Source organism: Lentzea fradiae (assembly GCF_900100955.1).
Classification (GTDB): domain Bacteria; phylum Actinomycetota; class Actinomycetes; order Mycobacteriales; family Pseudonocardiaceae; genus Lentzea; species Lentzea fradiae.
Window position 1 is genome coordinate 282,322 of sequence record NZ_FNCC01000011.1, and the last position, 55,836, is coordinate 338,157.

At 69.2% G+C, this 55,836-nt stretch carries 59 protein-coding genes, 2 tRNA genes and 2 pseudogenes (2 of these 63 cut by a window edge); 18 read left to right on the forward strand and 45 right to left on the reverse strand.

Going from position 1 to position 55,836, the window contains the following annotated elements; all coding sequences use genetic code 11:
* Both BLT23_RS26870 and BLT23_RS26875 read left to right on the forward strand, forming a co-directional pair.
* Positions 1-695, forward strand: the end of a protein-coding gene (locus BLT23_RS26870) for an acyltransferase family protein (protein WP_090053632.1). Its footprint begins 1,435 nt before the window's first position; the window shows 695 of its 2,130 coding nt (coding positions 1,436-2,130); the start codon falls outside the window, past its left edge; it ends in the stop codon at positions 693-695.
* A 276-nt stretch (positions 696-971) separates the two neighbouring features.
* Positions 972-3,083, forward strand: coding sequence for an acyltransferase family protein (locus BLT23_RS26875; protein WP_090053635.1), 2,112 nt, complete (start codon positions 972-974; stop codon positions 3,081-3,083).
* Between the two features lie 28 nt (positions 3,084-3,111).
* On the opposite strand, the gene BLT23_RS26880 is transcribed toward BLT23_RS26875, so the two are convergent.
* The 5 genes from BLT23_RS26880 to BLT23_RS26900 all read right to left on the reverse strand — a co-directional run bounded on the left by BLT23_RS26880 (position 3,112) and on the right by BLT23_RS26900 (position 8,055).
* A complete protein-coding gene (locus BLT23_RS26880) occupies positions 3,112-5,130 on the reverse strand; it encodes a serine/threonine-protein kinase (RefSeq protein ID WP_245744193.1) in 2,019 nt (672 codons plus the stop codon).
* A gap of 144 nt (positions 5,131-5,274) precedes the next feature.
* On the reverse strand, positions 5,275-5,847 hold the full coding sequence (locus BLT23_RS26885; RefSeq protein ID WP_090053640.1) for a putative T7SS-secreted protein: 573 nt from the start codon (positions 5,845-5,847) through the stop codon (positions 5,275-5,277).
* Positions 5,844-6,107, reverse strand: a complete 264-nt coding sequence (locus BLT23_RS26890) for a hypothetical protein (protein WP_090053642.1) — start codon at positions 6,105-6,107, stop codon at positions 5,844-5,846. The genes BLT23_RS26885 and BLT23_RS26890 overlap by 4 nt, the downstream gene beginning before the upstream one ends.
* A 45-nt stretch (positions 6,108-6,152) precedes the next feature.
* On the reverse strand, positions 6,153-6,980 hold the full coding sequence (locus tag BLT23_RS26895) for a hypothetical protein (protein WP_090053645.1): 828 nt from the start codon (positions 6,978-6,980) through the stop codon (positions 6,153-6,155).
* Positions 6,981-7,674: 694 nt separating this feature from the next.
* Positions 7,675-8,055 (reverse strand): cupin domain-containing protein, encoded by a 381-nt coding sequence (locus BLT23_RS26900; RefSeq protein WP_090053648.1) that lies wholly within the window; start codon positions 8,053-8,055, stop codon positions 7,675-7,677.
* Between the two features lie 230 nt (positions 8,056-8,285).
* On the opposite strand from BLT23_RS26900, the gene BLT23_RS26905 reads away from it, so the two are divergent.
* Positions 8,286-9,263, forward strand: coding sequence for an ABC transporter ATP-binding protein (locus BLT23_RS26905; protein WP_176946934.1), 978 nt, complete (start codon positions 8,286-8,288; stop codon positions 9,261-9,263).
* Positions 9,260-10,072: an ABC transporter permease subunit gene (locus BLT23_RS26910; RefSeq protein ID WP_090053653.1), complete on the forward strand. Its 813-nt coding sequence runs from the start codon at positions 9,260-9,262 to the stop codon at positions 10,070-10,072. Before BLT23_RS26905 ends, BLT23_RS26910 begins: the two co-directional genes overlap by 4 nt.
* Positions 10,073-10,087: 15 nt before the next feature.
* Here the strand turns inward: BLT23_RS26910 and BLT23_RS26915 are convergent, their stop codons facing one another.
* From BLT23_RS26915 to BLT23_RS26940, 6 genes are all read right to left on the reverse strand, one after another.
* The gene (locus BLT23_RS26915; protein ID WP_245744195.1) at positions 10,088-10,816 is read right to left on the reverse strand and encodes an excalibur calcium-binding domain-containing protein; all 729 of its coding nucleotides are present in this window, start codon (positions 10,814-10,816) and stop codon (positions 10,088-10,090) included.
* Positions 10,817-11,292: 476 nt separating this feature from the next.
* Positions 11,293-11,365, reverse strand: a tRNA-Ala gene (locus BLT23_RS26920).
* A gap of 58 nt (positions 11,366-11,423) precedes the next feature.
* The gene (gene sepX / locus BLT23_RS26925) at positions 11,424-12,149 is read right to left on the reverse strand and encodes a divisome protein SepX/GlpR (protein ID WP_090053658.1); all 726 of its coding nucleotides are present in this window, start codon (positions 12,147-12,149) and stop codon (positions 11,424-11,426) included.
* Positions 12,150-12,304: 155 nt separating this feature from the next.
* Positions 12,305-12,958: a GNAT family N-acetyltransferase gene (locus BLT23_RS26930; protein WP_090053661.1), complete on the reverse strand. Its 654-nt coding sequence runs from the start codon at positions 12,956-12,958 to the stop codon at positions 12,305-12,307.
* A 13-nt stretch (positions 12,959-12,971) separates the two neighbouring features.
* Complete coding sequence (gene glp, locus BLT23_RS26935) at positions 12,972-14,195, reverse strand: molybdotransferase-like divisome protein Glp (RefSeq protein WP_090053664.1); 1,224 nt, start codon at positions 14,193-14,195, stop codon at positions 12,972-12,974.
* 32 nt (positions 14,196-14,227) lie between these two features.
* Positions 14,228-15,112 carry a UTP--glucose-1-phosphate uridylyltransferase gene (locus BLT23_RS26940; RefSeq protein ID WP_090053667.1) on the reverse strand — a complete coding sequence of 295 codons (885 nt, stop codon included), beginning with the start codon at positions 15,110-15,112 and terminating at the stop codon, positions 14,228-14,230.
* Positions 15,113-15,150: 38 nt separating this feature from the next.
* Between BLT23_RS26940 and BLT23_RS26945 the strand changes: the two genes are divergently transcribed.
* The 4 genes from BLT23_RS26945 (at position 15,151) to mscL (ending at position 17,192) form a co-directional block, all read left to right on the forward strand.
* On the forward strand, positions 15,151-15,717 hold the full coding sequence (locus tag BLT23_RS26945; protein ID WP_090053669.1) for a 5-formyltetrahydrofolate cyclo-ligase: 567 nt from the start codon (positions 15,151-15,153) through the stop codon (positions 15,715-15,717).
* Between the two features lie 94 nt (positions 15,718-15,811).
* Positions 15,812-16,117 (forward strand): FmdB family zinc ribbon protein, encoded by a 306-nt coding sequence (locus BLT23_RS26950; RefSeq protein WP_090053672.1) that lies wholly within the window; start codon positions 15,812-15,814, stop codon positions 16,115-16,117.
* Positions 16,118-16,188: 71 nt separating this feature from the next.
* Positions 16,189-16,755 carry an SAF domain-containing protein gene (locus BLT23_RS26955; protein ID WP_090053675.1) on the forward strand — a complete coding sequence of 189 codons (567 nt, stop codon included), beginning with the start codon at positions 16,189-16,191 and terminating at the stop codon, positions 16,753-16,755.
* Positions 16,755-17,192 (forward strand): large-conductance mechanosensitive channel protein MscL, encoded by a 438-nt coding sequence (gene mscL, locus BLT23_RS26960; RefSeq protein ID WP_090053679.1) that lies wholly within the window; start codon positions 16,755-16,757, stop codon positions 17,190-17,192. Before BLT23_RS26955 ends, mscL begins: the two co-directional genes overlap by 1 nt.
* A gap of 349 nt (positions 17,193-17,541) precedes the next feature.
* Here mscL and BLT23_RS26965 read toward each other — a convergent pair whose 3' ends face one another.
* The 8 genes and pseudogenes from BLT23_RS26965 to BLT23_RS27000 form a co-directional block, all read right to left on the reverse strand.
* Entirely contained in the window at positions 17,542-17,727 is a 186-nt protein-coding gene (locus tag BLT23_RS26965; protein ID WP_090053682.1) for a hypothetical protein, read from the reverse strand.
* A complete protein-coding gene (locus BLT23_RS26970; RefSeq protein ID WP_030467661.1) occupies positions 17,714-18,214 on the reverse strand; it encodes a MogA/MoaB family molybdenum cofactor biosynthesis protein in 501 nt (166 codons plus the stop codon). The genes BLT23_RS26965 and BLT23_RS26970 overlap by 14 nt, the downstream gene beginning before the upstream one ends.
* A 4-nt stretch (positions 18,215-18,218) precedes the next feature.
* Positions 18,219-19,136: pseudogene (locus tag BLT23_RS26975) on the reverse strand (sensor histidine kinase); the annotation flags it as partial.
* On the reverse strand, positions 19,111-19,788 hold the full coding sequence (locus tag BLT23_RS26980) for a response regulator transcription factor (protein ID WP_218133898.1): 678 nt from the start codon (positions 19,786-19,788) through the stop codon (positions 19,111-19,113). The gene BLT23_RS26980 and the pseudogene BLT23_RS26975, both read right to left, overlap by 26 nt.
* 184 nt (positions 19,789-19,972) lie before the next feature.
* Positions 19,973-21,442 (reverse strand): S1C family serine protease, encoded by a 1,470-nt coding sequence (locus BLT23_RS26985; RefSeq protein WP_090053886.1) that lies wholly within the window; start codon positions 21,440-21,442, stop codon positions 19,973-19,975.
* A 51-nt stretch (positions 21,443-21,493) separates the two neighbouring features.
* Positions 21,494-22,582 (reverse strand): galactose-1-phosphate uridylyltransferase, encoded by a 1,089-nt coding sequence (gene galT, locus BLT23_RS26990; RefSeq protein ID WP_090053691.1) that lies wholly within the window; start codon positions 22,580-22,582, stop codon positions 21,494-21,496.
* Complete coding sequence (locus BLT23_RS26995; protein WP_090053693.1) at positions 22,579-23,376, reverse strand: DeoR/GlpR family DNA-binding transcription regulator; 798 nt, start codon at positions 23,374-23,376, stop codon at positions 22,579-22,581. The genes galT and BLT23_RS26995 overlap by 4 nt, the downstream gene beginning before the upstream one ends.
* 1 nt (position 23,377) lies before the next feature.
* The gene (locus tag BLT23_RS27000) at positions 23,378-25,360 is read right to left on the reverse strand and encodes a beta-galactosidase (RefSeq protein ID WP_090053697.1); all 1,983 of its coding nucleotides are present in this window, start codon (positions 25,358-25,360) and stop codon (positions 23,378-23,380) included.
* A 238-nt stretch (positions 25,361-25,598) separates the two neighbouring features.
* Here BLT23_RS27000 and BLT23_RS27005 point away from each other — a divergent pair, with 238 nt between their 5' ends.
* Genes BLT23_RS27005 through BLT23_RS27015 form a run of 3 tightly spaced genes read left to right on the forward strand, consistent with a single transcriptional unit; the run spans position 25,599 to position 28,752 of the window.
* The gene (locus BLT23_RS27005) at positions 25,599-26,906 is read left to right on the forward strand and encodes an ABC transporter substrate-binding protein (protein ID WP_245744196.1); all 1,308 of its coding nucleotides are present in this window, start codon (positions 25,599-25,601) and stop codon (positions 26,904-26,906) included.
* A complete protein-coding gene (locus tag BLT23_RS27010; protein WP_245744198.1) occupies positions 26,903-27,856 on the forward strand; it encodes a carbohydrate ABC transporter permease in 954 nt (317 codons plus the stop codon). Before BLT23_RS27005 ends, BLT23_RS27010 begins: the two co-directional genes overlap by 4 nt.
* Positions 27,853-28,752, forward strand: a complete 900-nt coding sequence (locus tag BLT23_RS27015) for a carbohydrate ABC transporter permease (protein ID WP_245744199.1) — start codon at positions 27,853-27,855, stop codon at positions 28,750-28,752. The genes BLT23_RS27010 and BLT23_RS27015 overlap by 4 nt, the downstream gene beginning before the upstream one ends.
* Positions 28,753-28,839: 87 nt before the next feature.
* Here BLT23_RS27015 and lepB read toward each other — a convergent pair whose 3' ends face one another.
* From lepB to BLT23_RS27055, 8 genes are all read right to left on the reverse strand, one after another.
* Entirely contained in the window at positions 28,840-29,682 is an 843-nt protein-coding gene (gene lepB / locus BLT23_RS27020) for a signal peptidase I (RefSeq protein ID WP_245744201.1), read from the reverse strand.
* Between the two features lie 9 nt (positions 29,683-29,691).
* A complete protein-coding gene (locus BLT23_RS27025; RefSeq protein ID WP_090053895.1) occupies positions 29,692-31,077 on the reverse strand; it encodes a sensor histidine kinase in 1,386 nt (461 codons plus the stop codon).
* Positions 31,077-31,772, reverse strand: a complete 696-nt coding sequence (locus BLT23_RS27030) for a response regulator transcription factor (protein WP_090053700.1) — start codon at positions 31,770-31,772, stop codon at positions 31,077-31,079. Before BLT23_RS27030 ends, BLT23_RS27025 begins: the two co-directional genes overlap by 1 nt.
* Before the next feature lie 70 nt (positions 31,773-31,842).
* Positions 31,843-32,454, reverse strand: coding sequence for a trimeric intracellular cation channel family protein (locus BLT23_RS27035; protein WP_090053701.1), 612 nt, complete (start codon positions 32,452-32,454; stop codon positions 31,843-31,845).
* Between the two features lie 19 nt (positions 32,455-32,473).
* Positions 32,474-33,457 carry a nucleotidyltransferase domain-containing protein gene (locus BLT23_RS27040; RefSeq protein WP_090053703.1) on the reverse strand — a complete coding sequence of 328 codons (984 nt, stop codon included), beginning with the start codon at positions 33,455-33,457 and terminating at the stop codon, positions 32,474-32,476.
* A gap of 49 nt (positions 33,458-33,506) precedes the next feature.
* Complete coding sequence (locus tag BLT23_RS27045) at positions 33,507-34,667, reverse strand: GNAT family N-acetyltransferase (RefSeq protein ID WP_090053706.1); 1,161 nt, start codon at positions 34,665-34,667, stop codon at positions 33,507-33,509.
* 9 nt (positions 34,668-34,676) lie between these two features.
* Entirely contained in the window at positions 34,677-35,492 is an 816-nt protein-coding gene (locus BLT23_RS27050) for a 3-hydroxyacyl-CoA dehydrogenase family protein (RefSeq protein WP_090053709.1), read from the reverse strand.
* Positions 35,489-35,806 (reverse strand): EthD family reductase, encoded by a 318-nt coding sequence (locus BLT23_RS27055; RefSeq protein WP_090053711.1) that lies wholly within the window; start codon positions 35,804-35,806, stop codon positions 35,489-35,491. The genes BLT23_RS27050 and BLT23_RS27055 overlap by 4 nt, the downstream gene beginning before the upstream one ends.
* Positions 35,807-35,880: 74 nt before the next feature.
* Between BLT23_RS27055 and BLT23_RS27060 the strand changes: the two genes are divergently transcribed.
* A complete protein-coding gene (locus BLT23_RS27060; RefSeq protein ID WP_090053714.1) occupies positions 35,881-36,555 on the forward strand; it encodes a histidine phosphatase family protein in 675 nt (224 codons plus the stop codon).
* A gap of 194 nt (positions 36,556-36,749) precedes the next feature.
* Here the strand turns inward: BLT23_RS27060 and rpmF are convergent, their stop codons facing one another.
* The 3 genes from rpmF to BLT23_RS27075 are packed head-to-tail and all read right to left on the reverse strand — an operon-like array spanning position 36,750 to position 38,043.
* Positions 36,750-36,911, reverse strand: coding sequence for a 50S ribosomal protein L32 (gene rpmF, locus BLT23_RS27065; protein ID WP_071812574.1), 162 nt, complete (start codon positions 36,909-36,911; stop codon positions 36,750-36,752).
* On the reverse strand, positions 36,911-37,162 hold the full coding sequence (locus tag BLT23_RS27070; RefSeq protein WP_090053717.1) for a type B 50S ribosomal protein L31: 252 nt from the start codon (positions 37,160-37,162) through the stop codon (positions 36,911-36,913). Before BLT23_RS27070 ends, rpmF begins: the two co-directional genes overlap by 1 nt.
* On the reverse strand, positions 37,159-38,043 hold the full coding sequence (locus BLT23_RS27075) for a GTP-binding protein (protein ID WP_090053720.1): 885 nt from the start codon (positions 38,041-38,043) through the stop codon (positions 37,159-37,161). Before BLT23_RS27075 ends, BLT23_RS27070 begins: the two co-directional genes overlap by 4 nt.
* Positions 38,044-38,093: 50 nt before the next feature.
* Here BLT23_RS27075 and rpmB point away from each other — a divergent pair, with 50 nt between their 5' ends.
* Entirely contained in the window at positions 38,094-38,324 is a 231-nt protein-coding gene (gene rpmB / locus BLT23_RS27080; protein ID WP_090053722.1) for a 50S ribosomal protein L28, read from the forward strand.
* Positions 38,324-38,491 carry a 50S ribosomal protein L33 gene (gene rpmG, locus BLT23_RS27085; protein WP_090053724.1) on the forward strand — a complete coding sequence of 56 codons (168 nt, stop codon included), beginning with the start codon at positions 38,324-38,326 and terminating at the stop codon, positions 38,489-38,491. Before rpmB ends, rpmG begins: the two co-directional genes overlap by 1 nt.
* Before the next feature lie 6 nt (positions 38,492-38,497).
* Here the strand turns inward: rpmG and BLT23_RS27090 are convergent, their stop codons facing one another.
* Positions 38,498-38,785, reverse strand: a complete 288-nt coding sequence (locus BLT23_RS27090) for a hypothetical protein (protein WP_143036053.1) — start codon at positions 38,783-38,785, stop codon at positions 38,498-38,500.
* 140 nt (positions 38,786-38,925) lie between these two features.
* On the opposite strand from BLT23_RS27090, the gene bluB reads away from it, so the two are divergent.
* Together bluB and BLT23_RS27100 are read left to right on the forward strand one after the other, a co-directional pair.
* Positions 38,926-39,552 (forward strand): 5,6-dimethylbenzimidazole synthase, encoded by a 627-nt coding sequence (bluB, locus tag BLT23_RS27095; RefSeq protein ID WP_090053730.1) that lies wholly within the window; start codon positions 38,926-38,928, stop codon positions 39,550-39,552.
* Positions 39,553-39,887: 335 nt separating this feature from the next.
* Complete coding sequence (locus tag BLT23_RS27100) at positions 39,888-41,387, forward strand: GGDEF domain-containing protein (RefSeq protein ID WP_090053733.1); 1,500 nt, start codon at positions 39,888-39,890, stop codon at positions 41,385-41,387.
* Between the two features lie 25 nt (positions 41,388-41,412).
* Here the strand turns inward: BLT23_RS27100 and BLT23_RS27105 are convergent, their stop codons facing one another.
* Complete coding sequence (locus BLT23_RS27105; RefSeq protein ID WP_090053897.1) at positions 41,413-42,060, reverse strand: response regulator; 648 nt, start codon at positions 42,058-42,060, stop codon at positions 41,413-41,415.
* Between the two features lie 438 nt (positions 42,061-42,498).
* Here BLT23_RS27105 and BLT23_RS27110 point away from each other — a divergent pair, with 438 nt between their 5' ends.
* Positions 42,499-45,702, forward strand: a complete 3,204-nt coding sequence (locus tag BLT23_RS27110; RefSeq protein ID WP_090053736.1) for a penicillin acylase family protein — start codon at positions 42,499-42,501, stop codon at positions 45,700-45,702.
* A gap of 67 nt (positions 45,703-45,769) precedes the next feature.
* Here BLT23_RS27110 and BLT23_RS27115 read toward each other — a convergent pair whose 3' ends face one another.
* On the reverse strand, positions 45,770-46,507 hold the full coding sequence (locus tag BLT23_RS27115) for an FkbM family methyltransferase (protein ID WP_218133899.1): 738 nt from the start codon (positions 46,505-46,507) through the stop codon (positions 45,770-45,772).
* 10 nt (positions 46,508-46,517) lie between these two features.
* Positions 46,518-47,369 carry a hypothetical protein gene (locus tag BLT23_RS27120; RefSeq protein ID WP_245744203.1) on the reverse strand — a complete coding sequence of 284 codons (852 nt, stop codon included), beginning with the start codon at positions 47,367-47,369 and terminating at the stop codon, positions 46,518-46,520.
* Positions 47,370-47,553: 184 nt separating this feature from the next.
* Here BLT23_RS27120 and BLT23_RS27125 point away from each other — a divergent pair.
* A tRNA-Arg gene (locus BLT23_RS27125) sits at positions 47,554-47,629 on the forward strand.
* Between the two features lie 274 nt (positions 47,630-47,903).
* On the opposite strand, the gene BLT23_RS40205 is transcribed toward BLT23_RS27125, so the two are convergent.
* The 11 genes and pseudogenes from BLT23_RS40205 to BLT23_RS27175 all read right to left on the reverse strand — a co-directional run.
* A complete protein-coding gene (locus tag BLT23_RS40205) occupies positions 47,904-48,287 on the reverse strand; it encodes a hypothetical protein (protein WP_143036054.1) in 384 nt (127 codons plus the stop codon).
* Positions 48,259-49,647, reverse strand: coding sequence for an SIR2 family protein (locus BLT23_RS27130; RefSeq protein WP_143036055.1), 1,389 nt, complete (start codon positions 49,645-49,647; stop codon positions 48,259-48,261). The genes BLT23_RS40205 and BLT23_RS27130 overlap by 29 nt, the downstream gene beginning before the upstream one ends.
* 260 nt (positions 49,648-49,907) lie before the next feature.
* Positions 49,908-51,350 carry a tyrosine-type recombinase/integrase gene (locus BLT23_RS41790; protein WP_245744205.1) on the reverse strand — a complete coding sequence of 481 codons (1,443 nt, stop codon included), beginning with the start codon at positions 51,348-51,350 and terminating at the stop codon, positions 49,908-49,910.
* Positions 51,347-51,556 carry a helix-turn-helix transcriptional regulator gene (locus BLT23_RS27140; RefSeq protein WP_090053743.1) on the reverse strand — a complete coding sequence of 70 codons (210 nt, stop codon included), beginning with the start codon at positions 51,554-51,556 and terminating at the stop codon, positions 51,347-51,349. The genes BLT23_RS41790 and BLT23_RS27140 overlap by 4 nt, the downstream gene beginning before the upstream one ends.
* A 12-nt stretch (positions 51,557-51,568) precedes the next feature.
* Positions 51,569-53,172: pseudogene (locus BLT23_RS27145) on the reverse strand (replication initiator).
* Entirely contained in the window at positions 53,169-54,632 is a 1,464-nt protein-coding gene (locus tag BLT23_RS27150; RefSeq protein WP_090053746.1) for an FtsK/SpoIIIE domain-containing protein, read from the reverse strand. The pseudogene BLT23_RS27145 and the gene BLT23_RS27150 overlap by 4 nt, the downstream one beginning before the upstream one ends.
* On the reverse strand, positions 54,629-54,847 hold the full coding sequence (locus BLT23_RS27155) for a hypothetical protein (protein WP_090053748.1): 219 nt from the start codon (positions 54,845-54,847) through the stop codon (positions 54,629-54,631). Before BLT23_RS27155 ends, BLT23_RS27150 begins: the two co-directional genes overlap by 4 nt.
* A gap of 223 nt (positions 54,848-55,070) precedes the next feature.
* On the reverse strand, positions 55,071-55,331 hold the full coding sequence (locus BLT23_RS27160; protein ID WP_245744207.1) for an AMED_5909 family protein: 261 nt from the start codon (positions 55,329-55,331) through the stop codon (positions 55,071-55,073).
* Positions 55,318-55,578, reverse strand: coding sequence for a hypothetical protein (locus BLT23_RS27165; RefSeq protein WP_143036056.1), 261 nt, complete (start codon positions 55,576-55,578; stop codon positions 55,318-55,320). Before BLT23_RS27165 ends, BLT23_RS27160 begins: the two co-directional genes overlap by 14 nt.
* Positions 55,578-55,766, reverse strand: coding sequence for a hypothetical protein (locus BLT23_RS27170; RefSeq protein WP_245744209.1), 189 nt, complete (start codon positions 55,764-55,766; stop codon positions 55,578-55,580). Before BLT23_RS27170 ends, BLT23_RS27165 begins: the two co-directional genes overlap by 1 nt.
* 23 nt (positions 55,767-55,789) lie before the next feature.
* Positions 55,790-55,836, reverse strand: the end of a protein-coding gene (locus BLT23_RS27175) for a hypothetical protein (RefSeq protein ID WP_090053756.1). 241 nt of this gene lie beyond the right edge of the window; only the last 47 of its 288 coding nucleotides appear in the window; its start codon lies off the right edge, out of view; its stop codon occupies positions 55,790-55,792.

Genomic DNA, 55,836 nt, shown 5'->3' on the forward strand with positions numbered 1-55,836 from the left:
ACTTCAGCGGCGACGGCAAGCCCACCCAGACCGTGTGGCTGCTCGGCGACTCGCACGCCGAGCAGTGGCAGCCAGCGGTGTTCGAGGTGGCCCGCAAGGAGAAGTGGCTGCTCAAGGTCGGCATCCTGGGCGGCTGCCCGTTCGCCGACGTCCAGTTCAGCGGCTACCGCGCCCCTGGGGGGATGGCCGACATCATGAGCTGCTACGAGTGGAAGGCGCAGGTGGTCCCCGCGGTCACCGACGACCGGCCGTCGATGGTGCTGATGTCGTTCTTCTCGCGCCAGGAGTTCGTGGAGGACGGCAGCGGCCGCAGCCAGACCGAGCAGTACCGCACCGGCCTCGAACCGTGGTGGCAGGCGTGGACGGACACCGGCACGCGCGTCTTCGTCATCGCCGACCCGCCGTACAACCGGGACGTCCGCTCGACCGACTGCGCGACGCTGAACGCCTCGAACCCCAAGGCGTGCGCGATGCCGCGCGACAAGGCGCACCCGCCGGACCCGCTGACCGAGGTCGCGAAGTCGACGAGCAACCCGCGCGTCTCGCTGATCGACCTGACGAACTACTTCTGCGACAGAGAGCTCTGTTACAGCGTGATCGGGAACGTGACGGTGTACTTCGACGGCGACCACATCAACAAGGAGTACAGCCGCACGCTGACACCGATGATCGAGCAGGCGCTCAGCTCGCGCTGATCGGACCCGCCCCCGGCGGGTAGACCGGATCGGAGGTGAGTGGTGAGGCGATCGGCGGAAACCGCCTCACCACCCTCCGCGGGGCACCCCCTGCGGTGCCCGAGCTCCCGGATGAACCACGGCTTAGGTCGTTGAACGGTGAATCACCGTTACGGGTAACTCCCACGTTCACCCGGATCGCCTAGAAGCAGGCCCGAAATATCGTCCTCACCAGGTGCGGTCGGTTAGCATCCCCGCTCGCACCTCAAGCGAGTGACACTCGAAGGACGTACCCCTGTGAGCACCACCGTCGAGTCACGCCCGGAGCACGGCAGCCGGCCCGACGGACACGGGCAGCGGAAGGCTCGCGGCTTCCGCACGGACGTGCAGGCCCTGCGCGCGATCGCCGTGCTGGCCGTCGTGGTGAACCACTTCTGGCCGGGCTCGCTCACCGGCGGCTACGTCGGCGTCGACGTCTTCTTCGTCATCTCCGGCTTCCTGATCACCTCGCACCTCGACCGCGAGATCCTCCGCACCGGCCGGGTCCGGCTCGGCCGCTTCTACGCGCGCCGCGTCCGCCGCCTGCTGCCCGCCGCGCTGCTGGTGCTCGCGCTCAGCGTCGTGATGGCGTACTTCCTGCTCCCGTACCCGCGCTGGACCGCCAACGCGTGGGAGTCCTTCTCCGCCGCCTCCTACTGGGAGAACTGGCTCCTCGCGGGCAAGTCGGTGAACTACTCGGCGCAGAACGAGGCCGCGAGCCTGGTGCAGCACTACTGGTCGCTGTCGGTGGAGGAGCAGTTCTACCTGTTCTGGCCGCTGCTGCTGATGGGCATGTTCAAGCTCGGCAGGCGCCGCCGGGTGATGGCCGGCGTCGCGGTCCTCGGCGCGTTGTCGCTGGGCCTGAGCGTCCACTACACGATCGTCTCGCCGAGCGCGGCGTACTTCATCACGCCGGTCCGCGTGTGGGAGTTCGCGATCGGCGCGGGCATCGCACTGGCCGCCACCCGGCTCGTGCTCCCCCGCCTCGCCGCGGAGCTGGCCGCGTTCACCGGTCTCGCCCTGATCGTCGCGACCGCGTTCGTCTACGACCACCACACGCCGTTTCCCGGCTACCTCGCCCTGCTGCCCGCGGCCGGCACCGGCCTGGTGATCATGTCCGGCTTGCGCCCCGGCCGTCAGTGGCACACACCCGTGACCGCCTCCCGGCCGGTGCAGTTCGTCGGCGACATCAGCTACTCGCTCTACCTGTGGCACTGGCCGGTGCTGCTGCTGGCCCCGTTCGCGCTGGGCGGTCTGCTCGAGGGCGGCAAGCTCACCACGCCCTGGCTCTTCGGCCTGCTCGCGGTGTCGCTGGTGCTCGCCTGGCTGTCGAAGGTGCTCGTCGAGGACCGCGGCATGGCGTGGGGCCCGCTCACCAGGAGCACCCGCCTGACGTTCGCGGGCATGGTGGCGGGCATCGCCGTCGTCGCCGTCCTCGCGACGGGCCTGCAGTGGACCTACGGCAGGCACGTGGCGCAGGCCGAACGCGACGTGGCCGCCGGTCTCACCAGCCCGTGCCACGGCGCCGGGGCCATGATCGGCACCAACGGCTGCCCCACCCCGTTCGGCCCGGCGAGGGTGACGGCGATGGGTCCCGCGAACGAGTACTGGCGGCTCGCCCCCGAGTGCAGGCAGATCCAGGACTACAACGCCGGCGACAAGCACACGACGTCGATCTGCGACTTCTCCGGCGGCGCACCCGCCAGGAAGGTCTGGCTGGTCGGCGACTCCCATGCCCAGCAGTGGCAGTCCTCGCTGTTCGAGCTGGCCCGCGCCTCGAAGTGGCAGCTCAAGCTCGCGTTCCTCGGCGGCTGCCCGTTCGCCGACGTGCGCACCAGCGAGTTCCGCGGCAAGCCGATCGCGAGCCACGAGGCCGACCGCTGCGCGAACTGGACCCGCCGGATGACCGACGTGATCGCCGATGACCGCCCGTCACTGGTGCTGACGTCGTTCTTCGCCCGCAAGGAAGTGGTCGAGGACCGTGCCCGCCGCGGCCAGACCGAGCAGTACCGGGCGGGCCTGGAACCCCGCTGGCGCAAGTGGACGGACGCGGGCGCCCGAGTCGTCGTCCTCGCCGACCCGCCCCTCAACAGCGACGTCCGCTCCCCCGACTGCGTGACGCTGAACCCCTCCGACCCGCTCGCCTGCGCCATCCCGCGCGAGACCGCCCACCCGGCCGACCCGCTGGTGGAGGTCGCACGCACCACGACGGTGCCGGGGGTGTCGCTGGTGGACCTGAGCGAGTACTTCTGCGACCCGCGGCAGTGCTACTCGGTCATCGGGAACGTCGTCGTCTACTACGACGCCGACCACGTGAACGGCGAGTACAGCCGCAGCCTGGCGCCGGTGGTCGAGAAAGCCCTGGGCTGACCCGGCCTCCGGCGCGGCGGCGGTCCGCCTACATCGGCATGTGCCTCGTCGGAGGCGGTCCCGGCTTGCCGATCATCTTCGTCACCGGGCCCTCCTTGCTCATGCCCTGCTGGTCGAGGAACTGCGACAGCTGCCCCCGCACCTGCGCGAGCGACGGGCGGCGGGACGGTTCCGGGTCCATCGCCGCGAGCAGCAGGCGGGCGTGCGCGCTGTTCTGCGGCAGCTTCGTCACCGGTTCGCCCTGGGCGGCGGCCATCAGCGAGGAGATCGGGTTCTCGCGGGAGCCGCGCGGCGGGTGGCCGGTGAGGGCGTAGGAGACCGTCGCGGCCAGCTGCCACGAGTCGGACGCGGGGGACGCCGCCTCGCCGCGTGCGGTCTCCGGTGCGAGGAAGTCGGGGGTGCCGACCATCATGCCGGTGGCGGTGAGGGTGCTGTCGCCCTTGGAGCGCGCGATGCCGAAGTCGATCAGGTGCGCGGTGCCCTGGTTGTCGACGATCACGTTGGACGGCTTCACGTCGCGGTGCAGGACGCCCCGGTCGTGCGCGGCGGCCAGTGCGTCGGCCATGTTGAGCCACAGGCGGGCGGCGAGCTTGTCGTCGATCAGGCCGTTCTTGATGACCGTCTCCGACAGCGATGCGCCCTCGATGTACTCCATGACCAGCGCGAGGCCGTCCGGGTCCTGGACGATGTCGAACACCCGCACGCAGTTCGGGTGGCGGACGGCGGCCAGTGCGCGGGCCTCGCGCAGCATGCGGGCCTCGGTCTCGTTGTCCGGGGCGTGCGCGAGCTTCACCGCGACCGTGCGGTCGAGCTGCTCGTCGACGGCCAGCCAGACGGTGCCGAAGCCGCCGGAGCCGAGCTGGCGGACGCGGCGGAACCGGCCGTTGCCGGGGTTCCAGACCTTGCCCGACTTCTGCACGGGGGACGGCGCGTCGGCGTTCGCGGCGCCGGGGCCGAACGGCAGCGGGCCCGGCGTGTCGGCGAGGACGGCCGGCTGGGACGGCTGCGGGGGCGGCGCGTGGTGCGGCGGGACCTCGGCCACGCGGGTCGGCGGGTACTGCGGTGGCGGCTGGTTCACCGGGCGCATCGGCCGGTTCAGCGGCGCCGGCTGGTACTTCGGCACCTGCGCCGGCTGGTACGGCGGCGGGTTCTGCGGCGGCTGGTGCGGCTGGCGCTGGGACGGCTGGTGCTGAGAAGGCTGGTGCTGGGACGGCTGCTGGTACTGCGCCGCGTCGATCGGCTTGGTCTGCGCCTTCTTCTGCGGGGCGGGGGGCAGCGACGACTGCTGCGGCGTGCGCGCCACCGGCTGCGGTGGCGGCGAGTTCTGCGAGTTCCGGTCGGCGGACCGGTCGCGGCCGGGGCGGTTCAGCATGGCGGTAGTCAACCCGAAAATCCGCACGACGATTGAGCCGATTACCGCAATCGGCAGAAAGCCCAGGAGCACGTGGCCCACCAGCGTCACCGGTTGTGCCGACGTGGCCGCGAGGAGCACCAGGAACGGCGGCCAGAAGACGCGCCGCGGCCAGCTCGGGCCGAGCCGGAACGCCGAGCCCGCCTGCAGCATCACGAACAGCAGGCACAGCAACGCCAGCACGATGGTGATGCCGGCCGCGACCAGGAACACGAGGGACCCGCCGAGGTCCCTGGCCACGCCGATGATCGACGGGGTGCCGTCGACGAGGTAGCTGCCCTGGGAGAACTGGTTGAAGCAGGTGGCGCTGTCGAGCGAGGAGGAGCCGGGGATCGAGCGCGAGGCGAGGCCCTCGACGGTGCCGCGCATGATCAGCCACGGCAGCACCAGGCAGCCGGCGACACCGAGCACGGCGAAGATCGCGCCCGTGACGGGGCCGTAGGAGTTGCCGACGACCCGGCGCACCGCGATGGACAGCAGCGCCCCGATCGTGGGGAACAACCCGAGCACCGCGCCGAGCGCGGTGGTGGTCCACACCCAGTCACCGGGGCAGATTGTGGCGCCCACGAAGCCGTGCAGCCACGTGAGCAAGGACTCGGCGAGCCCCACGACCGACACCACCCCTTCCGCGATCACCCCCAGCCTAGGCGTCTTGACAGCCTACGGTGCGTGATCGGTCTGCGGTTGACGCCACAGCAACCCGCTGCCCGTCACCGCGTCGTACCCACCCGTTCGCCGTAGTGCGAGACGCCGTCTCCTCTACAACGCGGTGGAACCCCGTCACGTTGACCACCTCCGCCAACGCGGGTAGCGCGCGGTGATCGCGAGCGTCGTCAGCACCGTCTCGACGTGCGGCTTCGCCATGAAGTCCTCCACCTGCGGCACCACCGGCGGTGCCGCGGCGACCGGCACCTGCGCCGCGGAGGGCGCCGGGACGCCGTCCGTGACCCGCACCGGAACGGGGTCGTGGTCGCGCAGCTCCGACCGCACGTGTCTCAGTTCGTCGGTCGCGACGCCGACGGCGCGGACGGCGAGCTGCTCCTCCTCGGCGAGCTGCCGCCACAGCCGCTCAGCCTGGTCGGGGTCCGCGTGCTGGACGAGACGGCTCACCTCGACGTGGGTGTAGAGGTAGGTCTCGACGGCGTCGTGGGCGGCCTCGAACGCGTCGGACACCTCGAGCCAGCGCTTCCGCGCCCGGTACCGGTACTCGTCGAACTTGGTGCTCGCCGCGCCGGTCCACCCGTTCGCCGTGGCCCTGGCATGGGCGAACCCCACGGATGCGCACTCGTCACGCATCCGCTTCAACCACTCCTGCACGCTCAGGAGGTAGTGGAAGTCGCTGGTGAGGCTCACGCGAGAAAGGTGTCCACCTCTTCGTAATGTCGGGCTGTGTCGACGAGGCGGTCCGCCGTGCCTTCGACGTCGCGCACCAATTCTGCTGTCGCCTGCTCGGAGACGTCTCGGAACCTCGCGAGTGCGGCGAACAGGTCACCGCGGGTGGGGTCCGTCCGTCCGTCCGGGTGCCGGGCCAGGGAGGTGACCTCCTCGGCCGCTCGGACCAACGGGCCGACGAGCGCCCGCAGCTCCGCCGGATCGACGCTGAACCCGTTCAAGACACCTCCACCGGGGAAAGTTTGGTCAGGAACGGTACTGGAGCGTCAGCCGATGAGCCCTCGGATGTCGGCGGCGGACACGAAGACCACCTCGTCGCGTGACGCCCCCGCGTCGACCACCACCCCGACGCCGAGCGGCGCCACGAGCGGCAGCAGCTCCGCGCCCTCGACCTCGAGCCAGCGGTCGTCCCACGGGAAGCCCTTGAGCCGCCGGTAGGCCACCAGCCGGTCGAGCCCGGTGAACGCGAGCACCGCCCGCTCGTGGCCGGAGACGTCCGCCGCGACCAGGCCGGGCCGTCCGGGATCGGGCAGGTAGACGGTGGTGTTGAGCAGCTCGGCGACGACCTCGGGGTCACCGGCCCTGGCGAGCTCGCGCAGCCGCGGCACGGGCGTCTCGTACATCGGCCGCCCGGACAGCTGGTGCTCCAGGTCCACAGCGGACGACGGGTCGCCGGGGTCGACGACGAAGTGCGGCACGCAGGTGAGCGACGGCGGGATGTCGTCGACCGTGGCACCGGGCAGCACTACGACGATCACCTTGCGCTGGAACAACTGCGGCCGTTGCAGGAGCAGCCCGCGCAGGTGCTTCAGCTCGTACTCGACGCCCCGGCTGTCCGGGTTGCGGCCGCTGAACGCGAGGGCCCAGCCCGGCGACACCGCGACGGCGATCCGGTCCGCGTCCTCCATGTGCCGCAGGCAGAACGTCGGCCAGTCGACGGGTTCGTGCTGGTGGTAGAGGTCGATCTCGGGCTTGGCGCCGATCTCGTGCAGCAGCCCGGCGAACCTGTGCAGCGTCTCCCGCCAGGCCCGTGTTCGCGCGGCGTCCCAGCCGGGACTCGTGTGTGCCCAGACCACGAACACCTCGGGACGCATCGGCGCATCATGCCGCACGAGGTGCGCTCAGCCGCCGCAGACCTCGTGCGCGACGGCCGGGGTAGGACTGGGTGCTTGGGTGCCGCACCTCCGAACCGGGCGGTTCCGGCAGGGCGAGTGCGGTCACGGCGGGCATCACCGCTGCCGTCGTCCAAGCCGCCCCCGCAGCGGCGCGTCACCACCGTGCCGTCAACCGGTCGGCGCGGTGAACTCGGCGGCCCACCGGTGCCGGGCCGCCGGTCGGTCTCCTCCCCCTCCGCCCCGAGGCTGACGACCGCGTCCGGTGTCCCCACCGCGGTCCGCGCAGCCCCGCCTCAGCGGGCGTGGAGGTCGGCTCCGGCCGGACGCGGCCCCATCGCGGCACCGGGTCCGTCTCGGCCTTGTCGGCGGCCACGGTGCGGGAGGCGCCGTGGACACGGGCGACGAGCGTCGCCCGGACGACGAGCTCACCGGCCGGGCAGCCGGTGAGGACGTGCGTCGGCAGCTGTCTCCGTGCCGGAGACGACAGGAGGGGCGGCCGCGCACCTCCCGGCGGGCACGTCGGCCGAAGCGACTGCCTCACCGGAGGTGACGGCCCCGGGTAATAACGCGGCGACCACAGACCTCATGCGGGACAACATATTCGGCCCCGCCGCGCTCCCGCCCCAACTTCACCCCACGGTGGGGTGAGGCCGAAAAACGTTGCAGGCCAACGTCAGTGGCCGTCGTGGTCGTGGTCGTGCTCGGGCGCGAACGGCTGGTAGACGTAGAACATCGTGACCGGCTCGTCCCCCGCGACCGTCTCGTGGTCCACCCCCGGCGGCACGAACGCGTAGGCACCGGCGCCCGCCTCGACCCCGCCGATGGTCACGGTGCCGTCGACGACCCACGTGTGCTGCGTGGCCGACGGGTGGTTGTGCCCGACGTCGCGAGCGCCCGGCGCCATCCGGATGAGACCGACGATCGTGTCGCCGTTGGGAGACTTCCACAGGAGCTTGTTCTGCAGCCGCTCGTCACCGTGGAGCGGGAACGACTTCATCTGCGCCAGCACGTCCGGCGGGATGACGGTGACTCTGTCGGGTAACGGTCCGTTCATGTGGGCTGCCTTCCACTCGCCTGCGGGATGCGGGAAGGCTACCTGGGCACTCTCACTCGTCCGTGTAGTGCGGAGCGGCCTGGTGACAGAGCGGCGTCAGGCCGAGGAACAGCACCCGTGCAGGCGTCCGCCGGTGCCGATCAGCACCGGTGGAGGCGTCCTTCTCACCCTCCGATAGAGGGACGCTCGCCGAGCACCGGTTTTCCGCTCCTTCCATGCACAATGCCCGCATGACGCCGACGCCTCCGGTCCACTCCGAACACAGTGGGCCACCGGATCTCGCCGTGTCCGTCTCCGGCCTGTCGAAGCGCTTCGGCGACAGGCAGGCCGTCTCCGGGCTGACGTTCGAGGTCACCAGGGGCCGGGCGTTCGGCCTGCTGGGCCCCAACGGCTCGGGCAAGACCACGACGGTCCGGCTCCTGACCGGCCTGCTGCGCCCCGATGGCGGCGAGGTGGCGCTGTTCGGCGAGAGGCTGACCGAGGCGAGCGCCGACGGGTTGCGGGCGCGGATCGGCGTCCAGACCGACACCAGCCTGTACCCGTCGCTGAGCGCGCGGGAGAACCTGCGCGCGTGGGGTGAGCTGTACGGGCTGTCCCGCGCGACGCTGGACGTGCGGATCGACGAGGTGCTGGAGGTGCTCGGCCTATCCGAGCGGGCCGGCTCGCTGGTGGGTCAGCTCAGCAAGGGCATGCGGCAGAAGCTCGCGGTCGGACGCGCGGTGCTGCACACGCCCGAGCTGCTCTTCCTCGACGAGCCCACCGCCGGGCTCGATCCGGAGGCGGCGAACGACCTGATCGCCTACCTGACCGGGATGGTGCGGGCCGCGAACACCACGGTGATCATCTGCACGCACCAGCTGCACGGCCTCGAAACGCTCTGCGACGACATCGGCATCCTCAAGGACGGCACGCTGCTCACGGCGGGAGACGTGCCGACCCTGCTGCACCGGAAGTGGCCCGCGCAGCGCTACTCCGTCACCGTCGGGTCCGACCCCGCACGGGCGGCCGAAGTGATCTCCTCGGTCGACGGGCTGACCGCGGAGGTCGTCGCGGGCGAGGTCACGTTCTCCACCGCCGACGAGGACGCGGTGCCGGCCGCCGTCGCCGCGCTCGTCCGCCACGACGTGCCGGTGCGGGCCGTGGTGCCGCAACGGCCGACGATCGAGCAGCTCTACTTCGCCACGCTCGCGGAAGAAGGTGCGGCATGATCGACCGTCAGCGGGTCTGGGCGTTGATGCGCAAGGACTGGCTCGAGATCTCGCGCAACAAGCAGGCGATCGCACCGCTGGCGATCGTCCCGCTCCTCTTCGCCGCGATCATCCCCGCCGCCGTGATCCTCGTCGGCAACGGCGGGCTGCTGAGGACGTCGGTCAACGGGTTGCAGAGCTTCCTCGACAACCTGCCGGACGGGATCGTGCCGTCCGGCTACACCGTCGAGCAGACCGTCGTCCACACCGTGATCATCTACTTCCTGGCGCCGTTCTTCCTGCTCATCCCGGTCATGGTGGCGACCATCGTGGGCAGCTCCAGCTTCGTCGGCGAGAAGGAGCGGCGGACCGTCGAGGGCCTGCTCTACACGCCGCTGACCAACCGCGAGCTGGTGCTGGGCAAGGTGCTCGTGTCGGTCGTGCCGTCCGTGCTGGTGACCTGGGTGTCGTTCGTGGTCTACACGGTCGTCGTCAACTCGCTCGGCGCGTCCGTGATGGGCGGCCTGTTCTTCCCGACCTGGTCGTGGGTGGTGCTCGTCGTCGTGCTGGTGCCGCTGGTGTCGTTCCTGGCGACCAGCCTGATCGTGGCGGTCTCCGGCCGGTCGAAGACGATGCAGGGGGCCCAGAGCACGGCGGTCGTGATCATCCTGCCGGTGGTGGGCCTGCTGATCGGCCAGGCCACCGGCCTGATGCTCTTCGACATCACCGTCGCGCTCGTCGCCGCTCTCGTGCTGCTCGCCATCGACGTGGCCGCGTTCTTCCTCGTCGTGAAGCAGTTCCACCGGGAGCGCGTCATCACGAGCCTGTGAACCGTCCTGAGTGGACTACTCGCAGGCGACGCCGTCCTTGTCGCGGTCGAGCGCCGCCCGGTAACCGGGCTGTCCGGCGTAGATGGGCGCGGCACCGGCAGCACGGGCCGCGTCGCAGTTCGCGTAGTAGGCGCTGACCGGCGGCGCGGGAGCGGGCTGCGGCACAACGGGCTGCGGCTGCGGCTGCGGCACGACCGGCTGCGGCGGCGCGGCAACGGGTTGCGGCGCGGGCTTCACGTCGAGACCACCGCACGACGGCCCCCAGAAGCCCAGCCCCGCCTGCTTCGCGACGGCCGCCGCCTCCGCGATGGCGGTGTCGGCACCTTCGGCCGCGCGGGCGGCGCCCTGCCCGGCGGCGAGCACCGCGAAGTCACCTTCGCCGGGCAGCACCAGCCGCGCGCCGACGACCTGCACCGGCTTGCCCACCAACGTCTTCGTGGCGAACTCGACCGCCGACGAGGCCCAGCACTCACCGGGCGCGGCCAGCCCTTGCAGCACCAGGTTGACCCCGCTCGACAACACCACGGTCCGACCGTCCACAACGGACGTGACGGTGACGGGCGGCGGAGTCGTGGTGGTCGTCGTAGTGGTGGTGGTCGTCGTGGTCGTCGTGGCACTGGAGCTCGCCGAGGCGGCAAGGCCGGTGGACGACTGGCCACACCCGGCGACGACGGCCAGCGAGACCACCGCCGCACTCAGCAGCGCGGCACGGCGAAAGGTGTGAGGCAGAACGGTTTCGGTCACGAGCAGCACATCGCAAGATGCCGACGCCCGTGTTACCCGCGTCACTCCAATGGCGGATGGCGAACCCCGCGCCTCAACGGCGACACCCCCAGGACAAAGGTCACCCACGCCAGTGACCCGCCGCCAGGACGGCGCCCACAACCTGCGCCGACGCCGCCGAACTCGTCGCCGATGACCTAGATGCCGCTGCCCGTTCCGGCACAGCGCGCGACAAGCTCAGCTCGCCGGACTCCGCTATGCACAAACGTCCGAAATGGACACATACACCTCACACAGGACGCCACCACGCCGAAGGCGGATGCACGAAAGGCCAGGGCGAAGCCCGGCCCGGTTACCAGGCGGGGGTTCCGGGGCGGAGCCCGGCGGGGTCCGGGGCGGAGCCTCCGGCTGGGGTCTGGGGGCTCGGCCCCCAGAAAACACCGAGGGCCGAGAGTAGATCTGCGCTTTCTGCAGATACTCTCGGCCCTCGGAACGAGTGGAGCTGAGGGGAATCGAACCCCTGACCTTCTCGATGCGAACGAGACGCGCTACCAACTGTGCTACAGCCCCTTGCGGTGTTACGAGAGAACTATAGCAGCCCCGGAGGGGGTGTTTTCACCACCCCCTCCTACGCCCCGACGGCCCCGCGGAACCGCAGTGACTCGACGCCGTCGAGCTCGACGAAGACAGGGTCCTCATCGTCGGAGTCGACCGGGATCGTGCCCGGACGCACGGGGTGCTCGTAGCGCGGTAGCGGTGGCAGCGCGGGCTTCTCCTCGACGGCGACGACCTCGACCTGGGTGGTCTCGGCCTCCTCCGGCGACGGTTCGTCGGCCACGGCGGGAGCCGGGGTCTCCTGCTGGGGTTGCGGGCCCGTCGCGCGGCGGCGGCGGACCTGCTGCAGGCGGGCGAGGCGGCGGGCGCGGATCTCCTCCTCCATCCGCACCTGGCGGCGCAGGTAGGTGAGGTAGCCCACGACGATCAGGTCGAGCGCTCCGTGGACGTACCAGAGCGGCGTGTAGAACACGCCGGCCGCGATGCCCGTCACCAGCGCGGCGGCCAGCAGGACCGCGACGACCCGGCGGCGGAACGCGTACTTCGCCTGCGCCACGAGTGCGGCGGTCTCGGGGTCGTAGCCTCCGCGGCCGCGCCGGAACGGGCGTTCGACGTACTCCTCCTCGTCGAAGAAGGCGTCGTCGATGTCGATGTCGTGGATGTCGTCGTACTCGGCGTCGGGCATGGCGTCGTACTCCTCCCCCACGCGTGCGCCCTCCTGGCGCTTGCGGGCCAACATGGGGACGAGGACCACCAGCCAGGCCACGACCAGCGCAACGATGATCAGTGAGCTCGGCATTCCCCGTTCACCTCCCCCGACCCACGCGTGGTGCTGTCACCACGCTAGTCACAACAGTCACACCTGTGTCGGAGGCACGCCGAGTTCGGTGCGTACGAAAGTGTGGTGTATCACCCACTTTTGGGTGAGGTGATTAAGCCGCACGGCCGCACCCATCAGGGAAGACGGGCGTCTCCGCGTGCGACCAAACGGCGCACGAGACCTTCCGGGAAGTCTTCGACGGTCAGCGCGAAGCAGAGGTGGTCGCGCCACTGCCCGGCGACGTCGAGGTAGCGCTTGAAGAGTCCTTCCTCGCGGAAGCCGGACTTCGTCAGGACGCGGATCGAGGCGGCGTTCTCCGGACGGACGGTGGCTTCGAGCCGGTGCAGCCCGGCCTCGCGGAAGGCGTGGTCGGTGAGCAACGCCACAGCGGCCGTCGCGACGCCTCCGCCCGCCCGGTCGGCCGCCACCCAGTAGCCGATCCAGGCCGACTGGAGGGAGCCGCGGACGATGTTGCCCACGGTGATCTGGCCGGCCACCTCGCCGTTGACCATGATCATGAACGGCAGGGTGGTGCCACGTCTGGCCATGGAGCGCAGCGACGACCACTGGCCGGGCCAGGACCACGCCGCGTTGCGCTCGTCCCAGCCCTCCTGGGCCGTGGGCTCCCACTGCTCCAGGTAGGCGCGGTCCCGGATGCGGAGCCGCGACCAGCGGGAACCGTCGAAGAGGCGGGGTCCGCGCAGCGTGACGGTCCCCGCGCGCACCTCGACGGGCCCCAGCCTGGCCGGCCAGCCGGGGTGGCGTCCCAGATCGGCGAAAACGCTCATCCCCGGCCGCTCGTCAGCTCTTCTGGGCCAGGAAGCTGACCAGGACCTCGTCACCGGCCGCGATCTCGGTGACGTCCTCGTCGACCACGATCAGGCAGTTGGCCTCCGCCAGTGACGCGAGCAGGTGCGACCCGGACGTGCCGAGCGGCTGCACCAGGTACTCGCCGTTGTCCGCGTCGCGCAGCAGCTGGCCGCGCAGGAAGCCCCTGCGGCCCTTCGTCGACTGGACCGGCGACAGCAGGCGGGCCGACACCGCGCGGCGGTACGGGTTCTTCTTGCCGAGCGCGGCCCTGATCAGGGGCCTGACCAGCACCTCGAACACGACGAGCGCGCTCATCGGGTTCGCGGGCAGCAGGAACGTCGGCACGGCGTCCGGCCCGAGCCTGCCGAAGCCCTGCGCGGAGCCGGGGTGCATCGCGACGCGGCCGAGGTCGACGTCGCCGAGGTCGGCCAGCGCGGCCTTCACCTCGTCGCCGGTCGAGCCGCCGACGCCGCCCGCGATGACGACGATCTCGGACAGCAGCAGCCGCCCCTCGACGACCTCGCGCAGCCTGCGCGGGTCGGCGGACATGATGCCGACCCGGCTGACCTCGGCGCCCGCGTCGCGCGCCGCGGCGGCCAGCGCGTAGGAGTTCACGTCGTAGACCTGGCCCTGGCCGGGCGTGCGGTCCACGTCGACGAGCTCCTCGCCCAGCGAGATCACCGAGACGCGCGGACGCGGGTGGACGAGCACCTTGTTGCGCCCGACCGCGGCCAGCAGGCCGACCTGGGCGGCCCCGATGGACGAACCCCGCCGGACGGCCACGTCACCGGTCTGCACGTCCTCGCCGGTGCGGCGGACGAACCCGGCGGACGGCACGCCCCTGTTGACGGTCACCTTGGCCTGGTGGCCGTCGGTGTACCCGAGCGGGACGACCGCGTCGGCCAGCGTCGGCAGCGGCGCGCCCGTCGCGATGCGCACGGCCTGGCCCGGCTGGAGCCGCCGCGGCTGCCGCGACCCGGCCGGGATCTCGCCCACGACCGGCAGCTGCACGGGGTTCGCGTTCGCGCCGGACACGTCGACGCTGCGCACCGCGTACCCGTCCACGGCGGCCTGGTCGAAGCCGGGCAACGCGCGTTCCGCCACGACCTCCTCGGCGCAGAGCAGGCCCTGCGACTCCGAGATCGCCACTCGCACGGGTGCCGGCCGCACGGCGGCGGCGATCACCCTGGCGAGCTGCTCGTCCACTGACCTCATGTGATTGGTCCTCGCGCCCAGGAAGGTGTTGATCAGGAGTTGCCGAGGCGTTCCCGCAACCACTCGCGCAGATCGGGTCCGTACTCCGGGGTCTCGAGTGCGAAGTCAACCGCAGCGCGGAGGAATCCGGCGGGATTGCCGAGGTCGTGTCGTCCGCCGCGGTGCACGACGACGTGCACGGGGTGGCCCTCGTTGATCAGCAGCGCGATGGCGTCGGTGAGCTGCAGCTCGCCGCCGGCACCGGGGGTGATGCGCTTGAGGGCGTCGAAGATGGCCCGGTCGAGGAGGTAGCGGCCGGCGGCGGCGAACGTCGAGGGCGCGTCCTCCGGCTTGGGCTTCTCGACCATGCCGACGACCTGCTTGACGTCGTCGCTGCCGGTGTCGCGGACGTCGAACACGCCGTAGGCGGAGATCTGCTCGCGCGGGATGTCGAACGCCAGCAGGACGCTGCCGCCCTTCTCCTGGCGGACCTCCGCCATCTTCTTGAGCGCGCCGGTCGGCAGGATGATGTCGTCGGGCAGCAGCACCGCGACGGCCTCGTCGGCACCGGTCAGGTTGGCCTCGGCGCAGCCGACCGCGTGGCCCAGGCCGAGCGCCTGCTCCTGGATCGCCGTCTCGGCCTTGATCAGCTGGGGGGCCCGCTGGATCTTCTCCACCAGGTCGGTCTTGCCGCGGTCGGCGAGCGTCTGCTCGAGCTCGGGGTTCGAGTCGAAGTAGCTCGCGACCGACGCCTTCTCCGGCGACGTGACGATGACCAGCTTGGACGCCCCCGCCTCGGCCGCCTCCCTGGCCACGTACTCGATGGCCGGGGTGTCGACCAGTGGCAGCAACTCCTTCGGCACGGCCTTGGTCGTGGGGAGGAAACGGGTGCCCAGACCTGCCGCGGGCACGATAGCGGTGTGGAAGGCGCTGCTCATGAGCTGCGATGCTAACGACATGCCGGGGGATACCCACCATGACGTCCGATCTTCGTGACCGGAAGGCCGCGCTCCGTTCGGAGTTGCTGGCCGCCCGCAGGGCCGTGCCGCCCGAGGTCCGCGCGGCGGAGGCGGCCGCGCTGCGGGCACACGTCGCCGCCCTGGACGTCCGGCCTGATCAGACCGTGTGCGCGTTCCTGCCGGTCGGGTCGGAGCCCGGTGACGCGTCGTGGCTCGACGACCTGCGGTGCCGGGTGCTGCTGCCGGTCGTGACGGGCGACTCGCCGCTGGACTGGGCGGTCCACACCGGACCGGACGCGCTCGCGCCCGCGGCGCTGCGGCTGCTGGAGCCCACCGGTCCCCGGCTCGGCGCCTCGGCGATCGCTGGAGCTTCCCTGGTGCTCGTGCCCGCGCTCGCGGTGTCGCTGGACGGGGTGCGGCTCGGCAAGGGCAAGGGCCACTACGACAGGTCGTTGTCGCTGGTCACAGCTCCGCTGATCGCGGTGGTGCGGGATGAGGAGGTGCTGCCGTCGGTGCCCGCGGAGCCGCACGACGTGCGGATGGACGGCGTCCTGACCCCCTCCGGCGGCCTGCGCCGGCTGTGACGTTGCCCGGTGGCGTTTGCGCTCCGGGAAGGGTCTGATGGAAAATCGTGTTGGCACTCACAACGGCCGAGTGCCAGATCTAGGAGCGAACCCAGTGCCTACGTACCAGTACGCCTGCACCGCGTGTGAGCACCGGTTCGAGGCGGTGCAGTCGTTCAGCGACGCCTCCCTGACCGAGTGCCCCGAGTGCTCGGGCAAGCTGCGCAAGCTCTTCGGCGCCGTCGGTGTCGTGTTCAAGGGCAGCGGTTTCTACCGCACGGACAGCAGGTCCGGCGCGTCCAAGAGCACGTCGTCGTCCTCCACGACCTCGTCGTCGACGTCGTCGTCGGACTCGAAGCCCTCGACGTCCTCCTCGGACTCGAAGTCCTCGACGAGCACCCCGGCGGCCGCGGCGTCCTGAAGATCGCGAGTTGTCCACAACTTCGCGCCAGCCCGGTTTCCCGTGCCCTCGACAGCCCTACCGTCGAGGGCATGACCTTTTCCGCCGCCCTGTCCGGCACGCCGTCCGACCGAGTCCGCGCCCTGCTGCGCCGCCGCCCGTCCGCGCTGTGGCGCCGCTTCCTGGCCGCCGGGCTCGCGCTGCTGGCCGCGGTGACGGGCTTCTGGCCGGACGTGGGGCATCCGGTCGTCGTCGCCGCCCGTGACGTGCCGCCGGGCGTCCCGCTGACCGGTTCCGACCTCCGGCTGGCGACGTTCCCGGCCCCGGTGTCCGGTTCGTTCGCCGCCGTCTCCGACCTGGCGGGCCGGAGGTTGAACGAGGCCACCAGAGCGGGCGTCCCGGTCACGGACCTGGCCCTCGCCTCCCCCTCCGCCGACACGGCCGCGGTGGCGGTGCACCTCCCCGAGCACGGCCTCGCCGGCGTCATCCGGGTCGGCGACCACGTCGACGTGGTGTCCGGGGAGGGCGAGGTGCTGGCCGAGAACGTGCCCGTGCGGGAGGCACGCGGACGGGTGGTCCTGCTCCAGTTGCCGAGAATTCACGCGAATCGCGTGGCCGCGACATCACTGGATCTCCCGTTAGCCGTTACCCTCCGCTGATGCTGAAGGGTTTCAAAGACTTCCTGATGCGCGGAAACGTCGTCGACCTGGCTGTCGCCGTGGTCATCGGCACCGCGTTCACCGCGATCGTCACCGCGTTCACCACGAGCCTCATCAAGCCGCTCATCGCGGCTTTGGGCAGCGCCGAGACCAAGGGCCTCGGCATCCAGCTCCGCGAGGGCAAGGAGGACACGTACCTCGACTTCAGCAACGTCATCAACGCGGCGATCAACTTCCTGATCGTCGCCGCGGTCGTGTACTTCGTCCTGGTGCTCCCGATCAAGAAGATCCAGGAGCGCCGCAAGCGGGGCGAGGAGCCGGGCCCGTCGGAGCCGACGGATGTCGAGCTGCTGATCGAGATCCGCGACCTGCTGCGGGCCCAGCAGGGCGGGCAGACGCCGCCAGGGGGCACGGACGTGCGGACGCCGAAGATCTGACCGGCTCGGCCGTCTCCCGGTGACGGGCGGCGGCCGGTCCCCGGCCTCGGGCCGGGGCGGCGGGGCTCGGGTGGCTGACGGCTGCCACGCCTGTGCGCGGCAGCCGCGGTGAGCTGCTGCCTGGCGAGGGCGGCCGGTCGCCGAGAGCGGCCGGTTGGCGAACGCTGATCACCGAAGGCCGCGGGCTGCCCAAAGTTACGGGCCGCCAAGGAGCTGCCGAGAGCCGCGGCCGGACCAGCGCCGAGCAGCCTCACCCGGGCAGCCTCACCCGAGCAGCGTCACCCAGGCCCGCCCAGCGGCCAGTCGCCGCCGCGGTCCCCAGGGACGCGGTCAGGGCCCCGGAACGGGCTCAGCCGCCGTGGTGCGGGGGCCGGTTCTCGCGGTACCAGGTCTCGCGGTCGTCCGACCCGGACTCACCGCCGCGCTCGTCGGACGTCGTCTCCGGCAGCACGTCGCCGAACACCTCGGCCAGCCGGCGGCGACGCTTCGCGGCGTCGTCGCCGGCCGGCTGAGGCGGCGGGTCATTCTTCGTCAAGACCGCTCAACTGCTCGATCACGTAGGGCACCAGCGAGGACAGGGTCGCCATGCCGTCGCGGACCGCGGAGCGCGAGCCCGCGAGGTTCACGACGAGCGTGCTGCCGGAGACGCCGACGAGGCCGCGGGAGATACCCGCGTCGACCGCGCCGGCGGCCAGGCCGGAGGCCCTGAGGGCCTCGGCGATGCCGTGGATGGGGCGGTCCAGCACGCCCTGCGTGGCGTCGGGGGTGACGTCGCGCGGGGACACGCCTGTGCCTCCCACGGTGACCACCAGGTCGACGCCTCCGATGACGGCCGTGTTGAGCGCGGCCCGGATGTCGACCACCTCACCCTCGACCGCGACGGTGCCGTCGACGATGAAGCCCGCTTCCTCCAGAAGTTCGGTGACCAGGGGACCGGAGTTGTCGTCCTGCTCGCCGTGCGCCACCCGGTCGTCCACGATCACGACCAAAGCGCGGCCAAGGCGCTGCGCGCTGCGTTCCATGAGATCACCGTAGCGGGATTCGCACCTCGAAGCGGCAGCCAGGACCGTGGTTCTGGACGCCGATGCGCCCGTGGTGGGCGTCGACGAGTCCGCGCGCGATGGAAAGGCCCAGTCCCGCGCCGGACGGATTGCGCGCCGTCGTCCCGCGGAAGCCCACGTCGAACACCTGTGGCAGCACGTCATCGGGTATGCCGCCGCACCCGTCGCCCACCCGCACGACCGCGTCGGGTCCGTCCACATCGACCTGGACGGCGACGGACCCGCCCTCCGGGGTGTGACGAATGGCGTTGGACACAAGGTTGCGCACGACACGCATCAGCTCCGGTTCGGAGCCCCGCACGACCGGCCACTCACGAGCGTCGGCGCGCAGTTCGACTCCCTCGCGGGCGGCGACGGGGCGGGACGCGGCGACGACGTCGCTCACGACGTCCGCGAGGCGCACGTCGTGCAGCGTCAGGTTCAGGGCGCCCGCGGTGATGCGGGAGAGCTGGAACAGGTCGTCCACGAGCTTGGACAGGTGGTCCGCCTCCAGGGCGATCTGCTTGGCGTAGACGGCGACCTCGCCCGGTTCGGCGACGACGCCGTCCTCCAGCGCCTCGGTCATCGCGCGGATGCCCGCCAGCGGGGTGCGCAGGTCGTGGCTGATCCACGCGACCAGCTGCCGCCGCGCCGACTCGGCCTCGCGCTCCCACATGGTGCGGCGGGCGATCGCGCGGCCCAGCATGATCGAGAACGGCACGGTGACCAGACCGACCAGCACGCACGCCATGAGCGCGGCGTTCAGCATCGGCGTGAACATGAACCCGCTGACCATGAGCACGCCCGCGATGGTCGCCACGACCGGCACGATGACCATCACCGTCATCACGGTCGTGAGCGGGACGCGGCTCAGGCGCTCAAACACGGTCGTACCGGTAGCCGACGCCCCACACCGTGCTCAGCCGGCGGGGTTTCGCGGGGTCTTCCTCGATCTTCTCCCGCAACCGTCGCACGTGGACGGTCACGGTCGACTGGTCGCCGAACTGCCAGCCCCACACGCGTTCGAGCAGCTCGGCCCGGCCGAACGCCTTGCCTGCGTTGCCAATGAAGAACGCGAGCAGGTCGAACTCGCGGGTGGTGAGCTGCAACGGCCGGTCGTCGAGGGTCGCGGTGTGCGCGGCCACGTCGAGCACCAGGTCACCATCGCGCACCACGCGCGGCTCGTAGGCCCGGTGGGCCCGCCGCAGCACCGACGAGACGCGCAACGCGAGCTCGCGCGGGCTGAACGGCTTGGTGACGTAGTCGTCGGCGCCGATCTGGAGCCCGGCGATGCGGTCCTCCTCCTCGCCCAGCGCGGTCAGCATGACCACGGGCGTGCTGCCGCGTTCGCGGATGCGCCGGCACACCTCCAGGCCGTCGACGCCGGGCAGCATGAGGTCCAGCACGACGATGTCCGGTTCGTGCACGGCCACCAGCTTCAGCGCCTGCTCTCCGTCACCGGCGAGCTCGACCTCGTACCCGGCGTGTTCGAGGTAGCGGCGCACCACGTCGCGCACCGTCGTGTCGTCGTCGACGACCAGGACCCGTTCCACCACGAGACCACGCTAGGCCACCAACGGCCGTGCGGCCCCGGTCCGTCACGAGGACGTAAGAAGCGGACACGAGAAGAAGCCCGGTTCCTGTGCGCGGGGCAGGTGCTCACAGGAACCGGGCTTCTTCTCGTGGGTCGTACGCCTGGCTCGGGCGGACGGCGGTCGGCCGAGACAGGCGTCCCCCGACCTACCCCACCTCGACGCCGTCGAGGGTGGCTTCCACGGTGCTGCCGCCGGACAGCGTGATGGCGACCTTGTCACCGGGTGCCTTCGAGCGGACGGCGGCGACCAGCGTGTCCGACTCGTCGATGCGGCGGTCGTCGAACCTCGTGATCACGTCACCGGCCTTCAGACCGGCCTTCTCGGCGGCTCCGCCCGGGGTGACCTCGGTGATCCTGGCGCCCTGCTCGACCGACTCGACCTTCACGCCGAGCACCGTCTGCTTCGGCTTGCCGGTCTTCACGATCTCGTCGATCGTGCGGCGCGCCTGGTCCATCGGGATCGCGAAGCCGATGCCGACCGACCCGGCCTGGCCACCGGCCGAGTTCGGGCTGTAGATCGCGGAGTTGATGCCGACGACCTGGCCCTGCATGTTCACGAGCGGCCCACCGGAGTTGCCGGGGTTGATGGCCGCGTCGGTCTGGATGGCGTTCAGCACGGTGGCCTGCGAGTTGCGGGCATCGCCACCGGCGGACACCGGGCGGTTCAGCGAGCTGACGATGCCGGACGTGACGGTGCCGGACAGCTCGAACGGCGAGCCGATCGCGACGACGCCCTGGCCGATGCGCAGGTCACCGGAGTTGCCCAGCTGCACGACCGGCGCGTTCGAGATGTTCTCCGCCTGGATGACGGCGATGTCGGAGCTGGGGTCGCGGCCGAGGATCTTCGCGGACGCGGTCTTGCCGTCCTGGAAGACGACCTTGATGGCGCCTCCGCCGGCGGCACCCTCGATGACGTGGTTGTTCGTCACGATCTGGCCGTTGCTGGAGATCACGAAGCCCGAGCCCTCGCCGGCGCCGGTCCGCGTGACGACCTGGATCTGCACGACGGACGGCAGCAGCTTGTTCGCCACGTCCTCGACCGAGCCGGCCGGGGCGTTGCCGGTCTGCGACGCGGGGCGCGGCGTGTCGAGCGAGCTCACCACGGACGACTCGTTCGCGAAGTTGTAGCCGAGGTAGCCGCCCACGCCGCCGGAGACACCGCCGACGAGCAGCACGAGGGCGGCGGCACCGGCCACGAGCTTGCCGCGGCCCTTGGGGCGGGCGGGCACGGGTGCCGGGAAGCCGGGCGGGAGGTAGTACTGACCCGTCTGTGGCCCCGTCTGCGGCCCCTGGGCGGGCGGTTCCGCGCCGAACTGGGCGGTCGTGGCGCCGAGGCCGAACGGGTGCGGCTGGCCGGTCCCCTGCTGGGGGAACTGCGGGCCTGGCATCCGGCCCGCGTCCGGTGCCGGGGCCGGGGTGAAGGAGGCGGGCACGTCCCCGAGGCCCGCCGGGACGTTCGAGGCCCCGGCCTGGCCGGATCCCCCCTGCGAAGGATCCGGCTGGCCGGGGTCCGGCAGCGACGGGCCCTGCTCCCGTGCGCCGGAGTCTGTCTGACCGGCGCTCGACGGCACGGAGTGTGGCTGTTCCGGCTGCGCTGGCTGGTTGCTCTCGGTCATGCCCATAGTCTCGGGTGTCGTCCTGAGAGAACCCTTAAACCAGCCTGGGAGCTACTTGTGCGTTCCCCGGAGGCGTTCGGCGATCTGCTCCGGCGTCACGTCGTTGATCCACACGGCCTCGCCGGACTCGGAGCCCGCGAGGTACTTGAGCTTGTCCTTCGTCCTGAGCACCGAGAAGACCTGCAGGTGCAGCCACATCTCCTCGCGGCCCGCGTTGACCGGCGCCTGGTGCCACGCGGCGATGTAGGGCAGCGGCCGGTCGTAGAGGGCGTCCAGGCGGTGCAGGACCCGCAGGTACGTCGTGCTGAGGTCGTCGCGTTCCGCTGAGGACAGCGCGGCGAGGTCCGGCACCTGGCGGCGCGGCGCCAGCACGACCTCGACGGGCCAGCGGGCGGCTGCGGGCACGAACGCCACCCAGTGCTCGGACTGCTCCACGATCCGGGCACCGGCGCGCAGCTCGGCCTCCAGCACGTCGCCGAACAGCGGGCGGCCGTGCCGGGCGTGGTGGTCGAGCGCCGCCGAGAGCATCCGCTCGGTCTTGGGCGTCACGAACGGGTACGCGTAGATCTGGCCGTGCGGGTGCGAGAGCGTCACGCCGATCTCTTCGCCGCGGTTCTCGAACGGGAAGACCTGCTCCACGCCCGGCAGCGCCGACAGGAACGCGACCCGGTCGGCCCAGGCGTCCACGACGGTCCGCACCCGCGACGGCGACAGCTCGCCGAACGACTTCTCGTGGTCGGACGTGAAGCACACGACCTCGCAGCGCCCCCGGCCGGGAGCACGCGCGAACAGCTCCTCACCATCCACAGTGGACGGCACGTCCGGGACGTTCTGCGCCAGCGACGGGAAGCGGTTCTCGAACACGACGACGTCGTAGCCGGCCTCGGGGATCTCGGTCGGCCTGCCCGGCGTCGACGGGCACAGCGGACAGAGGTCCGCGGGCGGCTTGTAGGTGCGCGTCTGGCGATGAGCCGCCATCGCGACCCACTCGCGGGTCAACGGGTCCAGCCGCACCTCCGACATCGGCTGAGTCGCGGGGAGGTCCCGCGTGTCCACCGCGACCCGCGGCGGCGCCTCGGCGCTGTCGTCGAAGTAGATGATCTCCCGGCCGTCCGCCAGTTTTCCCGCGGTACGCCTCACGCCAGCTCCTCGCCACTTCCCGGTACGTGCGCCAACACCAACTCGCCGACCTGCTCGGAGAGGATCGCCCGTGCGTCGTCCGGCAAACCCTCGTCCGTCACCAGGACGTGCGCCTCGTCCAGGTCGGCGATCGTGGAGATGCCGACGGTTCCCCACTTCGTGTGGTCGGCGACCACGACCACGCGACCGGCCGCGTCGACGAGCGCGCGGTCGGTCTCGCTCTCGTTGAGGTTAGGGGTGGTGAAGCCGGAGCGCTCGGCCATGCCGTGCACGCCCAGGAACACCACGTCCAGGTGCAGCGAGCGCAGCGCCTGCACGGCGACCGGGCCGACCAGGGCGTCGGACGGGGTCCGCACGCCGCCGGTGAGGACCACCGTGCGGTCGGTCCGCCCGCTCTGTTGCAGCACGTCCGCCACGCGGATGGAGTTCGTCACGACCGTCAGGTCCGGGATGTCGTCGAGGAAGCGGGCCAGCGTCCACGTCGTGGTGCCCGCCGATAACCCGATGGCCGTGCCGGGCCGCACGAGGCCCGCGGCGAGTGCCGCGATCGCCTCCTTCTCGGGCAGCTGGCGGACCGACTTGGCCTCGAACCCCGGTTCGTCCGTGGAGCGCCCGACGACGGACGTGGCGCCGCCGTAGACCTTCTCGACGAGCCCGCGGGAGGCGAGCACGTCCAGGTCGCGGCGCACGGTCATGTCCGAGACGCCGAGCCTGACCACCAGGTCGCTCACGCGCACGGCGCCGGTCCGCCGGACCTCCTCCAGGATGACCGCCTGCCGTTGACGTGCCAGCACCTCACACCTCTTCCCTGAGGACGACGACGTCCCCGGCGCGCACGGTGAGGCGTCCGGAGACCTGCGTGCCGGACAACACGTCGACCCCGGACGCCTCGATCTGCGCGTCGGTGCCGGAGTGGTTCACGGCGAAGAGCCACGATACGTCGCCCTTGCGCCTGACCAGCTCGATTCCCGTGGGTGAAACGGCGACACCCGCGCCGGAGAGCGCGTTTTCCACCGTTCGGCCGAGACCGGCCTCGTCGAGGTCGCACGCCACGTACCACGCGACACCGTTGCCGAAGCTGTTGCGCGTGATGGCCGCGACGCCCGGCAACGGTCCGTCCGCATAGGAGGCGACCACGTCGGCGCCGCGGGTGTGGAGGTGCTCGGTCCACATCGACGCCGTCGAACCGTCGCTCAGCGAGACGGTCTCGTCCTTCCGAAGCGGGAAGAACTCCTCCGACCACACGCCCAGCACGTCGCGGAACGCGCCGGGGTAGCCGCCCAGCCGCACCCGCGTGTGCTCGTCGGCCACCCCGGACAGGTACGTGACGACGACGTGCCCGCCGCCCGCCACGTAATCGGCGATCACGTGGGCGTGCGCGTCGGACACCGCGTAGAAGGCCGGTACGACCACCAGCGAGTAGCCGGAGAGGTTCGTGCCCGGCGCGACGAAGTCGACCGTGACACCGGCCTGCCAGAGCGCCTTGTAGTAGCCCAGGACATGCCGGTAGTAGTCGAAGTCCGCGGTGGGGTGCGCGTCCTGCCGCAGTGCCCAGTTGGACTGGAAGTCGTACAGGACCGCAACGGACGCGTCCACAGTGGACCCGACGACGTCGCGCAGCTTCGCGTACTCGGCACCGACCTCGCAGACCTCGCGGTACACCTTGGTCTCCGTGCCGGCGTGCGGGACCATCGCCGAGTGGTAGCGCTCGCTGCCGCCGCGCGACTGCCGCCACTGGAAGAACAGCGTGCCGTCCGCGCCGCGGGCGATGTTCTGGAACGAGTGCCGCCGCATCTCCCCCGGCAGCTTCGCGATGTTGCGGTGCTGCCAGTTCACCGCGGACGTCGAGTTCTCCATGAGCAGCCACGGTTTGCCGCCCGCGAGACCGCGCACCAGGTCGGCGGACATGGCGAGCTCGACGTGCCGGTCCGGCGACTCGGCCTGCGTGTAGTGGTCGTTGGAGACGAAGTCGACCTCGCGCGCCCACTTCCAGTAGTCGAGGTCGCCGAACGTCCAGTTGGCCATGAAGTTCGTGGTGACCGGCACGTCCGGCGTGATCATGCGCAGCACGTCCCGCTCGGCCTTGTACAGCTCCAGGATCGCGTCGTCGGAGAACCTGTCGTAGTCGAGCACGTGCGCAGGGTTCGAGAACGTCGGCGTGACGCGCGGCGGCAGGACCTGCGCGAAGTCGGTGTAGCCCTGGCTCCAGAACGCCGTGGACCACGCGTCGTTGAGCTGGTCGAGGGTGTAGCGGCCGGCCAGCCACTCGCGGAACGACGCCGCGCACGCGTCGCAGTAGCAGCGCTTCACGTGGCAGGCGTACTCGTTGCCGACGTGCCACGCGGCCAGCGCGGGGTGGTCGCGGTAGTGCGAGGCCATCTCGGCGGCGAGTGCCGTCGCCCTGTCCCGGTAGATCGGCGACGACGGGCAGTACGCCTGCCGGGAGCCGTGCGAGAGCCGCACGCCGTCCGCGCGGACGGGCAACATCTCGGGGTGCTCGGCGGTCAGCCAGGGCGGCGGCGCGGCGGTGGCGGTCGCGAGGTCGACGCGGATGCCACCGGCGTGCAGGAGGTCCATCACGCGGTCGAGCCACTCGAAGCGGTACTCGCCCTTGCTGACCTCGATCCGGCCCCAGGAGAAGATCCCGAGGCTGACCATCGTGACGCCGGCCCGTCGCATGAGCTCGACGTCCTCGGTCCAGACGTGTTCTGGCCACTGCTCTGGGTTGTAGTCAGCGCCCCAGCCCAGGCCCGGCAGGTCGATCGGCCACGTCGTCACGGCCGCAAGAGTGGCTGACTTCGGCCCCGAACGTCAACACAAGCAAACACAACTTTCCGTTGAGGTCTGTGCGCCGAAGTACCGGGACGAGTACCGGGAACGCTCACCACACCGCGCTGTGCACGGGTTTAACAGCTCCGTAACGGGGCTTGACATGGTGTATGACTGCGACCACATTGTGCGCAACTTTGTTGGAGTCCTGTTCGGTTCGCACGAGCGAGTGTCACCTGTAGGAGCGATGATGGTTCGGTACACGCCTGGTTCCACTCCGTTACCGCACTTCGGTCGGCGCGCGATGCTGCGGGCCATGCTGGCGGGCGCCGGCGTCGCCGCGGCGAGTGGCGTCCTCTCGGCGTGCGGCTCCGGCTCCGGCGGCGACCCCAACGCGGTCACGTTCGGCAACAACCTGTCCGACCAGGTGCCGAAGGACGCGATCACCGCCGCGCTCAAGGCTTTCGAGGGCCAGTCGGGCGGCCTGTCCGTCACGATCAACACCAAGCAGCACGAGCAGTACCAGGAACAGATCAACAACTACCTGCAGGGCAAGCCGGACGACGTGCTCGCGTGGTTCGCGGGCTACCGCATGCGGTTCTTCGCCGACCAGGGCCTCACCGGCGACCTCACCGACCTGTGGGGCAAGATCGGCGGCAACTACTCCGACGCGCTCAAGCAGGCGTCCACGGCCTCGGACGGCAAGCAGTACTTCGTGCCGTTCACCAACTACCCGTGGGGCGTGTTCTACCGCAAGAGCCTGTGGCAGGAACGCGGCTACGCGGAGCCCAAGACCCTCGACGAGCTCGTCGCGCTCGCCACGAAGATGAAGTCCGACGGCCTGGTCCCGATCGCCTTCGCGCAGAAGCAGGGCTGGCCCGGCATGGGCACGTTCGACCAGCTCAACTTCCGCATCAACGGGTACCAGTTCCACGTGGACCTGCTGGCGGGCAAGGAGGACTGGCAGGACAAGCGCGTCAAGGAGGTCTTCGACACCTGGAAGCGCCTGCTGCCGTTCCACCAGGAGAACGCGCTCGGCCGCGACTGGCAGGAAGCCGCGCAGTCGTTGCAGCAGAAGAAGTCCGGCATGTACCTGCTGGGCTCGTTCCTCGGCCAGCAGTTCCCCGACGCGGAGAAGGACGACCTCGACTTCTTCCCGTTCCCGGAGATCAACCCCGAGCACGGCACCGACACGGTCGAGGCGCCGATCGACGGCTACATGATGGCCAAGAAGCCCGCCAACTCCGAGGGCGCGCTCAAGCTGCTCGAGTACCTGTCGACGGCCGAGCCGCAGCTCACCTACCTGAAGTCCGACTCGTCCGTGGTCGCCACCAACAAGGACGCGGACACCTCCGGCTACAACTCGCTGCAGAAGAAGGCGGCCGAGGTCATCAAGAACGCCAAGCACGTCACGCAGTTCCTCGACCGCGACACCGACCCCGGCTTCGCGAGCGAGGCCGCCACCAACGGCATCATCGAGTTCATCAAGAACCCCGACAACGTCGACTCCGTGCTCAAGGGCATGGCCGACCAGGCGAAGAACATCTTCAAGTGACGGCGTTGCAGGAGAAGCCGCAGGCGGCGGTCCCCGGAGGACCGCCGCCTCGTCGGCGTGGAAAACGTGCCACCGCCCTCGCGGGCACGGACAAACTGGTGCTGGGGCTCATGCTCGGCATCCCCGCGGTCGTGCACCTGCTGTTCGTGTGGATCCCCGCGCTGGGCTCGGTCGCCCTGTCGTTCAGCGAGTGGAACGGCATCGGCGGCTTCGAGGACATCGAGTGGATCGGTGTCGGGAACTACGTCGAGATCTTCACCGAGTACCCGCGGTTCTGGCCCGCGGTGCAGCACAACCTCATCTGGCTGGTGTTCCTGCTCGTCGTGCCCACGTCGGCGGGTCTGCTGCTGGCGGTGCTGCTCGACCGCGAGCTGAGGTTCAGCCGGGTCTACCAGAGCGCGCTGTACCTGCCGATGGTGCTGTCGCTCGCGCTCGTCGGCTTCATCTGGCAGCTCATCTACACGCCCGACGGCGGCCTGCTGAACTCGGTGCTGGGCCTCGACAAACCGGTCGACTGGATCGGCGACTCGGACATCAACCTCTACGCGGTGCTCGTCGCCGCGGCCTGGCGGCACACCGGCTACATCATGCTGCTGTACCTGGCGGGCCTGAAGTCCGTCGACCCGGCGCTGAAGGAAGCGGCGGCACTGGACGGCGCCTCGTCCGCCCAGACGTTCTTCCGCGTCACGTTCCCGGTGATGAAGCCCGTCAACATCGTCGTGCTCGTGGTGACGGTGATCGAGGCGCTGCGCGCGTTCGACATCGTCTACGTCATCAACAAGGGCCGCAACGGCCTGGAGCTGCTGTCGGTCCTGGTGACCGACAACATCATCGGCGAGGCGTCCCGCATCGGCCGCGGCTCCGCGGTCGCCGTGGTGCTGCTGACGATCTCGCTCGGCTTCATCATCACGTACCTGTACCAGGTGTTCAGCAAGGAGAACCGGACGTGACGGCGACCCTGGAACGCCCTGCCGCCAAAGCGAACAAGCGGTCGGTGACGCCCGCCAGGATCGCGCTGCACGTGTTCCTGGTCCTCACGTGCCTGATGACGCTGGCACCACTGCTGTGGGCGATGTACGCGTCACTGCGGACGTACGAGGACACTTCGGTCAACGGGTACTTCTCGCTCGCCGAGTCGCTGACGTTCGAGAACTTCGCCAAGGCGTGGGAGATCGGCAACCTGCCGCAGTACTACTGGAACACGCTGCTGATCACGATCCCGGCACTGGTGGTCACGCTGCTGCTGAGCTCGATGGTCGCGTTCGGCGTCGCGCGGTTCAGCTTCAAGTTCAACATCGCCTTGCTGATGCTGTTCACCGCCGGCAACCTGCTGCCGCAGCAGGTCATCGTGACCCCGCTGTGGCGGCTGTACCGGCTGATCGAGCTGCCGGTGTGGATGTCGGAGAGCGAGTCGCTCATCGACTCCCAGCTCGGCGTGATCCTGATCCACATCGCGTTCCAGATGGGCTTCTGCACGTTCGTGCTCTCCAACTACATGAAGACCATCCCGTACGAGCTGACCGAGGCGGCCCGGGTGGACGGGGCTTCGGTGTTCCGGCAGTACTGGCAGCTCACCCTGCCGTTGTGCCGGCCGGTGCTGGCGGCTCTGGCCACGCTGGAGTTCACCTGGATCTACAACGACTTCCTGTGGGCGCTGGTGCTGATCCAGGACGGGGACAAGATGCCCGTCACCTCTGCGTTGCAGAACCTCAAGGGCACGTTCTTCACCGACAACAACCTGATCGCCGCCGGGTCGCTGTTGGTGGCGTTGCCGACGCTGGTGGTGTTCTTCGTGTTGCAGCGGCAGTTCGTCGGCGGGTTGACGCTCGGCTCGACCAAGGGCTGACCGGCTCCTCGGTCACGTCATCGCCGCTCCACGACGATGCGAAGGGGCGGGGACCTCGTGGTCCCCGCCCCTTCCGCGTGTCTTCGGCTACCGGCCGCCGGTCTGCGGGTTGTGGTCCGAGATGGTGCCCCAGCGGCCCACCGGGATCACGATCACGCGGGCCTTGCCCACGACGTTCTCGATCGGGATGGCGCCGTCCGCGGGGGTCGGGTCGCCGTGCTTGCGCGAGTCCGACGAGTTGTTGCGGTTGTCGCCCATCACCCACAGCTTGCCCGCGGGGACGGTGACCTTCTCGAAGGACTCCTGCTGGCGGGGGCCGCCGTTGAAGTTCAGGTACGGCTCGTCCAGGGGCTTGCCGTCGACCATCACCCTGCCCTGGTCGTCGCAGCACTCGACGGTCTGGCCGCCGACGGCGATGACGCGCTTGATGAAGTCGGTGCCGCTGGGCTCGGAGAGGTTCACCATCGAGCCGAGGTCCTGGAGCGTGCCCACGACGAAGTTCGGGGGCTGCTGGCCGCCGGTCCAGTTCGGCGGGCCGCGGAAGACGATCACGTCGCCGGGGCGCGGGTCGTTGAACAGGTACGTGATCTTCTCGACCAGCACCTTGTCGTTCACGCAGCCCGTGCAGCCGTGCAGCGTCGTCTCCATCGAGGCCGACGGGATGACGAACACGCGCGCGACGAACGTCTGGATCACCACGGTCAGCAGGATCGCCACGCTGAAGATGACGAGCAGCTCTTTCCAGAACGGCTGCTTCTTCTTCGGCTTCTTCTTGGAGAACTTGGGTGACCTGTCCTCTTCCTCGTACGACGAGGAGGACGAAGCGGACGACCTGGACGTGGAGAAGCGCGTGGTGCGCTCGGAACCGTCTCCGGGGGGAGGCGTCGTCTCCCAGGTCGACGAAGAATCGTCGTTCACGCGATGACTCACACCCCCACCTTACGGACGTCCGGGTAGGCGCAAGGTGAACAGGGCACCGCCTTCCGGGGCCCTCCCCGCCGTCGCCGTGCCGCCGTGGCGTTGCGCCACCTGCTTGACGATCGCCAGCCCGAGACCGGAACCGGGCAGGGTCCTCGCCTCGGACGAACGGTAGAACCGCTCGAAAACGTGAGGTAGATCGGCATCCGCGATGCCGGGACCCGCGTCGGCGACCTCCACGACGGCGCTGCCGTCGCCGATCTGGCGGAGGTTCAGCCGCACGGACGAACCGGACGGACTGAACTTCACGGCGTTGTCGAGGAGGTTCAGAACCGCGCGTTCGAGAGCGCTGGAATCACCCAGAAGTGTCCACGGTTGGAGCTGCACGTCGAACCTCACGTCGTTCGAGGCGCGGCGGCGGGCGCGATCCAAGGCCCGTTCCACGACCTCGACGAGGTCCACGGGTTCGTGCACGACCTGAGGTGCGTCCTCGCGGGCCAGCTCGACGAGGTCGCCGATCAACGTCGTCAGCTCGTCGAGCTGGCCGCGGACGTCCGACTGGATCTCCCGCTTGTCCTCTTCGGACAACGTGGGTGAATCCGGGCGTTCCGACGCGAGCAGCAGCTCCAGGTTGGTGCGCATGGACGTCAGCGGCGTGCGCAGCTCGTGGCCCGCGTCGGCGACCAGGCGGCGTTGCCGTTCCTGCGACTCCGCGACGGCGCCGAGCATCGCGTTGAAGCTGTGCGTGAGCCGGGCCAGCTCGTCGTCGCCGGACACCGGGATCGGTCTGAGGTCACCGGTGTTCGCGACGCGTTCGGTCGCCTCGGTCAGCCGCTGCACGGGGCGCAGGCCCGTGCGCGCGACGGCCGTGCCCGCGATGGCCGCGAGCAGCACCCCGGCACCGCCTATGAGCAGCAGGACGACGCTGAGCTTGGCGAGCGTCGTGCGCTGCGGCGACATCGACTGGGCGATGATGATCGCCTGGTCCGGCTGGTACTCGACGGCGATGACCCGCGACTCGGTCTTGTGGTCGGTCCAGATGAACTCGTCGCGCTCGCCCTGGGCGACGTCCCACGCCTGCTCGACCGTCGGCGGGCGTTCGGAGCCCTGCGGGAAGAGCAGCTGGCCGGTGTCGGCGAGCAGGACGCCCATCTTCACGTCGCCCGCCGCGAGGAACGCCGCGGGGTACTTGCCGACGAAGTCCGGGGTGTTGATCTTCTCGCCGGTCGCCACCGCGACCGCGCGCGTGCGCAGGCTCTCGTCCAGCGCGTCGTACACGCTCTTGCGCACGATCATGTACGCGCCGAACGACACCAGCGCGACGGCCCCGGCGACGCAGAACGCCGCGAGCCAGGTGACGCGGGCCCGCAGCGACGCCCTCTGCAGGCGCCCCTGGGGTTCGTGGATCACGGAGGCGTCTCCCGCAGCACATAGCCCACCCCACGCACCGTGTGGATCAGCCGCGGCTCGCCATCGGCCTCCGTCTTGCGGCGCAGGTACCCCACGTAGACCTCCAGAGCGTTGCCCGAGGTCGGGAAGTCGTATCCCCACACGTCCTCCAGGATGCGGCTGCGGGTGAGCACCTGGCGCGGATGCGCCAGCAGGAGCTCGAGCAGTGCGAACTCGGTGCGGGTGAGACTGATGGGCCGGGCGCCGCGGCGGACGTCCCTCGTGGACGGGTCCAGCTCCAGGTCGGCGAACTTCAGCACGGCGGCCGACTGCGTCGCGGCGGCGTCGTCGTGGGCGGCGCGGCGCAGCAGGGCGCGGAGCCGGGCCAGCAGCTCCTCCAGCGCGAACGGCTTGGGCAGGTAGTCGTCGGCGCCGGCGTCCAGGCCGGACACCCTGTCGCTCACCGCGTCCCGCGCCGTCAGCACGAGGATCGGCAGGTCGTCACCGGTGCTGCGGAGCCTGCGGCACACCTCGAGGCCGTCCAGCCGGGGCATCATCACGTCGAGCACCATCGCGTCCGGCCTGGCGGCGGTCACCGACTCCAGTGCCTGCATGCCGTCTCCGGCCGTCTCGACCTGGTAGCCGTTGAACTGGAGCGAACGGCGGAGTGACTCCCTGACCGCTCGATCGTCGTCGACAACGAGGATGCGCATGAGGGCAAGTCTTGCCGAGCCATCTGAGAGGCGCCTGAGAAGGTCCCTAACTGCGGGTGTGAGTTCGGCGTTAACCATCCAGGCCGCGCGCGACCGGTGCGTTCCACTTCCGCCAGAGCGCGATCAGCCTGATGGTGATGATTATTGACGCGCCGATCAAAGCGACCAGGCCCTTTGGCAGCTTGGCCCACTCTCCCAGCGCGACGACGACCGCCCCGCACAGCGCTGCCACGGCGTAGATCTCTCTCCTCAGGACCAACGGGATTTCCCGAAGAAGAAGATCGCGGAGCGCGCCGCCTCCGATGCCGGTGGTCATCCCGATGAGGCAGGCCGCGTACGGCGGTGCGCCGAGCGACAGCGCGGTGGTGGTGCCGGACGTGACGAACAGGCCGAGCCCCACGGCGTCGAGCAGCAGCACCGACCGGCGGAGCTTCTCGAACTGCGGGTGGTACCAGAAGACCACCAGCCCGGTGACGCCCGCGACCAGCAGGTACGGCCAGGTCCGCAGGGTCGTCGGCGGGTGCACGCCGAGCAGGACGTCGCGGATGACGCCGCCGCCCAGCGCGGTCGTGAGCGCCAGGATGATCACGCCGAACACGTCCAGGCGGGCGCGGACCGCCGCCACCGCGCCGGAGGCGGCGAAGACGGCGATCCCGATCAGCTCCAGGACGATGAGCAGCACGGACAGTGAGACTAGTTAATCAGCGCGGTGTCGCATTCCGGCGATAGCCGTCCTCCATCCGCCCACCGGCGGCGGCCAGCACGTGCTCCACGACCGCGATGAACCGCTCCGGCCCCTCGCCACGCACCAGCGCCCGGTAGGAGTCGACGATCTCGTCCTCCTTGGCGTCGCGCAGCCGGCGCATCAGCCACTTGCCGTGCCCCAGCCACCGGTTCTGCACGACCAGCGCCAGCTCGCCCACGCAGGTCAGCAGCCGTGCCGCGACGAACAGCAGCTCGTCGTCGTCGCGGGCGCCGATGAGGTCCTCCAGCAGGTCCGTCGTGCCGTACCTGCGGTCCTCCAGCTCGGTCGTCGTCGCGGGTGGCGGGCCCGCGTCGAGCAGGACGCGCGCCTCGGCCCGCATCCGCTGACCGGTGCCGTCGGCGTCGAGCATGAGGAAGCCCTCCGCGCACATGTGCAGCAGCGGAGGGCGCCGGTCCTTGGTGTCGCGCGCGACGAAGTCCTGGAAGGACTCGACCGTGTGGCAGAACAGCTCGACCGGCCAGCCGCGGTGCACGAACGTCTCGCGGAACGCGCCGGGCAGGTCGTGGACGATCACGACCATGTCCAGGTCCGAGTTGGCCGTGTAGGTGCCGGACGCGACGCTGCCGCCCAGGAACGCCGCCCGTGCCAGCGGGTACCGCTCGTCCAGCACCTCGCGGGCGGCCTGGACGGGGTCCTTGTCCCAGTCCAGGGGCTGGCCGGTGACGTAGTAGTCCTGCTCGGGGTCGAGCGGCCCGAGCACCTTCTCGACGTCGTGCCACGCCTCCGGCACGACCTGGTGCAGGTCGACGAGCCACGGGTTGTCCTCGGCGTCGAAGAACGGCCGGATCCGCACGAACTCCTCGCGGGTGATCTCCCGCTCGCTGATCGACGCGCCGTTGTGCTGCCGCGAATAGCCCTTCAGGCGCCAACCGATGTTGTCGCCGTAGGCGTGCCTCACCTCGTCCTCGTCCCCCGCCATGTCCCTCATTGTTACTTGAGGACGCCTTTCGAGTGAACAGCGACGCGCGTCAGAAGAAGTCGGCGATCCGCGGTGTTCCCGCCGCGCCGGTGAGCTGGTCCAGCACCGCGGCGTCGGCCGGGTCGCCGTCGAGCAGGCCCGCCCTGCGCAGCGCGTGGGTGTTCTGGGCACCGGAGAACCACGGCCCCAGCGCCCGCGCGTGCAGCCGGACCGCGCCGCTGCCACCGGGTTCGAGCCGGACCGTGCCGTCCTCCACGACGAGCCGGTGCGGACCGGCGTGCCACGGCGCGTGCGGGTCGGCGACGTCGAGGTCCACGGCGGCGTTCGCGAGCCTCGGCCAGCCGCGGGCGGCCACGGCGGCGGGCAGGTCGACGACGCGCAGCATCCACGGCCTGGTCCGCACCGGGTGTCCCACCGGCGTGCCCGCCAGCAGCTCGACCGTGGCCGGGTCGGTGATCCGCAGGTCGACGGCGTCGAGCGTGCCGGCCCACGAAGCCAAGGAGGCGAGGAGGTTCAGCTGCGCCTCGACGTCCACGGCGACGAGGTCGAAGACCTTGAGGCAGCCGAGTTCGCCGTCACCGGTCTCGCGGCGCGCGGTGAGGTACCCGCGCAGGCCGTCCGGTCCCGGCAGCACGGTGACCACGTCCATCTCCAGGACCTTCGCGGGGTCGAACCGCGGCGGGCGCCGGTCGAGCATGCCGTCGACGGTCCGCGCCACCTCCAGGTAGCACTCGTGCAGCGCGGCGAGATCGCTCTCCCGTGCCGGCCGCGCCGGAATCCGCTCGCTCGGCTTCGGCACGACGAGCAGCCGGTCCATCGGGATCTCGATCCATTCGAGGACGCCGGACCGTTCCCAGCCGCGTCCCCGGTAGAGGGTCGGCACGGTCGCGTAGAGCGCGGACAGCACCTCGCCGTGCTCACGCATGTTCGTCAGGGCGGCGTCGAGCAGCGCGTTCGCCACGCCACGGCCCCGCATCGCACCGTCGACGGCGACACCGCCGACCCCGGCCATCGGGACCGCGGCGCCGCCGTAGAACTGCGCGTACTCGTTGAGCACGAGCGTCCCGGCGACCTGGCCGTCCAGCTCGGCGACCAGGCCGCGCCGCCCCGGTATCACGAGCCGTTCCGGCTTCTGAGGCGCGTTGAACGCGATCTTGTGGAGCCGGAACACGGCGTCCAGGTCGTCGTCGGTGAACTCCCTGATGTGCATGGGCTTTCTCTACCAGGTGAAGAAGCCCTGGCCCGACTTCTTTCCCAGCTCGCCGCGGGCGACCTTGTCGCGCAGCAGCCGCGGCGGCTCGAAGCGCGGCCCGAGCTCCGCCGCCAGGTGTTCGGCGATGGCCAGCCGGACGTCGAGCCCGACCAGGTCGGTGAGCTCCAGCGGCCCCATCGGCCAGCGGTAGCCGAGCTTCATGCCGGTGTCGATGTCCGCGGCGGAGGCGACGCCCTCCTCCAGCATCCGGATCGCTTCCACGCCCACGGCGACGCCGAGCCGTGACGTCGCGAAACCGGGCGAGTCGCGCACCTCGATGACGGTCTTGCCCAGCTCCTCCGCCCACGCGCGGGCCTTGGCGACGTTCGCCGGGTCGACGCCCTCGTGGTGGACGAGCTCGACGAGCTGCTGCACCGGGACGGGGTTGAAGAAGTGCATGCCCAGCACGCGCTCACCGGGCAGCCCGGCGGCGATCTCGGCGATCGAGAGCGAGGACGTGTTGGACGCCAGCACGGCGCGCGGGCACCTCGCCGCCGCGTCACCGAGCACCTTCTGCTTGAGCGGCACGTTCTCCGGCACGGCCTCGACGACCAGCTCGGCGTCGACCGGCAGCTCACCGGTGCTCAGGTTCGCGAACACCGCGTCGGCGTCGGCGAGCTTGCCCTTCTCCTGGGCCTTGCCGAGCGACCGCCGGACGGCGAGACGACCCTGTTCCGCGCGGTCGGCGTCGGCCTCGGCCAGCGTGACCTCGTGCCCGCCCGCGAGCAGCACGTGGACGATGCCCGCGCCCATCGTGCCGCCACCGATGACGACGGCCTTCACGCCACGACCTCGGCGCTGAACATGGCGACGAGCTCCATGCCGCCGATCTCGGCGAGGTTGGCGCCGGACGTCGCCCACTCCGGCGACTGGACGGCGGCCTTGAACGCCTCCTCCGACTCGAAGTACATCTCGGCGACCAGGTGCGGCTCGGTCTCGCCGAGGAACCCCGCGAAGAACACCCGCTGCACCCTGGCGACCTCGGCGCGCACCAGTCCGGGGACCGCGCCCACGACGGGCAGGTGCGACTCGAAGTACTTCCGGTCGAAGTCCTCGGGGTCCGCGGGCTTCTTGTACAGCGCGATGTACTTGATCATGTGACACCATCCTCTTCGACTCGCCGAGCACTGTAACGCCCGGGGTACCCAGCGGACTGGGGCACGATGGTGAGGTGCGGATCATCCTGCTGCGCCACGGGCAGAGCCTCGGCAACGTCGACGAGCTCGCCTACTGCCGCATCCCCGACCACGCGCTCCCCCTCACCGAGACCGGCGAGGAGCAGGCCGTCTCGACCGGCGCGACCATCAAGGCCCTCGTCGGCGACGGCCCGGTCGCGGCCTACGTCTCGCCGTACCGGCGCACCCGCCGGACGTTCGAGCTGCTGGACATCGACGCCGAACGCGTGGTGCACGAACCGCGGCTGCGCGAGCAGGACTGGGGCAACCTCCAGGACCCGACCGAGCAGGAGGTGCTCAAGCACCAGCGGCACGCGTTCGGGCACTTCTTCTTCCGGCTGCCCAACGGCGAGTCGGGCGCGGACGTGGACGACCGCTTGGCGGCGTTCCTGGACGGCCTGGAAGCCCGCCTGCTGAAGGACGACGCGCATCCGAAGACGGTGCTGATCGTGTCGCACGGCCTGACGATCAGGCTGTTGTGCCGCAGGCTGTTCGACTGGAGCATCGAGCTGTTCGAGTCACTGTCCAATCCGGACACCTGCGAGCACCGCGTGCTGGACCACGACGGCACGGGGTGGAGGCTGGACCGCCCGTTCGACCAGTGGCAGGACTCACCGGACGGGACGACCCAGCTACCCCCTGACACGCCCTCCCGCATTCGCTTTCCGTAACCACTTCCCCGCACGCGACTCCCCTTCGTGTTTGCCTCGTAGGACGCGGGGGCCCCGCGTGTTCGTGACGGACACGCGGGGCCCCCGCGTCCTAAAGGCATGTCACGGAGAGGCGTCGCTGTCCGCTGGCCGGGTGACATGCGGTCGTGGTTACGCGCGGGGATCAGCGGCGGGACAGCACCTCGGGCGCAGCGCTAGAGCAACCCGCGCTTGTAGGCGGCCACCAGGCGGCGCGGCACGAGGAGCTCCTTGCCGTCCAGCGTGCGCACGCGCACGAGATCGGGCGCCGTGGCCTTCCACTGCGAGCGGCGGTGGCGCGTGTTGGAACGTGACGTCTTGCGCTTCGGGACGGCCATCAGCGCCCTCGCTTCCCGTAGCGGCGGTTGAACTTCTCGACGCGGCCCGCGGTGTCGACGAGCCGTTGCGTGCCCGTCCAGAACGGGTGCGAGTCGGCGGTGATGTCGACGACGAGCAGCGGGTAGGAGTTGCCGTCCTCCCACTCGATCGTCCGGCCGGAGGTGGCGGTCGACCGGGTCAGGAAGGTCTTCCCGGTGGACGCGTCCTGGAAGACGACCGGGTGGTAGTCGGGGTGGATTCCTGGTTTCACAGCGCCAGCTTTCGAATCGAGTCCACAAAGGACAGTTCGTCGTCGGTGAGCAGCGCTCCGGCGAACGCCGCGGTGATGTGGTCCGGCTCCCCGACCGTGATCGCCACGATCCGGGTGGTCCTGCCGTCGCGAGGCCCGCCGGGGGCGACGTGCAGCCCGCCGCCCGCGGACTCCAGGTGCAGCGCGACATCCGGTTCGTCGGCGACCCAGAGCCGTCCGCGCGACCGCACCACCGTGCCGTCGAGCAACGCGTCGAGCGCCTCGTCCAGCCGGGTGGGGTGGAACGGCCGGTCGGCCGTGAAAACCGCTGTGGAGACACCACTTTCCGGCGTGAGCGGCACCAGCCGCGGCCGCGTGCTCCTGCGCACGACCACGTCGTCCGGCGTGCAGACGTGGGCGCCGGGAGCCAGCCGGCCGAGCACCGCGAGCGTCCGTTCGTCGGCATCTCCTTGCAGCACCAGCACGTCCGCCGCTTCGGCCTGCGCGACGACGACCTGGGCGACGGTGCGCTGGTCGGTGACCATCGACGCGTCGCCGAGCGCGTCGTCGAGCCAGGTCGCCGCGTCGAGCACGGTGATCACGCACTCCACGTCGGCACCGAGATCGCGGCGCACCACGTCCGGTTCCAGCAGCGGGTCCAAGTGCAGCACGAGCGTGTGTCCGCGGAAGGTGCCGAGCAGGTCACGCAGGTCCTCCCGCACGGTGCAGGACACGCACCCGTGCAGCAGCTCGACGTCCGTGGCGACGCCGTCGACCCATCTGCGCACGCGCCCTTCTCCGGCGACGTGCCGCACCAGCACCGATCCGGGCCGGTCCCGCCACACCCGCACGGCGACGTCGTGCTCCACCAGCCCCGCCACCAGGACGACAACGGTTTCCATGTGAGGTACCGTAGATGAAAACGAATGTCGTTTCAATCTGGAGGTAAGTCGTGCGCTGTCAGCTGACCGGCCGCGAGCCCGGCTTCGGCAACCGCGTCTCCCACTCGCACCGCAAGACGCGGCGCCGCTGGAACCCGAACGTCCAGCGGAAGCGGTACTGGGTGCCGTCGCTGAACCGGTTCGTGACGCTCACCCTGTCCGCCAAGGCGATCAAGACGATCGACCGGATCGGCGTCGAGGCCGCCGTGGCACGGCTGCGCGCTCAGGGGGTGCAGGTCTGATGGCCAGGGGCAACGACGTGCGGCCGATCATCAAGATGAGGTCGACGGCCGGCACCGGCTACACCTACGTGACCCGCAAGAACCGCCGCAACGACCCGGACCGCCTGGTGCTGCGCAAGTACGACCCCGTCGCGCGCAGGCACGTCGACTTCAAGGAGGAGCGCTGACGCCCGTCACGAAGGCAGGGCGGGCCGCTCCGTCGCGAACCCGGTGAAGCGGATCGCCGCGCCGGCCACGACCGCCAGCACGGCGAGCTGCGCCAGCAACGCGAGCACCCGGGTCGTGTGTCCGTCGACCGTGAGGTCGCCGCGGACACCGACCAGGAAGGTCGCGTAGAGGCCCCAGCACTGCAAAGCGGCCAGGCCCGCCCCGACGATCGTGGTGCGCAGCGACACCACGACGACGACCGCGGCGAGCAGGAGCAGGGACAGCACCGGCCAGGCGCCGGTGAACGTGGTCACGCCGACTCCGCACCCGAAACCCAGGGCGGCGCCGTGACCACCTCCCATTCTTCTCATCCGGCCGGTCTAGCGGCCGGATGAGACCAGCGCCACCTCTCCGGCGCGAAGTTGGCGCTTTCGGGTGAGGCACGATCGGTCGAATGAGCCTGTACGAGGTGGTGCACCGGCGCCGTGACACGCGTGCCGAGTTCACCGGTGAGGAAATCGCGCCCGACGTGCTGCGGCGGGTGCTCGAAGCGGCGCACGCGGCACCGAGCGTCGGCCTTTCCCAGCCGTGGGACTTCGTGCTGGTGCGCGACGAGTCGACCCGGCGCGCGTTCCGCGACCACGTGCAGGCCGAGCGCAGCGTGTTCGCCGCCCAGCTCGACGCCGATCGCGCGGAGGCGTTCTCCCGCATCAAGGTCGAGGGCGTCATGGAGTCGTCCCTCGGCGTCGTCGTCACCTACGACCCCGACCGCGGCTCGCCCGCGGTGCTCGGCAGGCACGCGATCGCGGACGCGGGCCTGTACTCGGTGTGCCTGGCCATCCAGAACCTGTGGCTCGCGGCGACGGAGGAGGGCCTGGGCGTCGGCTGGGTGAGCTTCTACCGGGAGGACGTGCTGCGCCGCCTGCTCGACATCCCCGCACGGCTCCGGCCGGTGGCGTGGCTGTGCGTCGGGCCGGTCCGCTCCCTGCCCGACACCCCCGATCTGGAACGGCACGGCTGGCGCAACCGGATGCCGCTCGACTCCGTTGTTCATTACGACGTGTTCGGCCGACGAAACTGAAACAATTTGTAGGCGCAAGGAGTTTTTCGCGATGCGTTCCGCCGAGGCCGGTGTCCCCGCCCCCACCAGCCGGAACACCCGGTGTTTTCATCGCCGATGAATTGCGGAGACGACCGCGTGACGTACTTGAAAACGGTGTCAGGCGACAACCGGCGCCGACACCGTTGACAAGCAGCCGCGCTACGGAATGATCGTCGATCGAGCCCAGGCACTGCGCTCCCCGCCGCGCGGCCGAACCCGCCAGGTGACGTGCTGCACCACCACCGGCACGGGGAGCGACCACCCCGGTAGCCTGTGCAGGCCGCTCGGCGAGTCGGAACGGAGTCGATGAACGAGTGGAGCAGCGTGATCCGCTGGTAGCGGGCCAGGTGCCGCGGCTGGACCGGGAGGTCCGCGCGTTGCTCAACGCTGGCCGCCTGCCGGAGGCGAACAGTCTTCTCGACGAGGTGGTCACCAAGGTGTCCCCCGGCGCCGACCGCTGGGTCCGGTCGGCCGTGCTGGTCAACCGCGCTGTGCTGGCGTGGCGCCTCGGGCGCATCCCGCTCGCGCTGGAGCTGGCCGCGGAGGGCTGGACCGACCTCGACGCGGACCGGTCGGACAGCCCCGCCGTCGCGCAGACGATGGGCTCGCTCGGCTACCTGATGGAGGGCATCGGCAACCGCCGTGCCGCACTCGACATGCTGCGGATGTCCGTCCAGGTCGCGCGGCGGGCAGGCAACACCGACACGCTGGCGCACTGCCTGCAACGCCTCGGCGGCTCGCTGAACTTCCGCGCCTGCGCCGGGCCTCCCGCTGCCGCACCGGCCGTCTTCGAGGAAGCGCTGGCCTACCTCGACGAAGGGCTCGGCGTCGTCAAGGACGAGTCGATCCGGCGCGCGCTCATGGGCGCCTACGGGCGGTCGTTGGCCGGTGTGGGGCAGTTGGAGAAAGCCGAGGAAGTCGGCGAGGAGACCCTGCGGCTGTCCAAGGACAGCAACGACCTGTGGGGCATCTCGGTCGGCAACTGGGTTCTCGCCGTCGTGCACCGGGAACAGGGTCTTCTGGAGAAAGCGCGCACACTCGCGGCCCGTGCGGTGACGAACGCCGAACGCGTCAACGACACGTCACTGCTGCTGCGGTTCTCCACGGAGCTCGCGGACATCTGCCACTCGCTGGACGACTCGGTCGGCGAGGCGGTGGCGTTGCGGCGGTCGATGCAGGCGGCGCGCACGGCGACGGAGACGTTGCAGGAGGGCCTCGGCCAGGCGCTGGAGCAGCGCCGGGTGGCCGTGCAGGCGCAACGGCTCGCGGTGGCGGCGCAGGAGGCCGCGGCGCGCGACCCGTTGACGGGCCTCGCGAACCGGCTCGGGCTGGAACGCGCCGCCCAGGCGCTGCTGGAGTCGACGGCGGCGCGCGGCCGGGTGCCGTGGCTGGTGCTCGTCGACGTCGACTGGTTCAAGAACGTCAACGACGACGCCGGGCACGCGACGGGCGACGCGGCGCTGCGCGAGATCGCCACGTTGCTGCGGCGCGAGTGCCGGGCGGACGACCTGGTGGCGCGCTGGGCGGGCGACGAGTTCGTCGTGCTGCTGGGTGACACCGGGCCGAACAGGGACGTGGGTCCGAACGTCGCCGAACGCATCCGCGCGGCCGTCGACGGGCACGACTGGGCGATGGTGCTGGGCTCGGTCCGCCGACCGACGGTGAGCATCGGGGTGGCGGCGGGACCGGCCAAGCTGGACCAGCTGTTCGCGGCCGCGGACATGGCGCTCTACCGCGCCAAGCGCCACGGCCGCAACAGGGTCGAGGTCGAGCCGTCCGCGGACGAGCTCCCCGAGCGAGTGTCGGGGAGCTGAGGGACGGCGTTCTCCCGGCGGACGGTCAGGCGATCAGGCCGCCGCGGTAGGCCACCAGCGCGGCCTGCACGCGGTTGACCGCGCCGATCTTGCCCAGCACGGACGAGACGTAGCCCTTCACCGTCGCCTCCGACAGGTGCAGGGTGCCGCCGATCTCCGCGTTGGACATGCCCTGGCCGATCAGCACGAGCACCTCGCGCTCGCGTTCGGACAGGCTCTGGAGGAGCCGGCGAGCCGGTTCCGCCATCCGTTCGCCGTCGGCGACGGCCGCGAGGACCCGTGCCGCGACTCCCGGGTCGAGAACAGCACCTCCGCGCGCGAGGTCGCGCACGGCCTTGACCAGCTGCTCCGGTTCGGTGTCCTTGAGCAGGAAGCCCGCGGCCCCGAGGCGCAGCGCTTCCGAGACGTACTCGTCGACGTCGAACGTGGTCAGGATGCAGACCCTGGGCGGGTCGGGCAGGGTCCGCAGTCTCCGCAGAGCGGCGAGCCCGTCCGAGGTGCGCATCCGGATGTCGAGCAGGACCACGTGAGGACGGTGCTGGCGCGCCAGGTCGGCCACCAGGTGTCCGTCATCGCACTCGGCGACGACCTCGATGTCCCCGACGCTGCTCAGGATCATGCGAAGGCCCGAACGGACGAGGTCTTCGTCGTCGGCCAGCAGAACCTTGATCACGACGCCTCCCGCGTTGGCGTTCCGTGCTCCCACATGTTCGTGATCTTCGCGTACAACCGCCGAAGGTCACGTTAATTCTCAGTTATCTCATCATGTGGTAACGGATTTTCGAGATCGGCGGCGGCGTTCACAGTTACCGGAATTGGCCGATGACTTCGCTGCGTAGACATAGCACCGGTCGTTACGCCTGACTGACGGAACTCAGAGTGACCGAACACGGATATCCCAACCGGTGGAATGCCCTGCCGAAACACGGATGTACACCGGTAATCCGATTCAGAACTCACGCACCGTTCGTCGTTTCGATCCAGATGAATGACTGCACCGATACAGACGCATCGCGGCAATCCGGCAAACGCGAAGGTCTTTCGCAATAGCCGTCGCGGAAAGTAACGTGCGTCACAACAGCCTGCCCTGCACGGAGAGGAGCTTCGCACGATGCGGAGAGCCAATCCGGTGACGACCCTGCTGGCCACCGCCGCCGTCACCGCCTCGCTCGTGATCGTCCCGTCCGCCACCGTCCAGGCCGCGGAGCCGCGTGCGGCCTCGTTCGCGCCGGACGACTACTGCCTGGGCCAGTGCGGCGACGTCGTGCCACCCGGCAACAACGGCAACGCGACACTCGCCGAGATCCTCGCCCACAAGGCGTTCGGCACCCGGCCCGCCCACTCGGCCGACCAGCTCGGCAAGTACGACGCCCTGGTCTCCGGCTACAGCGGCCTCACCAACGAGCAGCTGACGAACTTCTTCAACGACGCGTCGTTCGGCGTTCCGGCCGACCAGGTCGAGAGCACGGTCAAACCGCGCGCGGACGTCACGATCGTGCGGGACAAGAAGATCGGCATGCCACACATCACCGGCACCACCCGGTCCGGGACGATGTTCGGCGCCGGGTACGCCGCCGCGCAGGACCGCCTGTGGCTCATGGACCTGTTCCGCCACCTCGGCCGCGGCCAGCTGAGCGGCTTCGCGGGCGGCGCGCCGTCCAACCGGGCGCTGGAGCAGAGCTTCTACAACCAGATCGCGTACACCGAGGCCGACCTGCAGAAGCAGATCGACACCGCGGCCGCCCGAGGCGGTGAGCGGGGCCGTCAGGCGGTGGCCGACGTCGACGACTACATCGCCGGCATCAACTCCTACCTCACCCAGTCCGTGGCGGCGCGGAACTTCCCCGGCGAGTACGTGCTGACCGGGCACGCCGACGCGATCACCAACTGGAACGACATCCAGCCGTTCAAGGCGACCGACATGGTGGCCATCGCGTCCGTCGTCGGCGGCCTGTTCGGCGCGGGCGGAGGCGGCGAGGTCCAGTCGGCGCTCGTGAAGCTGGCCGCGCAGAACAGGTACGGCGCCGCCGTCGGCGAGCAGGTGTGGCAGGCGTTCCGGGCGCAGAACGACCCCGAGGCCGTCCTGACCCTCCACGACGGACAGTCCTTCCCGTACGCGGCTTCTCCCGCGTCACCCCAGGGCGTGGCGATGCCCGACGCCGGCAGCATCACGCCGGAACGGATGGTCTACGACGAGGTCGGCGGCGCCGGGGCGTCCGTCGCGGTGCCTGCCGCCGCGGACGTGGCCCGTGCGCGCGGGATCTTCGAGGACGGCGTCCTGCCCGCCGACCTGCTGAACAAGAAGCACGGCATGTCCAACGCCCTCGCGGTCTCCGGCGCCCACACCGACTCCGGCAACCCGATCGCCGTGTGGGGCCCGCAGACCGGCTACTTCGCGCCGCAGCTGCTGATGCTGCAAGAGCTCAACGGCCCCGGCGTGCGTTCGCGCGGCGTCGCGTTCGCGGGCGTCTCCATGTACGTGCAGCTCGGCCGTGGCGTCGACTACTCGTGGAGCGCGACCTCGTCGGGCCAGGACATCGTCGACACCTACGCCGTCGAGCTGTGCAACCCGGACGGCTCCCCCGCGACGAAAGCCTCGTCGTCGTACGTCTTCCACGGCGCCTGCGTGCCGATGGAACGCCTGGAGCGCAAGAACGCCTGGAAGCCGACCGTCGCCGACGGCACACCCGCCGGCTCGTACACGCTGGTGATGTGGCGGACCAAGTACGGCCTCGTGACGAGCCGTGCCACCGTCGGCGGCAAGGTCGTCGCATACACCTCGCTGCGGTCGACCTACCTGCACGAGGTCGACTCGATCATCGGGTTCCAGGAGCTCAACGACCCGGACGCGATCCGTTCCGCCGCGGACTTCCAGCGGGCGGCCAACAAGATCGGGTACGCGTTCAACTGGTTCTACGTCGACTCCCGCGACACCGCGTACTTCAACTCCGGCCTGAACCCGGTGCGCAAGTCCACTGTGGACCCGAACCTGCCGGTGTGGGCCCGCCCGGAGTTCGAGTGGGTCGACTGGAACGGCGACGAGAACACCTCCGCCGTCATGCCGTTCGCCGCCCACCCGAACTCGGTCAACCAGGACTACTACATCTCGTGGAACAACAAGCAGGCGAAGGACTTCACGTTCGGCGCCTTCGGCCACAGCTCCGTGCACCGCGGCGACCTGCTCGACAAACGGGTGCGCGCCCTGATCGCGTCCGGCCAGAAGGTCACCCGCGCGTCGCTGACCCGCGTCATGGCCGAGGCCGCCGTCGCCGACCTGCGCGCCGAACAGGTCCTGCCCGAGCTGCTGCGCGTCGTGGAGTCCGCCCCGGTCGACCCCTCCCTCGCGCCGGCCGTGCAGAAGCTGAAGGACTGGCAGCGCTCCGGCTCGTTGCGAAAGGAAACCCCGAAGGGCAGCAAGACCTATGCCCACTCCGACGCGATTCGGATTCTCGATGCCTGGTGGCCCCTGCTCGTCGAGGCGCAGTTCAAAACATCACTGGGCAATGAGTTGTACACCGCCCTGGTGAACGCCCAGCAGGTCGACGAGGCACCGTCCGACACGCACGGCGCCGCGCCGCACAAGGGCTCGTCGTTCCAGTACGGCTGGTGGGGCTACGTGGACAAGGACCTGCGCCGCGTCCTCGGCGACCCCGTGCAGGGCGCGTTCCCGCACACCTACTGCGGCGACGGCACCCTGACGGGTTGCCGCACGGCCCTCGTGACCTCCCTGCAGGCCGCGGCGGCCAAGCCCGCGAACCAGGTCTACCCAGGTGACGCGGACTGCGCGGCAGGCGACCAGTGGTGCGCCGACACGATCATCCACCGCGCGATGGGCGGCATCGCCCACGACAAGATCCACTGGCAGAACCGCCCGACCTACCAGCAGGTCGTGCAGTTCCCGTCCCACCGCGGCCAGAACATCACCAACCTGGCCCGGTCACGCACCGCCACCGCGTCGTCCCACGAGACGGGCTGGAACAACCTTCCTCCGTCCCACGCGGTCGACGGAAACCCCTCCACCCGCTGGGCGAGCGATTGGAGCGACAACCAATGGATCCAGGTCGATCTCGGCGCCGTGCAACAGATCGGTCGCGCTGTGTTGCGATGGGAGTCGGCCCACGGAAGCGGTTACCGCATCGAACTTTCCAATGACGGAACGAGCTGGCGCAACGTTTTCATGACAACCGTTGGCGATGGCGGCGACGATGTCGTAGCGTTCACGCCACAGGACGCGAGATACCTCCGGATGACCGGCATCCACCGGGCCACCCGCTACGGGTACTCCCTGTACGAGCTTGAGGTCTACAGCTTGTAGACCTTCGAGATGAGGACGCCGATCCACCCCCAGGGGTCGGCGTCCTCTACTTTTTCCGGGGTGTTCGTCAGACCCGGAAGAGGTAGTTCCTGACCTCGTCCCCGATCCTGCGCGTGGGCACCCATTCCCCACCACGCCAGGTGCTCATCCGGTACCCGCGTTCGGCGAGGAACTCCGCGACGTCCTTCGCCTGATACCCGAACCGCTCGACGTGCCGTTCCTCGATCTCCAGCAGGAACGCGGGCCGGAACCGCTCGATGGTCTCCTTGGCCCCCTCCAGGACCCGCAGCTCGGCCCCCTCGACGTCCGCCTTGACGAAGTCGAGCCGCTCGATCCCGTTCTCCCGCACGAAGTGGTCCATCGTGTCCGTCCGGACCACCACGTCCAGGTGCTGGTCGAACTCCTCGTTGGACCCCAGCCCGTCCGCCCCCACCGTGAGGAACGACCGCCCGGTGACAGGACTCCCGTGCCGCACCGGCACGCTCATGACCTCCCGCCCCGACTCCCCGGTCCCCAGCGCCACCGAGTGCCGGCGGATGTTGCGCCCCTCCCGGGGCCGCAACACGTAGGACAGCGCCGGATGCGCGAACACCAGCGGCTCGATGCTGTGCACCGTCCCGTGTGGACCTACCAACCGGGACAGGGTGACCGTGTAGAGCCCCAGCGCGGCCCCCACGTCGACACAGACGTCCCCCGGCCTGACGACCTTCCCGAGCCCGAGGAGCTCCGCCTCGGCATAAGGGGTGAGCCGGGCGAGCGCCCTCAACCCGGCAACCACCGCGGCACTGCGTAGTTCGGTCAGCACCCGGTCCAGCCTAGACGTGTCCGTTCAACTGCTGCCCGTTCGCTTGAGGCTCCCCGGCGGGCAACCCGACCTGGTCCGCGAACTCCGCGGCCACCCGAGACCCCCCGTAGACGCTCAACGCCTTGGCGAGGTGCTGCCGAAGATCCCGCCGATGCGAGTCCTCCAACTCCGGCAAGGCCCGCTCGACACTGTTGACCAGCGACTCCGCCCAATGCGTCGAAGGCTGCCGCTGCGCGATCTGCACGAGCTCAGCGAGCTGCCCCGACAACTTCACGGCCTCCTCGACCTGGTACCCGTTGCGCTGCAACCACCAGATCGTCGCCGTGCCGACGTCCGTCAGCACCTCGTCCCGCAGATACCGGATCTCAGCCCGTTCGACGTCCCGCTCAGCCAGCTTGAACGTGGAGTTCCTCAACAGCTCGACGTGCTTGCGAGCCATCTCGAGGTCTTCCTCCTGCACACTGATCCGAACGCTCTCGGCACGAGCCCAGATGTGCGTCCCAGGCACCTGCCGCTCAACAGCCAGCTCGTCCCCCAACTGCACCTGCAACGCCGCGTGGTGCACCAGCATCGCCTTACCGCTGATCTCCTTGGCCCGCTGCAACACGTGGTGGATGGCCGCACTCTTCGGCGAGTTGTGCCGCAACCCGGTAGCCAGATCGAGCCGCCACACCACAGTCAGCTTCAGCTGGAAGTCCAGCCCGTACACCGCACTGACCAACGGCGTCTCGAACTCCTGCTGATGACTGCTCGACGGCGGCACGAACGTGAAGTCGTCAGCACCCCTGGGCACCCGCCGCCGCCACCAAGACTTGACGGCGCCCAGCGGGCCAGGACGGAAGTCGGGCCACGGTCTGCTCACGCCCTCTGCGTACCTGACGATTTCGCCCAGCAGAAGGTGCTCTCCATCACTTCCCTCCAACGGCGGCACCCAGGTCGTTCGGTCCCTCACGGTGCGTGAGCGCCGCTGGTCCCCGCGGGGTTGCGGGCTTAGGTGGGGGCACTGGTCAACTCGGTCGCGGCGCCCCGGTAGACTGCTGACGCCAGCCCTAGTAGCTCAGGGGATAGAGCATCGGTTTCCTAAACCGTGTGTCGCAGGTTCGAATCCTGCCTGGGGCACCACCTTTCGCCGGGTGAAATCAAGCTCTGACCAGCGGCAACGCGGTCGGAGCTTGATCTTTTCGGTCAGTCGCTGTCAGGCGGAATCTGCCCCTCGTTGCCACCGTCTGCGAAACCACCGCGAAACCAGCTTCGCTGGTCTCCGGCCTATCGGCAGGAATCAGCCGCATGCATCCTTCGCTTGCTGCAACGACCGACTCTGCACCCCCTCAAGCTGCGCGTGCCTGTCACACGCGCAGCGACACCTGGTGAGCTGATGTACCGCAGGCGAGGATGATCAGTCGATCTTCGCGAAGTCCGAGTCTGGCGCAAACCTGGCCGCGTTCTGCTTGTACCGATTGACCAGCATCCGGCCAAGATCGCCTCCGAGCATGTTAGCGATCTGTGCAGCGTGCATGACCAGATCAGCCAACACAGGCGACAACTCTTCACCAAGCGACGGAACGTCTACTTGCTCAGACCTGTAGCTTTTGTGATCGTTCGGCTCGACAACCTTCGCGAGTTTGCCAACGGTCACCGACAAATGGAGATGGACATGCCGTAGATTCGCAAATTTAGGATCGTCGATCTCCCACATGTCGTCGTCATACAGCTTCTGAACTTCCTGCAGCGAACGAAGTCCTACTTCACAGTCAGCTAGCAGGCGGGTCATTTCGCCCATACTTGCCTCCCCAAGGAAACCCGAAGTCACCAACTACAACTTGCTCATAAAAATCGACCTCATCTTTGCAGTCCGGGTGCACGATCAACGCCGCACGCCGAACCTCATATCCGTATCCTGCCAGAATCTTTGAAACCTCCCGCTGAACGCGCCCGCCTACTGCACGATCATCAAAAATTAGGACACGCGCTCCCTTAGGGAAGTGACTAATAAGATTCGGAAGAAAAACATCCCAGCGCGTGGACTCATGATGAGCCCAACCGCCAGACTGGGCAACGTCCCTAAATTTGATGCAACTCGGGCTACGATGAGGTCGCTTAGGGAAAGTGACCGCAGTAAGCAGCGGCGGATCGCTACTTGAGTGCGCCAGACAGTATGCCGGAGCGACGTTTCCTGGCCCAGACATCGCAACAATGAAATCCGGCTTAAACTCTTTCTCAATGCGCCTGTGCAGTCGCATCAACATCGGAGTCAGAGTATCCCAGTCAAACTGAATCCTAATGCTGTCGTCCAACTCGCGAGAGTCAGCCAAGAGATCCGCTAGGTAAATCTCCAGGTCCTCATACTCACTACCGTAACTGATAACGTTATACCCAAGCTGCGTGTATCTTTTTTCGGCTCGCACCAACTCCTCGTCGCGCACTAGAACGACAGGCGCCGTACCCGACTCCCCTAAGACAGAGGCGACCCAAGTGCCGAGCGACGAGAAATTTGGATCCGCAAGCCCTGCCCCAAATCCGACAAAAACGATTGATTTCACAGCCATGAGCGAGCGCAGCAAAGCTTGCGAGCTCTGTTCACCAATGGCCTCTGCATAGCTCTTGTAGCCGAATATCACTGAGTCCGGCCTCTTCCAATGACCATGCAGATGAAGAACGTACTTGCCTGGCTCCTGAATCTCTTCCTGAAGCAGAGGAAAGTCCTTCCAGGTCGCAACATCCCGACCGGAGACCTCTTCGATAAGGCTATCATAATTGGTAGTGAGAATTGGTGCCTTAAAGCCAGAAAGGACCTGAACGATCCCTGGCGAGCTAACCTTCAGCTGTCCTACTGTATCCTTCAGCCACTTTCCGTAGTGATTTCCAGGAAGTCCCTTTAGTTCGCTCGTAATACGCTGCGCTACATCAAGCTTGTCAGCTGGCTCAGGAGAGTTCATGTCGTCTCTGCAGGCTCGAGCCCAGTCTCCGGCCAGTGACCGCCTCAGGTCGACGCAGCGCTCAATCCCTGCCTCCAGAAGACCGTTCCAAGATGCGACAGAATTCCCATTGGTGGCGGACATTGAAACACCCGCACCGACCACGAAAAGGGCGTTGTTCTTCTTGAGTGCAGCTACAATCTCGGATCTCAGATACCCGCTCAAGTGCTCTCCCACACGAGTCAGCCCGCACCGTGAGGCAGCCCTACTTCCCACCCTCACCGTTCAGCGGATTGACGCACTTTACATGGCGCACGCCCGACACAACACTCCAATAATAGGTTGACACATCAATCATTCGATACTGACCGAAGCTTCTTTCTGCTACTTTCTGGTAGCAACACCGCGACGTGCCGCGATAGCTAATTTGTTTAGGTTAACTAAGCGACTTCTGCGGGCATCAAGCGCGTTACACTTGATCCAAATCACATTACTTGATGCATATTCGACTCCAGATGGCCTATATTTAACTCTGCACAGTCGAACAAATATTCGATTTTCTTATTTACGATTTCTCGCTGCCCATCGATGCACTTCGCGTAGATCTTGAGCAGGACCTCCACCGAGTGCCCCGCCCGCTCCGCGACCTCGGTGGCCGGCACGCCCCCGTTCAGCCAGAGCGACACGGCCGCGTGCCTCAGGTCGTAAGGCCGCCCACCGAGCGGCGAGGCCACCTGAGCCGGAGTGAGCGCGTACGCGCGCGCGTCCCGCCAGACCCGGTAGTAGGTCGAGGACGACACCACGCCACCGTTCGGCGACCAGAACAGCCGCCCATCCGAGGCCACCCCAAACCGCTCGACATGCTCCCGAAGCCGCCGCACGTGGACGGGAGGGATCGGGACTGGCCGCACATCCTTCGCGCCCCGGTGCTTCAGCCCACGCTGGTCGTGCACCTCTCCCGAGTCCGTCCACCGCTTCCCCGCAGATGGGCGCGACTCACCGAGCATGAGCATCCCCCAGCCCTCGTCGGGGAGGGTGCAGTCGTCTAGCTTGAGCCCAAGCGCCTCAGCCGGCCGCGCCGCCGCGTAGTAGCAGGTCGCGAAGAACGCTTCGAGGTGCGCGCCCCGATCCGCGTTCCGCCGCCCGACGTACGACACCGCCGTCAGCAGCTCCTCGACCTGCCGAGGATTCGCCACCACGCGCGGGTCCACCTGGTCCACGATCTTCGTGGCCTTGCGCTTGATCCGGTTCAACGGGTTGTCCTGGATCAGCTCCCGCTCGACCGCCAGTCCCAGCAGGTTGAACAGCACCGCCCGCTTCCGCGAATACACGGTCGCAGCCGCGGACTTACCGTCGAGCTTCGTAGCCAGCGCGTCCAGGACCTCCCGCACCGCCACCGCGTCCGTCATGTCATACAGCGACCGGGAGTACCGAACCAGCCAGTCCACGACCTCCTGCTGTTCACGGCCGAGCTGATCGTCCCGAGTCGTCGGCGGCAACAGGTGACGCGTCAGCACCCCGCGCAGTTCCGCCAACTCCGGCCGCCCAGGCCCGTTCTTCACGAACGCCGCGCACGCAGTCGCCAGCGCATCAACCGTGCTGCTCCGCGTCTTGGCAGCCGAGTCCGGCCACTTCATGTCCACGTAGGACTGTGCGAACTCCAAGAGCGAGAGGGAGTTCTTGCGCTTCAGCTCCGACAGCGGAAGCCCGGTCTCCACATCGAACTCTTCGCCGAGCCGCGCCGCCCGCATGAGGTCGGAACGTCGGTTGATCGCCTGCGCCTTGTTCGCGAACCACTCCGAGTGGCTTTTCTTCTCCGTCACCCACCGCACGCCCCACGGCTTTGGCCGCTTCTTGCCCTTGGCCGTCTTCCGCTTCGTCCAGTCGGCGATCTCCCAGAAGGTGACCTTCAGCGTCGTCTCGCTCATGCGGCCCGCCCGTAAAGGTCATCCAGCCAGTCCAGGAAGTCCGAGCGCCGACACCGCAGCTCCCCGTTCGGAAGCGCGAAGCACCGAGGCCCCTTCCCCGTCTGCCGCCACTTGTAGAACGTGTCCCTGGAGACGTCCCCGCCGAGCGCTTCCAGCATCTCCGGAACAGACATCAACTCAGCCATCTCACGCGCCTTGCCGTTCATGATCTCCCCCGTTTACGCAGCTAGATGAGTTGCCGAACTTTCCGGCGGCCCACTCGCAGCCAGCAGCGCCGCCGTGTACTCGGCTTTCCATCGCCGCCGCTCAGCGACCGCGCTCAACAGCAGGTGTGCGCGCGGAGGAACGTTCGGGTCTCCGGGCTGGACGTTGTTCCAGACCAGCCGCTTCGGCTCGTCTTCGGGCTTAATCCCGACGTCGGCGAGCAGTTGCCGGACGAAGGTCTTGCGGTCGTGCTTGTGGTCGGCGAGCGACTTCCCGGACCACTTCCGCGACACCAGGACCCGCCGACCGGCGACCCCGAGCGTGGTCCGCTTGTGTGCCTTGCCCTTGCACTTGCCCGGCACCGTCGAGACCCGTGCACCGCGTGGCTGGACGCCGTAGAGCAGCCACACTGGGCACTGCGGCGAGCAGGGCGTGACCGCGAGCTCAGCGCACAACCGTTCCGAGTGCTCTTCCTGCCGTGTCGTCGTGGCCTCGAAGCACTCGTTGATGCTCTTGGTGAGGTACTTGGTCAGGTAGCCGATGTGCCTTCCGGCCTCTTCGGTGCCGCCGAGGATGCCCTTGGAGTGCACCTGCGTCCCGAACCGCGCCACGTGCGCCGGCCGCTCGACCTCATCGAGTGCTTCTTCCCAGGTAGGCAGGGCTGTCCGCGTGTGCGGGTCGACGAAGCCTTTCGCGTGGACGTCCCAGACCGGCAGGTTGTCGCCGCTGTACTTGATCTCATCGTGCGCAGGCCACCAGACCTGGTGATACGTGGCCTCAGCGACCGCCCGCAGCTCAGCCCGCGAGATGCTGCCCCGGATCGCCGCGTGCCAGTGCGGAGCCAGCCTCCGCTGCGGTTCGACGGTGGAGAAGTACTGGACGTCCCAGCCGACGCAGCGCCGCAGGTTCTGCACGAACCGGTCCAGCAGCGCCGCGAAGTGCACCGCGTCCCGAGCTGCCCGCCGATAGTCGTACCTGGTCGGGTCGACGGGTGTGCCGTCGCTGTGCACACGGCCGTAGCTGTCCAGCGTCAGCGTGAGGAACGTCGAGGGCTGGTACTTGCCCCCGAACACCCGCCCGACCGTGCGCTTGCTGACCGGCCGCCGAGGCAGGTTAGGTGCGTCCTGCCGCCGCCTGGTCGACCGCTTCCGCACCGCCTTGATCCGAGGCTCCAGGGATGGGAGTGAGCCGCGGACTCCAAGTTGCCGAAGTTCGGCGTCGACCTCCGCGACCTCCTCCCGCACCTCCTCCGCCCCGACCTCGTCACCCTCGTCGAGGGCCAGGCGGTACGCCTTGACCAGATCCGCCCGAAACGCCGTCAGCGCCCGCTGATCCTCGGTAGGGGCATCCGGCGTGAAGTCGGGTTCCTCGGTGAGGTGCCAGCCCTCCGGCACTGCGCCATCCGCAGACGCCGGTTCTTCTCCGCACACGTCGGACACACACTCGCCACGGTCGAGCCACACGGCAACGGCACGATGTCCACGCGTCCGGTATCGAGGTCGATCCGTTCCTTGGCCAATGGCCGGACGCACACCCCGTGCTCTTCGGCGACGGCGCGGGCGATGTCGAGCGCGGCCGGCTGTTTCATCCGCTCAGCGCGGGTCAGGTACTCGCTCATGCCGCCGCCCTCCCTTCGCCGCTGGTCGGGAACTCGTGCACGGTGGCCGGGGCGAGGTAGACCCCCAGCTCGACGAGGTCCGCATCGGTGACGTGGAAGGCCCGAGCGCGGTCCGGTTCGCGCTGCCCGTCCTCCTTCAGCCAGGCGACACCGGGCGTGTTCTCGCTGATCTCGTGAGCCGCCGCACCCCGTTGCCGGACGCCGTCCCCGAGGACCATGTCCACCTGAATCGGCTCGTCGAGGCGCAGGGCAACGCGGGTGGTGAACAGGTGGCGGAAGGAGACGACTTCCTTGCGCGGGTCCTGGACCAGGCCGACGACGGCGTAGCCGGGTGCGCGTCCCTGGGAGGTGATCGTCTGGACCGCGCGGGACGCTCGTTCGCGTAGGTTGCGGTCGGGCTGGTAGGCGATCAGGTCCGCCAGCTCGTCCATGATCAGCACCGTGAACGGCTCACCCGTCGACTTCGCCCACAGCCGCCGCACACCCCGGTACCGCGCGGCACGTTCCTTGACCTCTGAGGCGATTTCTTCGAGCAGCGCAACGGCTTCCGGCCCGTTGTCGTAGACGACCTTGTCGAACGCGTCCGGGCACTGACCCAGCTCCATGCCGCCCTTGGGGTCGATCCCGACGAGCCGGACCAACCCGGCTTTGATGGCCGGGGCGAGCTGCCACACGACCGACCACAGCACCGAGCCCTTACCCGCACCCGGCACGCCAACCACGAGCACCTGAGAGCCCAGGAGCTTCAGCCGCCACGGCTTGCCCGTCTCCGTCCGCCCGACGACCACCCGCTTGAGATCGACCTCCCCGATCTCCGCCAGCGGCGGCACCGCGACCGGACGTGACAGCGGATCGGAGTGGATCAAGTCCAGCTCCAGCACACGCGGCTTGAGCACACGGACCCGGCACGAGCGGGCGTTGAACGAGTGCGCCAGGTTCTCCCGCCGCGCTTCCCACTGCTCCGGCGACTGGGCCGGGATCATCCGCACCCGGACCTTGTCCCGCCAGCCCTCCGACCGCACCCGCCGCAGCTTCGGCCGATACTCGCGCCCCCGGTTCTCCCTGGTCAGCTCCGCCAGCCGCATGACGGTCCGCCACTGCGGCCCGTAGACCGTGGCCCGCCGCCACTCCGTCAGCAGCCGATACCAGCCGTGCCGCAGGAACGAGTCACGATTGAGGCCGTACCAGATCGCCAGCCCGCACGTGAGCGACAGCAGGGCCAGGACCAGCGGCGACAGCCCGAACTGCCGATAGCCGGCATAGCCACCCACGCCGAGCACGAAGGCCAGCGGATACCGTACGACCAGCGCTGCGACCTTTACCGCCAGGCGGACGGCCAGCCACAGCAGCACGAACGGCGCGAGGACGAGCTTGACCCAGCCGGGCAGCCACACCCACCACGGAACCCGTGGACGTGCGCCCTCGAACGGTGCCGGGTCGATCCACCGGTTGCTCTTCATCGCGCACCGCCCAGGCAGGCGACGCACTGGAACACGGTGCCGACGCTCGGAATGCGTCCGACAGGCCGGAACGCTCCCTCACCGGTGGAGCACGGCGCCTTGCAGGTCAGGCACTCGATTCCCTCCGCCTGCGCGGCGGTGAGTTCCAACGTCTCAACGGTGTCACCGTCGAGGATCACCGCGTAGGTGGAGACGGTTTGCTTGGCGGAGACCATGCGGTCCCACAGAAGTCGTTTGGTAGCCCCGTCTAGCGCACGAGTGCGCTCAGGCTCTACGCTCATCGCTGTTCACTCCCAGTTGGGTGAGCAACGCAGGAGCGGCAAGGTTGGTAGCCGGTTTCCGCTCCTGCGTCTCAGGTTCTCGTTACGCCGCAACAAGACGTGCGGCATCGCCGCGTGACCCAGCACGAGTCACACGCTCTGTCCAATCAGGACTTAGCTAGCTCTTCGCCGTCTCCGTGGCCTTGATCGCCTGGCCTTTCTCGCGCTCACGGTTGGCCCAGTACATGGCTTCGTGGTGGTGTCCCCGGTCTATCTCCGCGACCCGCGCATACACCTCCGCGGAGCGCAGGTAGTAGTCCCGCAGAACAGCGGGAGCAGCCTTGGGATTGGGCATGAGCTTGCTCAGCACGTCATGTGCCTCGCTCAGCGTCCGGACCTGGTCCGCCAGGCCCCAGCGCATGGAGTCAGGTGCGGGCATCGGGAGCCTCCTCCACCAGCGCGTGACGCCCTTCCCGACTGCCGAGGTGGTCAGCCAGCTTGGCCGCTTCCCGCGACAACTCCCGGCAGAACCGCATCAGCACATCCGAACCACCGGGGAAAGGCGGGAGCTGTATCGCGATGTTGACTGGGTCGAGGTAGATCGCCAGCGCGAGAACTTGAGGCGTCACCCGGACCATCGCCGCAGCGGCCTCACGTCCGGGTGTGCAGGTGACGTTGAACCCCATCACTCCCTGCCCTCCTGCCGAGCCGCCGACGCCTGAAGCGCTATCCACCCCTCCGCCAAGACCTCCTGAAGGCGGGGCACCGCGTCACGGTCGACGACGAGCACCGCCGGGAATGCCTTGCCGAACCGAACTTCGACCCGGTCGGCGAACGGCATGGCGAGGGGACGCATCGGGAGATCGGCGGTCACGTGGACACGCACCATGTCCGGCATCACGCGGCCTTGGCGGCCGGCTTGGCACCCACCGGCTTCATGCCCG

Excerpts from the sequence above, each read along its gene's own strand:
- BLT23_RS26895 (WP_090053645.1), bottom strand. The coding sequence starts at position 6,980 with ATGCGTCCCGAGGTGTTCGTGGTCTGGGCACACACGAGTCCCGGCTGG.
- BLT23_RS26900 (WP_090053648.1), bottom strand. The coding sequence starts at position 8,055 with ATGAACGGACCGTTACCCGACAGAGTCACCGTCATCCCGCCGGACGTG.
- BLT23_RS26905 (WP_176946934.1), top strand. The coding sequence starts at position 8,286 with ATGACGCCGACGCCTCCGGTCCACTCCGAACACAGTGGGCCACCGGAT.
- BLT23_RS26910 (WP_090053653.1), top strand. The coding sequence starts at position 9,260 with ATGATCGACCGTCAGCGGGTCTGGGCGTTGATGCGCAAGGACTGGCTC.
- sepX (WP_090053658.1), bottom strand. The coding sequence starts at position 12,149 with ATGCCGAGCTCACTGATCATCGTTGCGCTGGTCGTGGCCTGGCTGGTG.
- BLT23_RS26930 (WP_090053661.1), bottom strand. The coding sequence starts at position 12,958 with ATGAGCGTTTTCGCCGATCTGGGACGCCACCCCGGCTGGCCGGCCAGG.
- glp (WP_090053664.1), bottom strand. The coding sequence starts at position 14,195 with ATGAGGTCAGTGGACGAGCAGCTCGCCAGGGTGATCGCCGCCGCCGTG.
- BLT23_RS26940 (WP_090053667.1), bottom strand. The coding sequence starts at position 15,112 with ATGAGCAGCGCCTTCCACACCGCTATCGTGCCCGCGGCAGGTCTGGGC.
- BLT23_RS26945 (WP_090053669.1), top strand. The coding sequence starts at position 15,151 with ATGACGTCCGATCTTCGTGACCGGAAGGCCGCGCTCCGTTCGGAGTTG.
- BLT23_RS26955 (WP_090053675.1), top strand. The coding sequence starts at position 16,189 with ATGACCTTTTCCGCCGCCCTGTCCGGCACGCCGTCCGACCGAGTCCGC.
- mscL (WP_090053679.1), top strand. The coding sequence starts at position 16,755 with ATGCTGAAGGGTTTCAAAGACTTCCTGATGCGCGGAAACGTCGTCGAC.
- BLT23_RS26970 (WP_030467661.1), bottom strand. The coding sequence starts at position 18,214 with ATGGAACGCAGCGCGCAGCGCCTTGGCCGCGCTTTGGTCGTGATCGTG.
- BLT23_RS26985 (WP_090053886.1), bottom strand. The coding sequence starts at position 21,442 with ATGACCGAGAGCAACCAGCCAGCGCAGCCGGAACAGCCACACTCCGTG.
- BLT23_RS27005 (WP_245744196.1), top strand. The coding sequence starts at position 25,599 with ATGATGGTTCGGTACACGCCTGGTTCCACTCCGTTACCGCACTTCGGT.
- BLT23_RS27030 (WP_090053700.1), bottom strand. The coding sequence starts at position 31,772 with ATGCGCATCCTCGTTGTCGACGACGATCGAGCGGTCAGGGAGTCACTC.
- BLT23_RS27040 (WP_090053703.1), bottom strand. The coding sequence starts at position 33,457 with ATGGCGGGGGACGAGGACGAGGTGAGGCACGCCTACGGCGACAACATC.
- BLT23_RS27045 (WP_090053706.1), bottom strand. The coding sequence starts at position 34,667 with ATGCACATCAGGGAGTTCACCGACGACGACCTGGACGCCGTGTTCCGG.
- BLT23_RS27055 (WP_090053711.1), bottom strand. The coding sequence starts at position 35,806 with ATGATCAAGTACATCGCGCTGTACAAGAAGCCCGCGGACCCCGAGGAC.
- rpmF (WP_071812574.1), bottom strand. The coding sequence starts at position 36,911 with ATGGCCGTCCCGAAGCGCAAGACGTCACGTTCCAACACGCGCCACCGC.
- BLT23_RS27075 (WP_090053720.1), bottom strand. The coding sequence starts at position 38,043 with ATGGAAACCGTTGTCGTCCTGGTGGCGGGGCTGGTGGAGCACGACGTC.
- rpmG (WP_090053724.1), top strand. The coding sequence starts at position 38,324 with ATGGCCAGGGGCAACGACGTGCGGCCGATCATCAAGATGAGGTCGACG.
- bluB (WP_090053730.1), top strand. The coding sequence starts at position 38,926 with ATGAGCCTGTACGAGGTGGTGCACCGGCGCCGTGACACGCGTGCCGAG.
- BLT23_RS27110 (WP_090053736.1), top strand. The coding sequence starts at position 42,499 with ATGCGGAGAGCCAATCCGGTGACGACCCTGCTGGCCACCGCCGCCGTC.
- BLT23_RS40205 (WP_143036054.1), bottom strand. The coding sequence starts at position 48,287 with ATGGGCGAAATGACCCGCCTGCTAGCTGACTGTGAAGTAGGACTTCGT.
- BLT23_RS41790 (WP_245744205.1), bottom strand. The coding sequence starts at position 51,350 with ATGAGCGAGACGACGCTGAAGGTCACCTTCTGGGAGATCGCCGACTGG.
- BLT23_RS27140 (WP_090053743.1), bottom strand. The coding sequence starts at position 51,556 with ATGAACGGCAAGGCGCGTGAGATGGCTGAGTTGATGTCTGTTCCGGAG.
- BLT23_RS27150 (WP_090053746.1), bottom strand. The coding sequence starts at position 54,632 with ATGAAGAGCAACCGGTGGATCGACCCGGCACCGTTCGAGGGCGCACGT.
- BLT23_RS27155 (WP_090053748.1), bottom strand. The coding sequence starts at position 54,847 with ATGGTCTCCGCCAAGCAAACCGTCTCCACCTACGCGGTGATCCTCGAC.
- BLT23_RS27160 (WP_245744207.1), bottom strand. The coding sequence starts at position 55,331 with ATGCCCGCACCTGACTCCATGCGCTGGGGCCTGGCGGACCAGGTCCGG.
- BLT23_RS27165 (WP_143036056.1), bottom strand. The coding sequence starts at position 55,578 with ATGGGGTTCAACGTCACCTGCACACCCGGACGTGAGGCCGCTGCGGCG.